Annotated in this window: 52 protein-coding genes, 2 tRNA genes and 2 pseudogenes; 24 read left to right on the top strand and 32 right to left on the bottom strand. The window is 64.7% G+C overall.

Features of this window, described 5'->3' with window-relative positions; translation table 11 throughout:
* Window positions 1-2 precede the first annotated feature (2 nt).
* A tRNA-Glu gene (locus F6X61_RS12475) sits at window positions 3-78 on the bottom strand.
* 372 nt (window positions 79-450) lie between these two features.
* Between F6X61_RS12475 and F6X61_RS12480 the strand changes: the two genes are divergently transcribed.
* Window positions 451-1218, top strand: a complete 768-nt coding sequence (locus tag F6X61_RS12480) for a hypothetical protein (RefSeq protein ID WP_153786871.1) — start codon at window positions 451-453, stop codon at window positions 1216-1218.
* 62 nt (window positions 1219-1280) lie between these two features.
* Here the strand turns inward: F6X61_RS12480 and F6X61_RS12485 are convergent, their stop codons facing one another.
* A complete protein-coding gene (locus F6X61_RS12485; RefSeq protein WP_153786872.1) occupies window positions 1281-1763 on the bottom strand; it encodes a GAF domain-containing protein in 483 nt (160 codons plus the stop codon).
* Window positions 1764-2651: an ATP-binding protein gene (locus F6X61_RS12490; protein WP_153786873.1), complete on the bottom strand. Its 888-nt coding sequence runs from the start codon at window positions 2649-2651 to the stop codon at window positions 1764-1766.
* A 171-nt stretch (window positions 2652-2822) separates the two neighbouring features.
* On the opposite strand from F6X61_RS12490, the gene F6X61_RS12495 reads away from it, so the two are divergent.
* Window positions 2823-5174, top strand: coding sequence for a response regulator (locus F6X61_RS12495; protein WP_153786874.1), 2352 nt, complete (start codon window positions 2823-2825; stop codon window positions 5172-5174).
* On the opposite strand, the gene F6X61_RS12500 is transcribed toward F6X61_RS12495, so the two are convergent.
* Window positions 5164-5652, bottom strand: coding sequence for a glutathione peroxidase (locus F6X61_RS12500; RefSeq protein WP_153786875.1), 489 nt, complete (start codon window positions 5650-5652; stop codon window positions 5164-5166). The genes F6X61_RS12495 and F6X61_RS12500 overlap by 11 nt on opposite strands.
* A gap of 12 nt (window positions 5653-5664) precedes the next feature.
* Window positions 5665-6060, bottom strand: a complete 396-nt coding sequence (gene msrB / locus F6X61_RS12505; RefSeq protein ID WP_110996440.1) for a peptide-methionine (R)-S-oxide reductase MsrB — start codon at window positions 6058-6060, stop codon at window positions 5665-5667.
* A gap of 165 nt (window positions 6061-6225) precedes the next feature.
* On the opposite strand from msrB, the gene F6X61_RS12510 reads away from it, so the two are divergent.
* Both F6X61_RS12510 and htpX read left to right on the top strand, forming a co-directional pair.
* Window positions 6226-7437: a pyridoxal phosphate-dependent aminotransferase gene (locus F6X61_RS12510; protein WP_153786876.1), complete on the top strand. Its 1212-nt coding sequence runs from the start codon at window positions 6226-6228 to the stop codon at window positions 7435-7437.
* Between the two features lie 223 nt (window positions 7438-7660).
* Window positions 7661-8548, top strand: a complete 888-nt coding sequence (gene htpX, locus F6X61_RS12515; RefSeq protein WP_125463197.1) for a protease HtpX — start codon at window positions 7661-7663, stop codon at window positions 8546-8548.
* A 139-nt stretch (window positions 8549-8687) separates the two neighbouring features.
* On the opposite strand, the gene F6X61_RS12520 is transcribed toward htpX, so the two are convergent.
* Entirely contained in the window at window positions 8688-9335 is a 648-nt protein-coding gene (locus F6X61_RS12520) for a thiopurine S-methyltransferase (RefSeq protein WP_153786877.1), read from the bottom strand.
* Between the two features lie 101 nt (window positions 9336-9436).
* Here F6X61_RS12520 and F6X61_RS12525 point away from each other — a divergent pair, with 101 nt between their 5' ends.
* Entirely contained in the window at window positions 9437-10189 is a 753-nt protein-coding gene (locus F6X61_RS12525; protein WP_153786878.1) for a class III extradiol ring-cleavage dioxygenase, read from the top strand.
* Between the two features lie 155 nt (window positions 10190-10344).
* Here the strand turns inward: F6X61_RS12525 and F6X61_RS12530 are convergent.
* Both F6X61_RS12530 and F6X61_RS12535 read right to left on the bottom strand, forming a co-directional pair.
* Window positions 10345-12064: pseudogene (locus tag F6X61_RS12530) on the bottom strand (DEAD/DEAH box helicase).
* Between the two features lie 388 nt (window positions 12065-12452).
* Window positions 12453-13208, bottom strand: a complete 756-nt coding sequence (locus F6X61_RS12535) for a spermidine synthase (RefSeq protein ID WP_153786880.1) — start codon at window positions 13206-13208, stop codon at window positions 12453-12455.
* Between the two features lie 117 nt (window positions 13209-13325).
* Between F6X61_RS12535 and F6X61_RS12540 the strand changes: the two genes are divergently transcribed.
* Complete coding sequence (locus F6X61_RS12540) at window positions 13326-14672, top strand: class II 3-deoxy-7-phosphoheptulonate synthase (RefSeq protein ID WP_153786881.1); 1347 nt, start codon at window positions 13326-13328, stop codon at window positions 14670-14672.
* Here the strand turns inward: F6X61_RS12540 and F6X61_RS12545 are convergent.
* Both F6X61_RS12545 and F6X61_RS12550 read right to left on the bottom strand, forming a co-directional pair.
* Window positions 14653-15873, bottom strand: coding sequence for a winged helix-turn-helix domain-containing protein (locus F6X61_RS12545; RefSeq protein ID WP_153786882.1), 1221 nt, complete (start codon window positions 15871-15873; stop codon window positions 14653-14655). The two genes, F6X61_RS12540 and F6X61_RS12545, sit on opposite strands and share 20 nt — an antisense overlap.
* Window positions 15874-15972: 99 nt before the next feature.
* Window positions 15973-16191 (bottom strand): DUF1127 domain-containing protein, encoded by a 219-nt coding sequence (locus F6X61_RS12550; protein ID WP_125463191.1) that lies wholly within the window; start codon window positions 16189-16191, stop codon window positions 15973-15975.
* Between the two features lie 96 nt (window positions 16192-16287).
* On the opposite strand from F6X61_RS12550, the gene F6X61_RS12555 reads away from it, so the two are divergent.
* Window positions 16288-17139, top strand: coding sequence for a LysR substrate-binding domain-containing protein (locus F6X61_RS12555; RefSeq protein ID WP_153786883.1), 852 nt, complete (start codon window positions 16288-16290; stop codon window positions 17137-17139).
* Between the two features lie 74 nt (window positions 17140-17213).
* On the opposite strand, the gene F6X61_RS12560 is transcribed toward F6X61_RS12555, so the two are convergent.
* Window positions 17214-17963 (bottom strand): sulfite exporter TauE/SafE family protein, encoded by a 750-nt coding sequence (locus F6X61_RS12560; RefSeq protein WP_153786884.1) that lies wholly within the window; start codon window positions 17961-17963, stop codon window positions 17214-17216.
* A gap of 115 nt (window positions 17964-18078) precedes the next feature.
* Between F6X61_RS12560 and F6X61_RS12565 the strand changes: the two genes are divergently transcribed.
* The 3 genes from F6X61_RS12565 (at window position 18079) to F6X61_RS12575 (ending at window position 20116) form a co-directional block, all read left to right on the top strand.
* A complete protein-coding gene (locus F6X61_RS12565) occupies window positions 18079-19035 on the top strand; it encodes a LysR family transcriptional regulator (protein WP_153786885.1) in 957 nt (318 codons plus the stop codon).
* Window positions 19036-19090: 55 nt separating this feature from the next.
* Window positions 19091-19546, top strand: a complete 456-nt coding sequence (locus tag F6X61_RS12570; protein WP_153786886.1) for a MarR family winged helix-turn-helix transcriptional regulator — start codon at window positions 19091-19093, stop codon at window positions 19544-19546.
* A gap of 141 nt (window positions 19547-19687) precedes the next feature.
* The gene (locus F6X61_RS12575; RefSeq protein ID WP_023632623.1) at window positions 19688-20116 is read left to right on the top strand and encodes an organic hydroperoxide resistance protein; all 429 of its coding nucleotides are present in this window, start codon (window positions 19688-19690) and stop codon (window positions 20114-20116) included.
* Window positions 20117-20259: 143 nt separating this feature from the next.
* On the opposite strand, the gene efp is transcribed toward F6X61_RS12575, so the two are convergent.
* Window positions 20260-20829, bottom strand: coding sequence for an elongation factor P (gene efp, locus F6X61_RS12580; RefSeq protein WP_060483780.1), 570 nt, complete (start codon window positions 20827-20829; stop codon window positions 20260-20262).
* Window positions 20830-20877: 48 nt separating this feature from the next.
* Complete coding sequence (gene earP / locus F6X61_RS12585) at window positions 20878-21996, bottom strand: elongation factor P maturation arginine rhamnosyltransferase EarP (protein ID WP_153786887.1); 1119 nt, start codon at window positions 21994-21996, stop codon at window positions 20878-20880.
* A gap of 134 nt (window positions 21997-22130) precedes the next feature.
* On the opposite strand from earP, the gene F6X61_RS12590 reads away from it, so the two are divergent.
* Window positions 22131-22529: a hypothetical protein gene (locus F6X61_RS12590; RefSeq protein ID WP_153786888.1), complete on the top strand. Its 399-nt coding sequence runs from the start codon at window positions 22131-22133 to the stop codon at window positions 22527-22529.
* 1 nt (window position 22530) lies between these two features.
* Complete coding sequence (locus tag F6X61_RS12595; protein ID WP_153786889.1) at window positions 22531-23013, top strand: GreA/GreB family elongation factor; 483 nt, start codon at window positions 22531-22533, stop codon at window positions 23011-23013.
* A 137-nt stretch (window positions 23014-23150) separates the two neighbouring features.
* Here F6X61_RS12595 and F6X61_RS12600 read toward each other — a convergent pair whose 3' ends face one another.
* Window positions 23151-24077: a LysR family transcriptional regulator gene (locus F6X61_RS12600; RefSeq protein WP_153786890.1), complete on the bottom strand. Its 927-nt coding sequence runs from the start codon at window positions 24075-24077 to the stop codon at window positions 23151-23153.
* A 124-nt stretch (window positions 24078-24201) separates the two neighbouring features.
* On the opposite strand from F6X61_RS12600, the gene F6X61_RS12605 reads away from it, so the two are divergent.
* Complete coding sequence (locus tag F6X61_RS12605) at window positions 24202-24951, top strand: 3-oxoacyl-ACP reductase family protein (RefSeq protein WP_153786891.1); 750 nt, start codon at window positions 24202-24204, stop codon at window positions 24949-24951.
* A 114-nt stretch (window positions 24952-25065) separates the two neighbouring features.
* On the opposite strand, the gene F6X61_RS12610 is transcribed toward F6X61_RS12605, so the two are convergent.
* A complete protein-coding gene (locus tag F6X61_RS12610; protein ID WP_153786892.1) occupies window positions 25066-25947 on the bottom strand; it encodes a LysR substrate-binding domain-containing protein in 882 nt (293 codons plus the stop codon).
* Window positions 25948-26054: 107 nt separating this feature from the next.
* Here F6X61_RS12610 and F6X61_RS12615 point away from each other — a divergent pair, with 107 nt between their 5' ends.
* Window positions 26055-27242, top strand: a complete 1188-nt coding sequence (locus F6X61_RS12615; protein ID WP_153786893.1) for an MFS transporter — start codon at window positions 26055-26057, stop codon at window positions 27240-27242.
* A 203-nt stretch (window positions 27243-27445) separates the two neighbouring features.
* On the opposite strand, the gene F6X61_RS12620 is transcribed toward F6X61_RS12615, so the two are convergent.
* The 5 genes from F6X61_RS12620 to F6X61_RS12640 are packed head-to-tail and all read right to left on the bottom strand — an operon-like array spanning window position 27446 to window position 33751.
* On the bottom strand, window positions 27446-28798 hold the full coding sequence (locus F6X61_RS12620) for a TolC family outer membrane protein (protein ID WP_371923697.1): 1353 nt from the start codon (window positions 28796-28798) through the stop codon (window positions 27446-27448).
* Window positions 28799-28807: 9 nt separating this feature from the next.
* The gene (locus F6X61_RS12625) at window positions 28808-30100 is read right to left on the bottom strand and encodes an HlyD family type I secretion periplasmic adaptor subunit (protein ID WP_153786894.1); all 1293 of its coding nucleotides are present in this window, start codon (window positions 30098-30100) and stop codon (window positions 28808-28810) included.
* Entirely contained in the window at window positions 30097-31818 is a 1722-nt protein-coding gene (locus tag F6X61_RS12630) for a type I secretion system permease/ATPase (protein WP_153786895.1), read from the bottom strand. The genes F6X61_RS12625 and F6X61_RS12630 overlap by 4 nt, the downstream gene beginning before the upstream one ends.
* Window positions 31819-31862: 44 nt before the next feature.
* Window positions 31863-32240 carry an AprI/Inh family metalloprotease inhibitor gene (locus F6X61_RS12635; protein WP_153786896.1) on the bottom strand — a complete coding sequence of 126 codons (378 nt, stop codon included), beginning with the start codon at window positions 32238-32240 and terminating at the stop codon, window positions 31863-31865.
* Between the two features lie 53 nt (window positions 32241-32293).
* The gene (locus F6X61_RS12640) at window positions 32294-33751 is read right to left on the bottom strand and encodes a serralysin family metalloprotease (protein WP_153786897.1); all 1458 of its coding nucleotides are present in this window, start codon (window positions 33749-33751) and stop codon (window positions 32294-32296) included.
* A gap of 442 nt (window positions 33752-34193) precedes the next feature.
* Here F6X61_RS12640 and F6X61_RS12645 point away from each other — a divergent pair, with 442 nt between their 5' ends.
* Complete coding sequence (locus F6X61_RS12645; RefSeq protein WP_125463173.1) at window positions 34194-34571, top strand: hypothetical protein; 378 nt, start codon at window positions 34194-34196, stop codon at window positions 34569-34571.
* Between the two features lie 194 nt (window positions 34572-34765).
* Window positions 34766-36898, top strand: a complete 2133-nt coding sequence (locus F6X61_RS12650) for a TonB-dependent siderophore receptor (RefSeq protein ID WP_153786898.1) — start codon at window positions 34766-34768, stop codon at window positions 36896-36898.
* Between the two features lie 8 nt (window positions 36899-36906).
* Here F6X61_RS12650 and F6X61_RS12655 read toward each other — a convergent pair whose 3' ends face one another.
* Entirely contained in the window at window positions 36907-37803 is an 897-nt protein-coding gene (locus F6X61_RS12655) for a hypothetical protein (protein ID WP_153786899.1), read from the bottom strand.
* A gap of 167 nt (window positions 37804-37970) precedes the next feature.
* Window positions 37971-38060, bottom strand: a tRNA-Ser gene (locus tag F6X61_RS12660).
* A 289-nt stretch (window positions 38061-38349) separates the two neighbouring features.
* Between F6X61_RS12660 and F6X61_RS12665 the strand changes: the two genes are divergently transcribed.
* The 3 genes from F6X61_RS12665 to F6X61_RS12675 all read left to right on the top strand — a co-directional run bounded on the left by F6X61_RS12665 (window position 38350) and on the right by F6X61_RS12675 (window position 41059).
* The gene (locus F6X61_RS12665; RefSeq protein ID WP_125463171.1) at window positions 38350-39039 is read left to right on the top strand and encodes a crotonase/enoyl-CoA hydratase family protein; all 690 of its coding nucleotides are present in this window, start codon (window positions 38350-38352) and stop codon (window positions 39037-39039) included.
* Window positions 39040-39175: 136 nt separating this feature from the next.
* The gene (locus F6X61_RS12670; protein ID WP_153786900.1) at window positions 39176-39901 is read left to right on the top strand and encodes a 1-acyl-sn-glycerol-3-phosphate acyltransferase; all 726 of its coding nucleotides are present in this window, start codon (window positions 39176-39178) and stop codon (window positions 39899-39901) included.
* 186 nt (window positions 39902-40087) lie between these two features.
* Window positions 40088-41059: a magnesium and cobalt transport protein CorA gene (locus F6X61_RS12675; protein ID WP_153786901.1), complete on the top strand. Its 972-nt coding sequence runs from the start codon at window positions 40088-40090 to the stop codon at window positions 41057-41059.
* Between the two features lie 117 nt (window positions 41060-41176).
* Here the strand turns inward: F6X61_RS12675 and F6X61_RS12680 are convergent, their stop codons facing one another.
* Entirely contained in the window at window positions 41177-41911 is a 735-nt protein-coding gene (locus F6X61_RS12680; protein WP_153786902.1) for an amidotransferase, read from the bottom strand.
* Window positions 41912-42439: 528 nt separating this feature from the next.
* On the opposite strand from F6X61_RS12680, the gene F6X61_RS12685 reads away from it, so the two are divergent.
* Window positions 42440-43237, top strand: coding sequence for a cytochrome c (locus tag F6X61_RS12685; RefSeq protein WP_153786903.1), 798 nt, complete (start codon window positions 42440-42442; stop codon window positions 43235-43237).
* Window positions 43238-43416: 179 nt separating this feature from the next.
* Here F6X61_RS12685 and F6X61_RS12690 read toward each other — a convergent pair whose 3' ends face one another.
* The 4 genes and pseudogenes from F6X61_RS12690 to F6X61_RS12705 form a co-directional block, all read right to left on the bottom strand.
* Window positions 43417-43749: a ribonuclease E inhibitor RraB gene (locus F6X61_RS12690; protein ID WP_110992570.1), complete on the bottom strand. Its 333-nt coding sequence runs from the start codon at window positions 43747-43749 to the stop codon at window positions 43417-43419.
* A gap of 185 nt (window positions 43750-43934) precedes the next feature.
* Complete coding sequence (locus F6X61_RS12695; RefSeq protein WP_153786904.1) at window positions 43935-44171, bottom strand: hypothetical protein; 237 nt, start codon at window positions 44169-44171, stop codon at window positions 43935-43937.
* Between the two features lie 144 nt (window positions 44172-44315).
* Window positions 44316-46392: pseudogene (locus F6X61_RS12700) on the bottom strand (LTA synthase family protein).
* 228 nt (window positions 46393-46620) lie between these two features.
* Entirely contained in the window at window positions 46621-46812 is a 192-nt protein-coding gene (locus F6X61_RS12705) for a PLDc N-terminal domain-containing protein (protein WP_125463163.1), read from the bottom strand.
* Window positions 46813-46938: 126 nt separating this feature from the next.
* Between F6X61_RS12705 and F6X61_RS12710 the strand changes: the two genes are divergently transcribed.
* Entirely contained in the window at window positions 46939-47877 is a 939-nt protein-coding gene (locus tag F6X61_RS12710; RefSeq protein WP_153786905.1) for a ZIP family metal transporter, read from the top strand.
* 122 nt (window positions 47878-47999) lie between these two features.
* Here the strand turns inward: F6X61_RS12710 and F6X61_RS12715 are convergent, their stop codons facing one another.
* Window positions 48000-48530, bottom strand: coding sequence for a hypothetical protein (locus F6X61_RS12715; RefSeq protein ID WP_153786906.1), 531 nt, complete (start codon window positions 48528-48530; stop codon window positions 48000-48002).
* A gap of 62 nt (window positions 48531-48592) precedes the next feature.
* Window positions 48593-49114: an ankyrin repeat domain-containing protein gene (locus F6X61_RS12720; protein ID WP_153786907.1), complete on the bottom strand. Its 522-nt coding sequence runs from the start codon at window positions 49112-49114 to the stop codon at window positions 48593-48595.
* 267 nt (window positions 49115-49381) lie between these two features.
* On the opposite strand from F6X61_RS12720, the gene F6X61_RS12725 reads away from it, so the two are divergent.
* Window positions 49382-49654, top strand: a complete 273-nt coding sequence (locus tag F6X61_RS12725) for a DUF3509 domain-containing protein (protein ID WP_110992563.1) — start codon at window positions 49382-49384, stop codon at window positions 49652-49654.
* A 9-nt stretch (window positions 49655-49663) separates the two neighbouring features.
* Here the strand turns inward: F6X61_RS12725 and F6X61_RS12730 are convergent, their stop codons facing one another.
* The 3 genes from F6X61_RS12730 to aroC all read right to left on the bottom strand — a co-directional run bounded on the left by F6X61_RS12730 (window position 49664) and on the right by aroC (window position 52558).
* A complete protein-coding gene (locus F6X61_RS12730; protein ID WP_153786908.1) occupies window positions 49664-50200 on the bottom strand; it encodes an oxidase in 537 nt (178 codons plus the stop codon).
* Window positions 50200-51354 carry an MFS transporter gene (locus F6X61_RS12735; protein ID WP_153786909.1) on the bottom strand — a complete coding sequence of 385 codons (1155 nt, stop codon included), beginning with the start codon at window positions 51352-51354 and terminating at the stop codon, window positions 50200-50202. Before F6X61_RS12735 ends, F6X61_RS12730 begins: the two co-directional genes overlap by 1 nt.
* 112 nt (window positions 51355-51466) lie before the next feature.
* Window positions 51467-52558, bottom strand: a complete 1092-nt coding sequence (gene aroC, locus F6X61_RS12740; protein ID WP_153786910.1) for a chorismate synthase — start codon at window positions 52556-52558, stop codon at window positions 51467-51469.
* 236 nt (window positions 52559-52794) lie between these two features.
* Between aroC and F6X61_RS12745 the strand changes: the two genes are divergently transcribed.
* Both F6X61_RS12745 and F6X61_RS12750 read left to right on the top strand, forming a co-directional pair.
* The gene (locus F6X61_RS12745) at window positions 52795-53754 is read left to right on the top strand and encodes an alpha/beta hydrolase (RefSeq protein WP_153786911.1); all 960 of its coding nucleotides are present in this window, start codon (window positions 52795-52797) and stop codon (window positions 53752-53754) included.
* A gap of 123 nt (window positions 53755-53877) precedes the next feature.
* Entirely contained in the window at window positions 53878-54663 is a 786-nt protein-coding gene (locus F6X61_RS12750; RefSeq protein WP_153786912.1) for a hypothetical protein, read from the top strand.
* The last annotated feature ends 28 nt before the right edge of the window (window positions 54664-54691 follow it).

Below are 54691 nucleotides of genomic sequence, written 5' to 3' on the forward strand. Positions count from 1 at the left end.
ATTGGCGTCCCCTAGGGGACTCGAACCCCTGTTACCGCCGTGAAAGGGCGGTGTCCTAGGCCACTAGACGAAGGGGACACAGCTACATCTTCACTCCCTGCCGCGTTCCGCTGTGTGCTTTACGCTGCAAGTGGCGCGCATTCTATGGATGCCATGGAAAGCCGTCAACCCCTTTGTAGAAATTTATTTAAATCAATGACTTCCCGCTTTCCTATAAGGTGCTGACAGGTGCGCCCAGGGATTGGCGTTGATTTTCTGACGGTAGCCCGGCAAGCTCATGGCAATGCGCCAGCATCTGGAGAAATCCAGACTGCGGCCGACATATAAGCAGTACCTGTGGCCGACCGCGAACAGCACGCACCAACGCTGTCCGCCAGGCTGCACTGTTCGCTTTTCAGCGAACTCACTACACTCTCGACAGATGCAAAACTTCTTCATGAGGCGTTTACGGTGACACCACTTCTGATCACCCTGCTTATCGTTGCGGGTATCGCATTGCTGATCGTGATCGGCTACCTCAACAACGTGGTCGAGAACAACAAGCTCGAACGTGCTCGGCTCAAGGTGGAACTGGCCGACCGCCTGCGCCGCTGCGGTGAAATCACCGAAACTTTCCCCGGCCAGTTCATGACCCCGGCGCTCAAGCTGCTTCTGACCCGCCTGGAACTCAACCTCAACCAGCGCCAGCTGGCCCTGGACAAGCACAGCGCCGAGCTCAAGGCGCGCATCGCCGAACTTGAAGGCCTGATCGCCCAGGGCGACAAGATCCCGGTCGGCAACCCGCCCTCGCCTATCCACACCGAAGTCAAGGCCAAGGACGTGCGCTTCCTGCTGGAGCTGCTGCACAACCAGATCGTGCGCGCCACCCAGGAAGGCTTCCTGGCCACCAACGAGGGCAAGTACTGGGTCAAGGAGATCCGCCACATCCTGGTGCTGCTGCATATCGAGTTCTTCAACAACCTGGGCCAGCAGGCGCTGCAGCAGAACCAGCCGGGCCAGGCGCGGCTGGCCTTCGAGCGTGGCGTGCAGTACCTGCGCAAGCAGCCCGAACCTAAACAGTATGAAGAGCAGCTCACCTATATGGAGAAGCTGCTGAACCGGGCGAACGCCCAGGTACTGGACCAGATGGAGCCGGCAGCGGACGACCAGAACGCACTGACCGAAGGCCTGAAGACCGACGAGGACGAGACCTGGAAGAAGCGGGTCATCTACGACTGATCCAACCCTGCAAGGGGGACAGCACAAAGACAAAGGGGCCTTCGCAGGCCCCTTTGTTCATTTCAGCAATCGGTCAATTCCAGGAAGATCGCCGCCAGGTGCTCCAGCCCGGCCTGGTCGGCCTCGCTGAAACGCCCAAGCTTAGGGCTGTCCAGGTCAAGCACCCCGATCAATCGCCCGTCCTTGAGCAACGGGATCACCAGCTCGCTGTTCGACGCACTGTCGCAGGCGATATGCCCGGGGAAGGCATGCACATCCTCGACCCGCTGGGTCTGGCGGGTGGCCGCCGCCGCGCCGCACACGCCCTTGCCGAACGGGATGCGCACGCACGCTACCTGGCCCTGGAACGGCCCGAGCACCAACTGCTCGTTGCGGTTGAGGTAAAAGCCGGCCCAGTTCAGGTCGTCCACCTGGTTGTACAGGAAGGCCGAGAACTGCGCGGCGTTGGCGATGAAATCACGCTCGTCGGCGAACAGCGCCTGCACTTGCGCGGCCAGCAGGGCGTAGCCGTCGAGGCCCTGGCCACTGGCGTTGAGGTCGATCATTTATTTCTGCTCCAGCAATTGCAGCCCGACCCAGTAGCGGGCGAACTGATAGGCACAACGGCCATTACGGTTGCCGCGGCCGGTGGCCCAGCGCACGGCGAGAATATCCAGTGCTTCGGTACGTTCCCAGCACAACCCGGCCGGGCGCGCCAACTGGCCGATCCAGTGTTCGACCACATTGAGGAAGTGCTCCTGGCTGAACGGGTAGAACGACAGCCAGAGGCCGAAACGGTCGGACAAGGCAATCTTGTCTTCCACCGCTTCGTTGGGGTGCAACTCGCCGTCGACCATCTTCCAGTTTTCGTTGTCGCTCTGTTTTTCCGGCACCAGGTGGCGGCGGTTGGAGGTGGCGTACAGCAGCACGTTGTCCGGGGCCTGCTCCAGCGAGCCGTCGAGCACGCTCTTGAGCACCCGGTAGTCGCCCTCCCCGGCTTCGAACGAGAGGTCGTCGCAGAACAGGATGAAGCGCTGTTCGAGCTTTTGCAGTTGCTCCACCACCCGCGGCAGGTCGGCCAGGTGGTCGCGCTCGATTTCGATCAGGCGCAGGCCATGGCCTGCGTGTTCGGCCAAAAGCGCACGCACCAGCGACGACTTGCCGGTGCCGCGCGAGCCCCACAGCAAGGCGTGGTTGGCCGGCATGCCGTTGATGAACTGGTGGGTGTTGCGGCCCAACTGGTCGCGCTGCTGATCGACGCCGATCAGGTCGGACAGGCGGATGTCGAGGCTGACCTCAAGCGGCATCAGGTAGCCGCTGCGGCCATCGCGCTGCCAGCGGGCGGCGAGGGTTTGCGACCAGTCGATGTCCGGGCGTGGGGCGGGCAGCAAGGGTTCGAGGCGCGCGAGGACGGATTCGGCGCGGTCGAGAAAAGCGGTAAGGCGGGCGTCCATGATGGCTCCTGAAAGCAGGCAATGAGAGCGTCGGACCGCCATCGCGGGGCAACCCCGCTCCCACGCCGTGATTGAGCAGGCGCTCTCGAGCACGTGGGAGCGGGCTTGCCCCGCGATGGCGGTCAAGGCTGAATGTTTGACAGACCCGCCAGCAGCCAGGGCTGATCGGCTATGCTTGCGCAGCGCACGGAGCACATCACCGGCTTGGGACCCATGGATATCAAGTTCACCAATCGCCTGTCATACAAGCAAGCCCGGTTGACAGTCCTGGTCGGCTTCATCCTGGGAACATTGCTCAGTCTCATCCAGATCGGCATCGATTATGCCAGCGAAGACGCGTCCATCAACCGTGAAATTCAGGCGCTGCTGAAGATCAGCCACGACACCGCCTCACGGATTGCCTACAACATCGACACCGAACTGGCCCAGGAACTCACTGGCGGCCTGCTCAAATCCCCGGCGCTGCTACGCGCCCGCCTGATCGACAACAACGACACGGTACTGGCCGATACCGAGCGCCCCAGGCTGGAAAGCCGCTACCGACCGCTGTCGGACTTCCTGTTCGGCGAGCAGCGCCAGTTCCAGGACCGCCTGTACCTGGCCCACATGCCCGGCGAGTACCTGGGTACCCTGTACCTGGACGTCGACACCTTTGCCTTCGGCGGGCGCTTCCTCGACCGCGCCGGGGTTACCCTGCTCAACGGTTTCGCCCGCAGTCTGGTGCTCACCGGCATCCTCCTGGCGCTGTTCTACCTGATGCTGACCAAACCGCTGGTCACGGTGATCAGCGCCCTGAGCGGCGGCGATGCGCGCACGCCGCGGCAAACCCGGGTGGACTGCCCCAAGGGCCATGAAAACGACGAGATCGGCGTGCTGGTCAAGGTCGCCAACCAGCAGTTCGTCAGCATGGCCACGGAGATCCAGCAGCGGCGCAACGCCGAGAACCGCCTGACGCAATACCTCAACGAACTGGAAGACATCGTCTCGGCCCGCACCAACGAGCTCAAGGCCAGCAACAACCGCCTGAGCCAGTCCAACCAGGAGCTCGACGAAGCACGTCAGCGTGCCCTGGGCATGGCCCAGGCGCGCGCGGCCTTCCTGGCCAACATGAGCCACGAGATCCGCACACCGCTCAACGGCATGCTCGGCATGATCGCCCTGGCCCTGGACAGCCCGCTGGCCGGCGAGCAACGCCAGCAGCTGTCGATCGCCCACGACTCGGGCAAGGTGCTGGTGGAACTGCTCAACGACATACTCGATCTGTCCAAGTTCGACGCCGGCCAGCTTGAGCTCGAACGCATCCCCTTCGACCTTGGGGCAATGCTCGAAGACACCGCCAACCTGCTGTCGCAGAACGCCGCGGCCAGCGTCGAGCTGACCTGCCTGATCAGCGCAAACTTCCCCAGCAGCGTGCTCGGCGACCCCACCCGGGTCAGGCAGATCGTCAGCAACCTGCTGTCCAACGCGCTCAAGTTCACCCGCTTCGGGCGCGTCGACCTGCGCCTGTCGAGCATCGTCGGCGGCGTGCGCCTGGAGGTCAGCGACACCGGCATCGGCATCCCCGAGGAGGCCCAGGCGCGCATCTTCCAGCCCTTCACCCAGGCTGGCGCGGGCATCACCCGCCAGTACGGCGGCACCGGCCTGGGCCTGACCCTGACCCACAATCTGTGCAAGGCCATGCAGGGCCGCCTGCACATCCAGTCCGAAACCGGCTTTGGCAGCCGCTTCAGCGCCGACCTGCCGCTGCCCGCCCACACCGAGGCGATCCCGCCGATGCCGCTGACCGGGCGCGTGGTGGCCCTGACCCATGCCGGCAGCGGCCTGGCCGAGCTGCTCCAGGGGCTGCTGCCTAGCTGGGGGCTGGACTATGCGCGGATCGAGGCGGCCAGCGAAATCACCGGGGTGGTCGACCTGCTGATCACCGATGACCTGGACCCTGTAATGGCACTGCGCCCAAGCATCCAGGCCCCCATCCTGCTGGTGACCGCCTACGGCAGCTTCCTGCCCAGCGAGCAGGCCACGCAACTGGCCCCCCTGCAGCAACTGGCCCGCCCCCTGGCACGCAACGCCCTCTACCACACCCTGCGCCGCACCCTGCAGGGCGAGGCCAACGCACCCCTGTCCCATGAGGTGTCGATGGCACAGGAGCGTCGGGCGCGCATCCTGCTGGTCGAGGACAACCCGGTGAACCAGCTGGTGGCCAAAGGCATGCTGGCCAAGCTCGGCTGCCAGGTGCAGGTCGCCGCCCAGGGCGCCGAAGCCCTGGAGTTCCTCGAGCAGGAAACCTTCGACCTGGTGCTGATGGACTGCAACATGCCGGTGATGGACGGCTACGAAGCCAGCCGGCGCATCCGTCAGAGCGGACGCTGGCCGGAACTGCCCATCGTCGCCCTGACCGCCAACGCCATGCCCGAGGAGCGCGAGCGCTGCCGCGCCGCCGGCATGAACGACTACCTGGCCAAGCCGTTCCGCCGCGAAGAGTTACTGGCGCTGATCGATCACTGGGTGCCGATCAACGCTTGAGCAAACGCTCGATGTCGGCCTCCAGGGCCTGGGGCTTGGTGGTCGGCGCGTAGCGAGTGACCTTGCCGGTGGCCGGGTCGAGCAGAAACTTGGTGAAGTTCCACTTGATCTTCTGCGAGCCCAAAATGCCCGGGGCACGCTGCTTGAGCGCGGCGAACAGCGGGTGGGCGCCGGGGCCGTTGACCTCGACCTTGCGAAACAGCGGGAAGCTCACGCCGAAATTGACTTCGCAGAACTGCGCGATCTCGCGGGCATCACCCGGCTCCTGCTTGCCGAACTGGTTGCAGGGGAAGCCCAGCACCACCAGCCCCTGCTCGCGGTAATCCTGCCACAGGCGCTCCAGGCCCTTGTACTGTGGGGTGAAACCGCACTGGCTGGCAGTGTTGACCACCAGCAGCGCCTTGCCGGCGAAATCGCCCAGCACTTTCTGCTCGCCACCGAGGGTGACACAGGGGATGTCCAGCAATGCATCGGCCATGCGTTTGCTCCTTCAGTCGCGGGGTTTGAGGTCCAGGCACACCGAGTTGATGCAGTAACGCAGGCCAGTCGGTGGCGGGCCGTCGGGGAACACGTGGCCCAAGTGGGCGTCGCATTGCGCACAGGTGACTTCGGTGCGGATCATGCCGTGGGAGGTGTCGCGGATCTCGATCATCGCGGCCTCTTCGATTGGCTGGTAAAAGCTCGGCCAGCCGCAGCCGGAGTCGAACTTGGCCTTGGCGTCGAACAGCGCCAGGTCGCAGCAGATGCAGTGGTAGATGCCGTCGCGCCGCTCGCTGTTGTACTTGCCGCTGAACGGCCGCTCGGTGCCTTTGAGGCGGCACACCTGGTACTGGGCGGGGTCGAGCATGGCGCGCCACTCGTCCAGTGTCTTGTCGATCTTTTGCATGAAGGGACCTCGGCAGGCTGAATTTCACCTCGCACCGTCTTTATTTATGGCGCGGGTGGAACGTATATTAGTTGGCTTTCCAAGCCAGCCAGTCTGGCATGCGCCTCGCCCTTTTCAAACCTTTCACCGGCGGCGCGCCGCGCCTTGTCCAATCAGGATCCCATCATGCAGTTCAGCAAATCGAACAAGCTCGCCAATGTCTGCTACGACATTCGCGGCCCGGTGCTCAAGCACGCCAAACGCCTGGAAGAGGAAGGCCACCGCATCCTCAAGCTGAACATCGGCAACCCGGCGCCGTTTGGCTTCGAGGCGCCGGACGAAATCCTCCAGGACGTGATCCGCAATTTGCCCACCGCCCAGGGCTACAGCGACTCCAAAGGCCTGTTCAGCGCGCGCAAGGCGGTGATGCAGTACTGCCAGCAGAAGCAGATCGAAGGCGTCGGCATCGAGGACATCTACCTCGGCAACGGCGTATCCGAGCTGATCGTGATGTCGATGCAGGCACTGCTCAACAACGGCGACGAAGTGCTGATCCCGGCCCCCGACTACCCGCTGTGGACTGCCGCGGTGAGCCTGGCCGGCGGCAAGCCGGTGCATTACCTGTGTGACGAGCAGGCCGACTGGTTCCCCGACCTTGAAGACATCAAGGCCAAGATCACCCCGAACACCAAGGCCCTGGTGATCATCAACCCGAACAACCCCACCGGCGCCGTGTACTCCAAGGAGCTGCTGCTGGGCATGCTGGAGCTGGCGCGCCAGCACAACCTGGTGGTGTTCTCCGACGAGATCTACGACAAGATCCTCTACGACGAGGCCGTGCACATCAGCACCGCGTCGCTGGCCCCGGACCTTCTGTGCTTGACCTTCAACGGCCTGTCCAAGTCGTACCGCGTGGCAGGCTTCCGTTCCGGCTGGCTGATCATCTCGGGCCCCAAGCAACATGCCCAGAGCTATATCGAAGGCATCGACATGCTGGCCAACATGCGCCTGTGCGCCAACGTGCCGGCCCAGCACGCCATCCAGACCGCCCTGGGCGGCTACCAGAGCATCAACGACCTGGTACTGCCGCCTGGCCGCCTGCTGGAGCAGCGCAACCGCACCTATGAACTGCTCAACGAGATCCCCGGCGTGAGCTGCGTCAAGCCCATGGGCGCGCTGTATGCGTTCCCGCGCATCGACCCCAAGGTGTGCCCGATCTTCAACGACGAGAAGTTCGCCCTCGACCTGCTGCTCTCGGAGAAGCTGCTGATCGTCCAGGGCACGGCGTTCAACTGGCCGTGGCCGGACCACTTCCGCGTCGTCACCCTGCCACGGGTGGATGACCTGGAGCAGGCCATTGGTCGCATCGGCAACTTCCTGCGCACCTATTCGCAGTAATGCCATCGCGGGGCAAGCCCGCTCCCACGTATCGTGGGAGCGGGCTTGCCCCGCGATCATTCTTACATCCTGCAACGCTCTCTCCCGCAGCCTCTGCGGCATCCTCTGCCATACTCCCCGCGTACACAGTTTGAAATAGTCGACCGGTTGAATCCGCCAGGCCTCCCCCTTATATACCCCCGCAGTACGCAACAATCTTATCCGTCAGGAGAACGTGACAACCATGATGCGCATTCTGTTGTTTGTAGCCACCAACCTCGCGGTGGTGCTGGTTGCAAGCATTACCCTGAGCCTGTTCGGCTTCAACGGGTTCATGGCCGCCAACGGGGTTGACCTCAACCTGGGCCAGTTGCTGGTCTTCTGCGCCGTGTTCGGTTTCGCAGGTTCGCTGGTCTCGCTGTTCATCTCCAAGTGGATGGCGAAGATGAGCACCGGCACCCAGATCATCAGCCAGCCGCGCACCCGCCACGAACAGTGGCTGCTGCAGACCGTCGAGGAGCTGTCCCGCGAAGCCGGCATCAAGATGCCCGAAGTGGGTATCTTCCCGGCCTACGAGGCCAACGCCTTCGCCACCGGCTGGAACCGCAACGACGCGCTCGTCGCCGTTTCCCAAGGCCTGCTCGAGCGCTTCTCGCCCGATGAGGTGCGCGCGGTACTGGCCCACGAAATCGGCCACGTAGCCAATGGCGACATGGTTACCATGGCGCTGGTGCAAGGCGTGGTGAACACCTTCGTGATGTTCTTCGCCCGCATCATCGGCAACTTCGTCGACCGGGTGATCTTCAAGAACGAAGAAGGCCACGGTATCGCCTACTTCGTGGCGACCATCGTCGCCGAGCTGGTGCTGGGCATCCTCGCCAGCATCATCGTCATGTGGTATTCGCGCCGCCGCGAGTTCCGCGCCGACGAAGCCGGCGCCCACCTGGCCGGTACCGGCGCGATGATCGGTGCCTTGCAGCGCCTGCGCAGCGAACAGGGCCTGCCAGTGCACATGCCCGATACCATGAAGGCCTTCGGCATCAACGGTGGCCTCAAGCACGGCCTGGCCGGCCTGCTGATGAGCCACCCGCCACTGGAAGACCGCATCGACGCACTGCGTCGCCGCGGCTGATTCAGGGCTTGAGCGAAAAGGGCGACTTCGGTCGCCCTTTTTCATTGCCGATACCGGCCTCATCGCGGGGCAAGCCCGCTCCCACGCTGAGCGATGTGGCGCTAGGGAATCGTGGGAGCGGGCTTGCCCCGCGATGGCTTCAGCGCCGAACGCTGTATGCTCGCTCCAGCAAGCTTCCGACACCTGCCTTCATAAACTTAGGGCTCTCGTCCAGAATCTCCCGTCCCTCGACCTCGTTGACCTGCCAAGCCGCAAACCCCTGACGCACCTCGCCATCCCCCACAGAAAACGGCGGCCCGTCGAGCAACGACTGGTCGTAGTCCAGCGTCACCAGCAAGCCCTTGGCCGTGGGTAGCAAATCATCCAGCAACGCCATGTAGCGCTCGCGCATCCGGGGCGGCAGGGCAATCAGCGCCGCCCGGTCGTACAGCCCGGTGCAGCCGGCCACGTCCTCGGCATTCAACGCGAAGATATCCCCGCACCACAGCTCGATCTCGCCACAGCGCCACACCTCGAAAGCGCCCCGCTGCGAAACCTCGGCCTCCAGCCCATGCTCGGCAAAGAAGTCTTCCACCGCCCGCCGCGACAGCTCGACGCCAAGCACTCGATACCCCTGCGCAGCCAGCCACAGCAGGTCCAGGCTCTTGCCACACAAGGGCACCAGCACCTGGGCCCCGACGGCAAGGCCCAGCGCCGGCCAGTGCGCTTGCAGGTAAGGGTTCACCTGGGGCTGGTGAAAGCCGATCTGGTTGTCCGCCCACCGCTTGTGCCAGAACGCTGGCTCCATGATTCCTCCCGGTTTTTCGATATTTAGCCGTAAAAACTTATATTGGATCTCGATCGTTTCCTGACCGAAGATGACAGCATCTTACCTGCCAGGAACTCGCCATGCTGCCCAGCCTGTTCATCTCCCACGGATCGCCCATGCTCGCCCTGCAACCTGGCGCCAGCGGCCCGGCCCTGGCCACACTGGCCCGCGCCCTGCCCCGCCCGAAGGCAATTGTGGTGGTATCGGCGCACTGGGAGAGCCGCGAGCTGCTGGTGACGGGCAACCCCCAGCCACAGACCTGGCATGACTTTCACGGCTTCCCGCCGGCCCTGTATGCCGTGCAGTATCCGGCACCGGGCGAGCCAGCCCTGGCCAGCCGGGTTGCCGACCTGCTGGGCGCCAAACAGGACGACAAACGCCCCTTCGACCATGGCACCTGGGTGCCGCTGTCGCTGATGTACCCGGCGGCAGACATCCCGGTGATCCAGGTGTCGCTGCCGAGCCAGGCCGGCCCCGCCCTGCAACTGAAGGTCGGCCAGGCACTGTCGGCACTGCGCGGGGAAGGCATCCTGCTGGTCGGCTCGGGCAGCATCACCCACAACCTCGGCGAGCTCGACTGGCATGCCGGACCGGATGCGGTCGAGCCCTGGGCCCTGGCGTTTCGTGATTGGGTGGTGGAACGGCTGGAGGCAGGGGACCAGGATGCGCTGGTGGACTATCGTCGGCAGGCGCCATTTGCAGTGCGCAATCACCCCAGTGACGAGCACCTGTTGCCGCTGTACTTCGCCATGGGGTCGGGTGAACGGTTCGGCATCGTGCACCAGGGCTTCACCCTGGGGGCGCTGGGGATGGATATCTATCGGTTCGACTGAAGGGCCTCTTCGCGGGTAAACCCGCTCCCACAGGTATTGCGCCAAGTTCAAATCCGGCGCAATACCTGTGGGAGCGGGTTTACCCGCGAAGAGGTCGGTGCAGGCAAAAAAAATCCCCGACCAAGGCCGGGGATTTTTTCAGTGCAGCGCCAGGATCAATCCTCGCGGTAGCGGCGCAGCTTCAGCTGCTTACCGGCTACGCGGGTGTCCTTGAGCTTGGTCAGCAGACGCTCCAGGCCATCTTCCGGCAGCTCGACCAGGCTGAAGCTGTCGCGTACCTGGATGCGGCCGATGGCGTCACGCGCCAGGCCACCTTCGTTGAGGATCGCGCCCAGCAGGTTCTTGGCGGCGATACCGTCACGGGCACCCAGGGCAGTACGGCAACGCACGCGGCCTTCGGCCAGCGGCATCGGCGCACGACGCTCGCGGTCACCACTGCGCTCGCTGCGCTCACCACGTTCGCCACGCTCACCGGTGCTGCGCTCGCGCGGGGTGTGGGTCGGCACCAGCGGCTGCTCGCGCTCCACCGAAGCCAGGTCCAGGGCTTGGCCATTGGTGGCCTTGCGCAGCAGGGCCGAAGCCAGTGCACGCGCGCTGCAACCCAGGTCGGCGGTCAGGCGGTCGAACAACTCGCCGTGGCTGGCCTCGGACTCGGCCACCAGCGGCGCCAGGCTCTTGGTCAGCTTCTTGATGCGCGCATCCAGCACGGCTTGCGGGTTAGGCAGGCGGGCTTCGGCGACTTTCTGGCCGGTAACACGCTCGATAACCTGCAGCATGCGGCGCTCACGCGGGGTAACCAGCAGCAGCGCACGGCCTTCGCGACCGGCACGGCCAGTACGGCCGATACGGTGCACGTAGGACTCCGGGTCGTACGGCATGTCAACGTTGAACACGTGAGTGATGCGCGGTACGTCCAGGCCACGGGCAGCGACGTCGGTGGCGACGACGATGTCCAGGCGGCCATCCTTGAGCGAGTCGATCACGCGCTCACGCTGGTTCTGGGCGATGTCACCGTTCAGCGCGGCAGCCTTGTAGCCCTTGGCTTCCAGCGCGGCGGCCAGGTCCAGGGTGGCTTGCTTGGTACGCACGAAGGCGATCAGCGCGTCGAACTCTTCCACTTCCAGCAGGCGCAGAACAGCCGGGATCTTCTGGTCGGCATGGACCATCAGGTGGGCCTGGTCGATCGCGGTGACAGTCTGGGTCTTGCTCTGGATCTTGACGTGCTTCGGCTCGCGCAGATGGCGCTCGGCGATCGAACGGATCGAAGACGGCAGGGTGGCGGAGAACAGCACGGTCTGGCGCGAGGCCGGGATGGCGTCGAAGATCACTTCGAGGTCGTCCATGAAGCCGAGCTTGAGCATCTCGTCCGCTTCGTCCAGTACCAGGTACTGCACGGTGGACAGGACTTTCTCGTCGCGACGCAGGTGGTCGCACAGACGGCCAGGGGTAGCGACGACGATTTGCGCGCCGTTACGGATGGCACGCAGTTGTGGGCCCATCGGGGCACCACCGTAGACGGCCACCACGTTAACGCCCGGCATCTGCTTGGCGTAGGTTTCGAAAGCGGTAGCAACTTGCAGCGCCAACTCACGGGTTGGCGCCAGGATCAGGGCTTGCGGTTCGCGCTTGCTCACGTCGATCTTGTTGAGGATCGGCAGGGCGAAGGCAGCGGTCTTGCCGGTGCCAGTCTGCGCCTGGCCGATCATGTCGTGACCGGCGAGGATGATCGGGATCGACTGTTGCTGAATGGCCGACGGCTCTTCGTAGCCGGTGGCCACGACGGCAGCAACAATATTGGGATTGAGATCGAGAGCGGCGAATCCGCCGGTTTCCTGGGTCATGGGTCTGCCTCTAGGTGCATCCGCAAAGACCCATGCTCCAAAGCTGCACATGCCTTGAAAGACCAAACGGTCACCCAGGCAGCTTTGGCGGCGGGGATTTGCGAAAACGATTGAAAATGGGAACGTCTTGGGAAAGTCCGACTAGCGGACGCGCAGCCGAAGCTGGGTTCGGAGGATTTGCACCACCTGATTTGCGGCCCGCTAAAAGACCGGCGCGTACTATATACGAAATTGCCTGGAACCGTGAGAAATATTTCAGCGGAAAAGGCCAGTATCTGGCCATTGCCTCGCCCGGGCTGAAACGTTTCCTTCACACGGGCCATCGCGGGGCAAGCCCGCTCCCACGAACCCTTCCCTTAAATATCCCAAGGGGCAGTCCAAACCCGATGAACGCGTGGGAGCGGGCTTGCCCCGCGATGCTTTCAGGTTGCCGGCCTTACCGCCTTGATCAGGTAATCCAGCGAGTAGCCCAACCGAGGCGCCAGCGCCTCGGCCCGGGCGCGCAGGCCATCGATGTCCAGCTGCTGATCCAGATCGGCGGGCACCAGCAGGATCACGTTGCCCTCCTTCACCGGCAGTTCCCAGTAATGCCGGTGGTACAGCCCGCGCAGCAAGGCGGCACCCAGCGGCCGGCCGTCATCGCTGGCCCACTGGTTGATCACCAGCCAGCCACCTGGGTTGAGCTGCTTCTGGCAGTTTTCCAGGAACGTCCAGGCCAGGTGGCCGACACCGGGGCCATGGTCGGTGTAGAGGTCGACGAAGACCAGGTCGGCCTTTTCCGCCGTCGGCAGCAGTTCGATGGCATCCCCCACCCGTACGTACAACCGCGGGTCATCGTCCAGGCCCATGAACTCCATGGCCAGGCGCGGCACGTCGGGGCGCAGTTCGATGGCCTCGACATCGTCCAGCGGCAGGTATTTGAGACAGGCTTGGGTCAGGGTGCCGGCGCCCAGACCGAGGAACAGCGCACTCTCGGGCTGTGCATGGCACAGCGCGCCGACCAGCATGGCGCGGGTGTAGTCGTACTCCAGCCAGCTGGGGTCGGCGGTGAAGGTGCAGCTCTGCTCGATGGCATCGCCGAATTCGAGGAAGCGGTAGTCTTCCACCTCATACACGCTGATGACGCCAAAGGCGTCCTCCACCCGTGCCAGCAGCCGCTCTTCCCGCTCCGTCGCCATCCCACCACCGCCTGCGCAAAACGCGCATTGTCCGCCAATGCCGGTGGTGCAACAAGCACGTCGGCGGCTGTACCATGGCAGCTACGCCTGAACCGACACTTATAGATAGAGCCCGTGATGACCCAACCCTGGAGCCCTGACAGCTGGCGCGCCCTGCCGATCCAGCAGCAACCCGTCTACCCGGACGCCGCCCACCTGCTGAAGGTGGAGCAAACGCTGGCCAGCTACCCGCCGCTGGTGTTCGCCGGCGAGGCCCGTGAGCTGCGCCGGCAGTTCGCCGAGGTCACTCAGGGCCGGGCGTTCCTGTTGCAGGGCGGCGACTGTGCCGAAAGCTTCGCCGAGTTCTCGGCGGCGAAGATCCGCGACACCTTCAAGGTGCTGCTGCAGATGGCCATCGTCATGACCTTCGCCGCCGGCTGCCCGGTGGTCAAGGTCGGGCGCATGGCCGGCCAGTTCGCCAAGCCGCGCTCGGCCAACGACGAAACCATCGGCAACGTCACCCTGCCCGCCTACCGCGGCGACATCGTCAACGGCATCGGCTTCGACGCCGCCAGCCGCGTGCCCGACCCCGAGCGCCTGTTGCAGGCCTACCACCAGGCCACGGCCAGCCTCAACCTGCTGCGCGCCTTCGCCCAGGGCGGCTTCGCCGACCTGCACCAGGTGCACAAGTGGAACCTGGACTTCATCGCCAACTCGGCGCTGGCCGACAAGTACCACCAGCTGGCCAACCGCATCGATGAAACCCTGGCGTTCATGCGTGCCTGCGGCCTGGATACTGCGCCACAGCTGCGCGAAACCAGCTTCTTCACGGCCCACGAAGCGCTGCTGCTCAACTATGAAGAAGCCTTCGTGCGCCGTGACAGCCTGACCGGCGACTATTACGACTGCTCGGCGCACATGCTGTGGATCGGCGACCGCACCCGCCAGCTGGACGGCGCCCATGTCGAGTTCCTGCGCGGTGTGCACAACCCGATCGGGGTGAAGGTGGGGCCGAGCATGGACCCCGAAGAGCTGATCCGCCTGATCGACGTGCTCAACCCGGACAACGACCCGGGCCGCCTCAACCTGATCGTGCGCATGGGCGCCAGCAAGGTCGGCGCGCACCTGCCGGGGCTGATCCGTACCGTCGAGCGCGAAGGGCGCAAGGTGCTGTGGAGCTCGGACCCGATGCATGGCAACACCATCAAGGCCAGCAGCGGCTACAAGACCCGCGACTTTGCGCAGATCCTCGACGAGGTCAAGCAGTTCTTCCAGGTGCACCAGGCCGAGGGCAGCCATGCCGGCGGCATCCATATCGAGATGACCGGGCAGAACGTCACCGAATGCATCGGCGGCGCCCGGCCGATCACCGAAGACGCCCTGTCCGATCGCTACCACACCCATTGCGACCCGCGCATGAACGCCGACCAGTCGCTGGAGCTGGCCTTCCTGATCGCCGAAACCCTCAAGCAGGTGCGCCGCTGAGCAATGCCTGACGCAGCCGGCTGCCCTCGACGCGAGGGCAGTTGAGCTGTACCTGCTCAAGCCCCAGCCAGCCGGCCAGGCGCCGCAACTCTACTGCCAGCGCCCGATAGCCCTCCTCGTCCAGCCCTTGATCTTCTTCATGCACCGCGTGCACCGCCAGCCGCCCCTGGCCACGCTCGGCACGCAGGTCCAGGCGCGCGGCAATGCGCTCGCGGTGCAGGAAAGGCAGCACGTAATAGCCGTACACCCGCTTGTGCGCCGGGGTGTAGATCTCCAGCCGATAGCGGAAGTCGAACAACCGCTCGGTGCGGCTGCGCTCCCAGACCAGCGAATCGAACGGCGACAGCAAGGCGCTGGTGTGGATACGCCGGGGGATGCGCGGCGTGCCCGCCAGATAGGCGGGTTGCTTCCAGCCCTGAACCGAACAGGCCTGCAAGCGCCCGTCCGCCAGCAATTCGGCCAGGGCCGCCTTGCTGTGCTGGGGTGACAGACGAAAATAATCGCGCAGGTCCTGCTCGGTGGCCACGCCGAGCGCGTTGGCGGCATGCAACATCAGCCCTTGATGGGCTTCGGCCGCGCTGGGTACCGGCTGGTCGAGAAGGGTCGAAGGCAGCACCCGTTCGGGCAGGTCGTACAGGCGCTCGAAACCGCGACGCCCGGCCACCGTCACCTCGCCTGCGGCGAACAGCCATTCCAATGCGTGTTTCTCTTCGCTCCAGTCCCACCAGGGGCCGGCGCGCTCCTCGCGGGTCGACAGGCTGCCAGCGCCCAATGCGCCGCGCTCGGCCACCGCCGCCAGAACGCGCTCGATCACCTCGGGACGCTCACGGCCAAAGGCCGCGAGCTGCCGGTAGATGCCCTGGCCTTCACGGGCCTGGGCCATGCGCCAGCGCATCAGCGGGTACAGCGCAAGCGGCAGCAGCGAGGCTTCATGGCCCCAATACTCGAACAGCCGGCGCTGGCGGCGCGTGCCCCAGGCGAGTTGGTCGAGCGACGCCTGCGGGTAATCGCCCAGGCGCGAGAACAATGGCAGGTAGTGGGAGCGGACCAGGGCATTGACCGAATCGATCTGCACCACACCCAGGCGCTGGAAGGTGCGATTGAGGCTGGCCGGGGTGGCCGGGGTATCGGGGGGCTTGCCGAAGCCTTGGGCGGACAGCGCCAGGCGGCGGGCCTGGGCGAGGGACAGGCTGAGGGACATGAAGTGGGCTCCGTCTGAGGTTCAGACAGTAAAGACGCTATCGCGGGGCAAGCCCGCTCCCACGTGGGAGCGGGCTTGCCCCGCGATGGGGGCCGCCCTCTACTTACGCAACGGGTCTTCCCAGAAGTGCCGGTCGGCTTCCTGCTGGATATCCGCCCGCGACAGCCCCAGGTCGTGCAGCGTCGCATCGCTCAGGCGCGCCAGTTCATCGCGCTGGCGGTGCAACTCGTACCAGCGCAGGAACAGCCCGCCGGCATCGTGCAGCAAATGGTTCAGGGCCGATACCGGCTGGTGAGCAACATTGAAATGACCTTTCATCTTGACGCCCTCCTTGTGGATGGCTTCAGTCTCTGCCCAGGCCTAAGATCAATCCAACGAATGTTTCTGATGCCATGCATCTCGGAGATTGATGCAATGTCCCAGTATCAGAGTCTCGATGCCGACGTGCTGCGCACCTTCGTCGCCATTGCCGAGCAAGGCGGCTTCACCCGCGCCGGTGAAGTGGTCAACCGCACCCAGTCGGCGGTGAGCATGCAGATGAAGCGCCTGGAGGAAGACATCCTGCAGCGCCAGCTGTTCGAGCGCGATGGCCGCCAGGTACGCCTGACCGCCGAGGGCGAGGTCCTGCTGGGTTATGCCCGGCGCATCCTCAAGCTGCATGGCGAAGTGTTCAATACCCTGCGCATGCCGCACATGGTCGGGGTGGTGCGCATCGGCACCCCGGACGACTATGCCATGCGCTACCTGCCCGGCATCCTCACCCGCTTCGCCCAGGCGTACCCGCTGATCCATGTCGAGGTGCACTGCGACTCGTCGAAGCAGCTGATGCTGCGCCAGGACCTGGACCTGACCATCGTCACCCGTGAACCCGGCAACGAAGTCGGCCAGTTGCTGCGCCAGGAACGGCTGGTGTGGGCGGCAGCCCGAGGATACTGCCCACAGGAACAGCGGCCGATGCCGCTGGCGCTGTTCAACACCGACTGCTTCTGCCGCGCCTGGACCTGCAATGCCCTGGAGCAACAGGGCATCGAATACCGTATCGCCTACACCAGCCCCAGCCTGGCGGCGATCTTCGCCATCGTCAGCGCCGGGCTGGCGGTGACCGCGCAACTGCACAGCCTGGTTGGCGGCGAGCTGCGCATCCTCGGCGAGGACGATGGTCTGCCACAGTTGCACATGGCCAATGTGATGCTGCTGCGTAACGCGCAACAGCAGTCGCCGATCACCGATTGCATGGCCGAGTTCATTGTCGATGGGTTCAAGTAGCACGTCGAAACCATCGCGGGGCAAGCCCGCGCCCACGCATTCATACGTGGGAGCGGGCTTGCCCCGCGATCATTCTAGAGCTCGAACCCAAGCATCACAGCACACACCACCAGGAACACGCAGAACAGCGTGCGCAACACCTTCTCCGGCAACGCATGGGCCAGCTTCACCCCCCAGCTGATGCTGAGCAGCCCGCCCACCGCCAACGGAATGCCGACGCTCCAGTCAACACTCTGGTGAATCCCATAGGTCAGCAAGGTCACCGTGGTACTCGGCGCCGCCAGCGCCAGCGACAAGCCCTGGGCCACCACCTGGGTAGTGCCGAACACGGAGGTCAATATCGGCGTGGCCACCACGGCCCCACCCACCCCGAACAGCCCGCCCATGGTGCCGGCGAAGCTGCCCAGCACACCCAGCCACGGCCAGGGGTAGCGCAATTCACTGCTCGGCGGCCTCACCCGCAGGAACATCCGCGCCACGTTCCACAGCGCCAGCGCCACCAGGAAGCCGACGAAGCCCAGGCGCATCGACTGGGCATCGATGCCCACCGCCCAGATCGAGCCCAGCCAGGCGAACAGGAAGCTGCACAGCGACAACGGCACGGCATGGCGCAGCTCGATGCGGTTGCGCTGGTGGTAGCGCCACAGCGCCAGCAGCACGTTCGGCACCACCATCACCAGCGCGGTGCCCTGGGCCAGTTGCTGGTCAAGGCCGAACAGCACGCCCAACGCAGGGATGGCGATCAGCCCGCCACCAATGCCGAACAACCCACCCATGGTGCCTAGCGCGGCGCCCAACACGATATACATCAACCACTCGATCATCAGCGCCTCATCCGCCTGCTCCTGAACAATGGCTGCATGCTACCCAGTCGCGGCTGGCGGGGAAACGCACAGCAGCGCACAATGGCTGTGCGCCCTACGCACAAGCAGACCCGCCATGAGCCCCGATATTCTCACCGAACAACTGAGCCTGTTCCTCGACGTGCTGGAAACCGGCAGTTTCTCTGCCGCCGCCCGCCGCCACCCACTGACCCCGTCGGCCGTGGCACGGCGCATCGACAACCTGGAAAGCGCCGTCGGCAGCCGCCTGTTCGCCCGCAGTACCCATGCCGTGCGCCCCACGCCCGCCGGCAACGCCTTCGCCGAACGGGCCCGGCGCATCATCGAAGAGTTGCGCCTGGCACGGGCCGAGGCGGTGTCGTTGAGCAATGCCCCCGAGGGCTTGATCCGCATCGATGCCCCGGCGGCCTTCGGTCGCCGCCACCTGGCACCGGCCATTGCCGATTTCCTGGTGGCCTACCCCGGGCTGGACGTGCAGCTGCGCCTGATCGACAGCTTCGTCGACCTGCACGGCAGCCACCTGGGCGAAGTCGACCTGGTACTGCGCGCCGGCCCCCTGGCCGACACCCGCCTGGTGGCCACACCGCTGGCCTACATGGTGCGCATCGCCTGCGCCAGCCCCGGGTACCTGGCCAACCGTGGCGTGCCCGCCTGCCCCAGCGAGCTGCCCGAACATGACGGCCTTGACTGGGACGGCCTGGCGCCGCCGTTCGCCTGGCGCTTCACGGTCGATGGCCAGGCGCGCCTGTACCGGCCCACGCGCATGCGCATGACCGCCAACAATGCCGAAACCCTGCTGTTCGGCGCACTGGCCGGCCTGGGCATCGCCCACCTGCCCACCTGGCTGATCAGCGACTACCTGCTGCGTGGCGAACTGCTGCCGCTGTTCTGCGACAACGGCCTGCCCGCGCCGGAGAGCAGTGGTATCTATGCGCTACGTCTGGAACATGAAACGAACTCTCGCAGCCGCTTGCTGCTCGAATTCCTCAAGAGCCGCTTCAGCCCGGTGCCCCCCTGGGACCTGGCGCTGCGCAGCGAGCTGCGCTGGCAATGAGCGCGCCAACCTTCAGCGTGCTAGATTTTCCCCTACACCGATTTCAAGGACCTGCATGAACGCCAACACCCAAGCCCCCTGCGACGAGCTGCTGCTGGACAACCAGGTCTGCTTCGCCCTGCATTCGACGTCGCTGCTGATGACCAAGGTCTACAAGCCCCTGCTGCAGGCGCTGGGCCTGACCTACCCGCAATACCTGGCCATGCTGGTGCTGTGGGAGCAGGACGGCCTGACCGTGGGCGAGATCAGCCAGCACCTGCTCACCGACCCCGGCTCGCTCACCCCGCTGCTCAAGCGCCTGGAAAGCGAAGGGCTGCTCAAGCGCACCCGTAGCCGCGAAGACGAACGGGTGGTGCTGGTACAACTGACCGACAAGGGCCGCGCCCTGCAGCAGCAAGCCCGGGAGGTGCCGCGCTGCATCCTCAAGGCCAGCGGCCGTACGGTCGAGCAACTGGCCAAGCTGCAGGCAGAACTGATCGAACTGCGCGCGAACCTGCAAAAAAACCTTTGACGACTATGCTGGGTGGTGGCCGTTCGGACAAATGGCCGAACATTTAACTTGCGCGCAAACTAATTGCGCGCTAAGTTTAATCCCGTACCCACCCAGCGCCCCTTCCATCAACGGGCGCACAGCATATGAACGAGGCTCAAGATGCAAAAGGTCACTCCGCTGTACATCGCAGAAGCCACCTCCACTGGCGGCCGCGACGGTAAATCCCGCTCCAGCGACGGCAAGCTGGAAGTCAAGCTGAGCACCCCTAAAGAGCTGGGCGGCGCTGGCGGTGACGGCACCAACCCCGAGCAGATGTTTGCCGCCGGCTACTCGGCCTGCTTCATCGGCGCCCTGAAGTTCGTCGCCGGCCAGGAGAAAAAGGCCCTGCCGGCCGATGCCTCGATCACCGCCAAGGTGGGTATCGGGCAGATTCCCGGTGGCTTCGGCCTGGACATCGACCTGCACATCAACCTGCCGGGCCTGGCCCAGGCCGATGCCGAAGGGCTGGTGGAGAAGGCGCACAAGGTCTGCCCTTACTCCAACGCTACCCGCGGCAATGTGGATGTGCGCTTGCATGTGACTGTCTGAGGACGCCATCGCGGGGCAAGTCGCAACGGCGCACCGCCGCCCCCACGTGGGAGCGGGCTTGCCCCGCGATGAAGGCGACACGGTTTCACAGGCACAAAAAAACCCGGCCGAGGCCGGGTTTTTCGTGCTCATCGCAAGAAGAATTACTTCTTGGAACGGCCCTTGAAGCTGTTGTCGCGAGTGTCGATGTCGATCCACTCGTCGATCTGGATGAAGTCGGCAACCGAGATCTCGGTACCGTTCTTCAGCTTGGCAGGCTTCATGACCTTGCCCGAGGTGTCGCCGCGAGCAGCGTTCTCGGTGTAGACAACCTGACGGCTGATGGTGGTCGGCAGTTCTACCGATACCAGGCGGCCTTCGAAGAACACGGCTTCGCAGATGTCTTCCATGCCTTCTTCGATGTACGGCAGAACGGCGTCGATGTCTTCGGCGTTCAGTTCGTACATGGTGTAGTCGGTGGTGTCCATGAAGGTGTACGAGTCACCGCTGATGAACGACAGGGTCGCTTCTTTGCGATCCAGGATCACGTCGTCCAGCTTGTCGTCCGCACCGTATACGGTTTCGGTCTTGTAGCCGGTCAGCAGGTTCTTCAGCTTGGTCTTCATGATCGCGCTGTTACGGCCCGACTTGGTGAACTCAGCTTTCTGAACCAGCCACGGGTCGTTATCGATCCGCAGTACGGTACCGGGTTTCAGCTCTTTACCAGTTTTCATTACGAAGTATCCGAATCTGGATGGATTTATAAAAATCGAGGCCGCGTATCATAGCGAATTTCGGTAAAACTGTACCAGTCTCGTGGCGAGGTCCGGCCGAGCGGCCTGTTCGGCGCACCACTGGCGGGCATGCGCGCACACTTCAGTCCAGTGCGGCTGCAGCCTTTGCCAGGCCTGCCCCATCGGCTGATCCATGTTCCAGGCACGCCACATCGCGGTCAGCGCCTGGCCAGCGGCGTCCGACAGGTCGCGGCGGTAAATGGCCAGGAAGGCTTCGAGTTTTTCCCAGTGGGCGTTCTCTTCCTGGACGTAGATGTGCCACAGCATCGGCACGCCGGCCCACTGCGCGCGCACGAACGAATCCTCGCCGCGCACGGCGTTGAAGTCGCAGCTCCACAGCAGCCTGTCGTAATCGTCCTGGCTGACGAACGGCAGCACCTGCACGGTCAAGGCGCCGCGCCGATGCAACGCCCCCACGGGCAGCGCAGGCTCGCCCAGCCAGCGGCCCAGGTCACCCAGGATGCGCCCCTGCGGCACCAGCAGGTGAACCGGCTGCGCATCGGCCGCCAGCACATCGAGCCAGTTGCACAACTGCGGGTTCTCGTAGGCGAACAGTGAAATCAGTCGCGCGCCGTCCTCGGGCACAACGCCTAACCCGGCGAGGAAGCTCGCGCGCTCGAACGCCTCGCGACGTGGCAGCAATGAGCGTTCGCGCAGCAGGCCACCGGTTTTTTCGGTGAAGCCCGGGAAGAAGAAGATCTTGCGCAGCCCGTTGGCCTGCGGCGAAGGCAGCCCATGGCAACCCTCGACCCAGTCTTCGGCACTGAGGTAGTCCAGGTTCAGCCACAAAGGTGGCTTGGGCTGGCGGGCCATGGCCTCGACGAACTGCGGCGGCAACTGGCAGGCAAAGGCCCCGATCACCACCTGGGCAGGCTCTGCGCCCTGCCATTCGGCAGCCCAGCGGCGCACCTCGACGCCCTCCTGCCATTGCTGCTCGGCCTTGCAGTCCAGCGCCGGGCACAGGCGGGCGAAGGACTGCAGGTCATCCACCCACAGCCGCACGCCCTGCCCATGCTCGGCCACCAGCTGGCGGGCCAGGCGCCAGGTCACGCCGATGTCGCCATAGTTGTCGACGACCGTGCAGAAGATGTCCCAGGTGGTTTTCATCGCCACGTCCCGTTACCTGCAAAAAAGACCGCGGATTCTGCGCACAAATGCGCGCCGACAAAAGCGCCGCGCTAAAAAAACCTGCCACGCCATGCGACAATGCCGCCATCGATCCGCCCTGCCAGGAGGCCGCCATGCCCCGCTCCCGCGAACTGAAGATCACCCTCAAACCCGTGCAACTGATCCTGTGCGTCGCCTTCGGCCTGTGGCTGGGGGCCGTGGCCATTGTCCTGAGCCTATGGCTGGCGCTGCGCCTGTGGCCGGAACAGGTGCAGCCGGTGGCCCAGGCGGTCGCCCCGGCCATCGTCCAGCCGGCGCCCGCCAGCGCGCCCGCGCAACCGGTGGATGCCCAGGCGCAGATGTTCGAACGCTACAAGGACATCCTGCACCAGCAGCAATTGCAACAGGCGGCCGAAACCGCCCAGGGCAGCCCGCGCAACCTGAACAACCCCAAGTGCCAGTTCTGGCTGCAGCAGAACCGCACCGCGCCGACCGACAAGAGCCAGGCCAACGTGCTGGAGTTCTGCTACTGAGATGAACAAGACCAGCCTGCTGCAGCGCATCATCGCCACCCTCGAGCACGACATGGAAGTGCTGCGCCAGGCGGCCCAGACTGCCTACGAGACGGCCACCGCCGAAGAGAACATCGCCGAGAACAAGTACGATACCCTGGGGCTGGAGGCGTCCTATCTCGCCACTGGCCAGGCCCGGCGCACCGCCGAGATCCGCCAGGCGCTGCTGACTTATCAGCAACTGGTGCTGCGCGACTATGACCCGGCGCGGGGCATCCAGATCGGCTGCCTGGTAACGCTGGAAGATGAAGACGGCCACCAGCGCCTGTTGTTCCTCGGGCCGGAGGGGGCCGGGCTGAAGATTGGCGAAGGTGATGCCCTGGTGACGGTGATCACCCCGCGTGCGCCGCTGGGGCAACAACTGCTGGGCAAGAAGCTGGATGACGAGGTGAGCCTGGTGGTGAATGGCGTCGTGCAGGTGCAATTCATTGTCGGCGTTGCCTGATCCATCGCCATCGCGGGGCAAGCCCGCTCCCACGATACTGAATTGCCCCAGAAAAGCTGGACAGATCAGCTAGCGGATTGGTGTCCAACTTCTTGGGGGCAGTCCAGTATCGTGGGAGCGGGCTTGCCCCGCGATGGTCATTGCAACGCGTTGAACCGCCCCGCCAAGCCCTGTTCGGCAAACTGCTCCACCACAAAATTGATGAACGCCCGGGTCTTGCCCGGCAACAGCTTGTGTTCGGCGTAATACAGGCTGATGTTGCCATCGTCCACGTACCAGTCCGGCAGCACCCGCTGCAGCCTGCCCTCGGTCAGGTACGGCAAGGCAAACGGCAAACTCACCAGGGCAATTCCCAGCCCCTGCCCGGCCACGGCGCAGGCGGCATCGGAGTCGCTCATGGTCATGCTCTGCGGCAATTGCAGCGGGCACTGCTCCTGCCAACGGCTGGTCAGCGGCCAGGCCCGCACGCGGCCGGTCTGCGGCGAGCGGATCAGGATGCCTTCATGCTGCGCCAGCGCACTGGGATGCTCGATCGGCGGGCGCCGCTGCAGGTACGCCGGCGCGGCCACCAGCACCCGGTGCGCCGGGGTCAGCTTGCGCGCCACCACCCCCAGCGGCAGCTCGAAACCACCGCCGATGGCGGCATCGAAGCCCTGCCCGATCAGGTCGACCTGGCGGTTGTCGAAATGCCAGTCCGGGGTGATCGCCGGGTAACGCCGCAAGAACTCCCCCAGTAGCGGCAGCACATACAGCCGCCCGAACACCGTGCCCATGCTCACCCGCAGCACACCCGCCGGCTGGCCCTCGGCGCTGGCCAGGTTGGCCATGGCGTACTGGATGGTGCGTAAGCTGTCACTGACTTCCCCCAGAAATCGTTGCCCCGCCTCGGTCAGGGTCAGCTTGCGGGTACTACGCTGGAACAACCGCACGCCCAGGCGCGCTTCCAACTGGGCGACGTTCTTGCCGACCGCCGCCGGGGTCAGCGACAGGCGCCGGGCAGCTTCGGCAAAGCTGCCTACTTCAGCGCTGCGAACAAAGCATTCAAGGTGACTGAACGATTCCATGGCTTGGATTCTCAACCAACGGTTTACTCTGATGATCGTAATTACCATCTTATCAGTGGGTAATCATCGGTCGATACTGCGCCCATCCAAGGCAACCTGCCTTGCTTGAATACTGGAGATCAGCATGTCCCAAGCACTTCCCCTGAGCGGCAAAGTGGCCCTGGTCCAGGGCGGTTCCCGTGGCATCGGCGCGGCCATCGTGCGCCGCCTGGCCCGCGACGGCGCCAAGGTGGCCTTCACCTATGTCAGCTCCGCCGCCACCGCCGAAGCCCTGGCCGGCGAGATCAACAACACGGGCGGCCAGGCCCTGGCCCTGCGCGCCGACAGCGCCGAGGCCGCTGCCGTGCAGCAGGCCGTGGCCGACACGGTCAAGGCCTTCGGTGGGCTCGACATCCTGGTCAACAATGCCGGCGTGCTGGCGGTGGCGCCGGTGGCCGAGTTCGACCTGGCCGATTTCGACCGCATCCTGGCGGTCAATGTGCGCAGCGTGTTCGTCGCCACCCAGGCGGCGGCGAAACACATGGGCCAGGGTGGGCGGGTCATCAACATCGGCAGCACCAACGCCGAGCGCATGCCGTTTGCCGGCGGCGCGCCCTATGCCATGAGCAAGTCGGCGCTGGTCGGCCTGACCAAAGGCCTGGCCCGTGACCTGGGGCCGCAGGGCATCACCGTGAACAACGTGCAGCCAGGGCCGGTGGACACCGACATGAACCCGGCCAGCGGAGAGTTCGCCGACAGTCTGATCCCGCTGATGGCCATCGGGCGCTATGGACATGTGGAGGAGATCGCCAGCTTCGTGGCCTATCTGGCAGGGCCGGAGGCGGGGTACATCACCGGCGCCAGCTTGACGGCCGATGGTGGCTTCGCGGCCTGAGACACGCTTCGCCTGGCAGGCCTCATCGCTGGCAAGCCAGCTCCCACAGGGATCAGGCAATACACTGTGGGAGCCGGCTTGCCGGCGATGGGGCCAGCACAGGCAGCCACAGACTCAGCCATCTGTACCCAGGCTCTGCTCCATTACCTGCAGAAACGCCCGCGCCGCCGGCGTCGGGCTGGGCGACCACACCGCATACAAATGCCGTACCGGCGCATCCAGCAACGGCACCACCGCCACCCCGGCAAAACCCCGGGCGATCCGCTCCGGCACCAGCCCCACGGCCATGCCGCGCTGGACGAACTTTTCCACCAGGCGAATATGGCCGATCTCGAACTGCACCCGATGCACCAACCCCGCCGCCTGGAATGCTTCGTCGGTCTGCCGGCGCGCGCCAGTGCCTTCGGGGAAGTCCACCAGCACCTCGGCGGCCAGGTCCGCCAGGGCCAGCTGCGCCCTGCCCGCCAAGGCATGCGTGGGCGGCAGCACCGCCACCAGTTCCTCACGCGCCAGCAGGCGATGCTGCACGCCCTGCAGCACCTCGCCCTGCCACAAACCAACAAACCCCACGTCCAGGCGCCGCTCGCACACGTCAGCCATCAACAGTTCGCTCTTGGCGGTCAGCCAGCGCACGTCCACATCCGGGTGGCGGCGATGGAACTCCGCCAGCAGGTCGACCAGGTCGAGTGCGGTAAGCGAACTGATTTCGCCGATCGACAGGCGCCCGCGCACCTGGCCACAGGCGGCGGCCACGTCATCGGCAACGCGCCTGGCGGCCTCCAGCGCCGGCCGGGCACTGAGCACGAAGGCTTCACCGGCGTGGGTCAGGCGTACCCGCCGCGAGCTGCGCTCGAACAGGCTTACCCCCAGTTGGGCCTCCAGCCGCGCCACCTGGTGGCTGAGCGCCGACTGCACCACATGGCAGCGCTCGGCAGCGCGGGTGAAACTGCCGGTGTCGGCCACCGCCAGGGCGTATTCGAGCTGCTTGAGATTCATCGATCTATCTGCTTTTTAGATGGACATGCTGAAAACTATACATTGGCGTCATGCCAGACACTTCCTGATACTTGTTGCCATCCCACCTTGCCTGCCACGAGACAACCATGAACGCCCCCACTCTCAGCCGCGCCCTGATCCTGCTGATGGCCACCGCCACCGGGCTGGCCGTGGCCAGCAACTACTACGCCCAACCGCTGTTGCACAGCATCGCCGAACAGTTCGGCCTCAGCACCGCCGGCGCCGGCACCATCGTCATCGCCGCCCAGCTCAGCTATGGCGCCGGCCTGTTGTTGCTGGCACCGCTGGGTGACCTGTTCGAACAGCGCCGGCTGATCGTGACCATGGTGCTGATCGCCACCGCCGGCCTGGTCATCAGCGCCTGCGCGCCGAGCCTGCCCTGGCTGATCCTCGGCACCGCGCTGACCGGGCTGTTCTCGGTGGTGGCGCAGATCCTGGTGCCGATGGCCGCCGCCCTCAGCGCCCCGGACCAGCGCGGTCGCGCCGTGGGCACGCTGATGAGCGGCCTGCTGCTGGGCATTTTGCTGGCACGCACCGCCGCCGGCTTCATGGCCGAGCTGGGCGGCTGGCGCAGCATCTACGTACTGGCTGCTGTGCTGATGGCAATCACCGCCCTCGCCCTCTACCGCAGCCTGCCACAGCACCACAGCCACGCCGGGCTCAAGTACCCGGCGCTGATCGGCTCGGTGTTCCGCCTGTTCATCGAAGAGCCGGTACTGCGTTTGCGTTCACTGCTGGGCTTGCTGGCGTTCAGCCTGTTCGCGCTGTTCTGGACACCGTTGGCGTTCCTGCTGAGCAACCCGCCGTACCACTATTCCGACGCAGTGATCGGCCTGTTCGGCCTGGCCGGTGCGGCCGGGGCGCTGGCAGCCAACTGGGCCGGGCGCCTGGCCGACCGCGGCAAGGGTTCGCTGGGCACCACGGTGGGCCTGGTGGCGCTGCTGCTGTCGTGGCTGCCGCTGGGCTTTGCGCAAAGCTCGCTGGCGGCGCTGCTGCTGGGCGTGCTGCTGCTGGACCTGGCGGTGCAGCTGGTGCACGTGAGCAACCAGAATGCGGTGATCGTGCTGCGCCCTGAAGCGCGTACACGGCTCAATGCCGGCTACATCACCTGCTATTTCATCGGCGGCGCGCTGGGCTCGTTGCTGGGGACGCAGTTGTTCCAGTCGTACGGCTGGAACGGGATCGTCGCCGCCGGGGTGGTGATCGGCGCCGTGGCGCTGGTTGTGTGGGGGTTGGCGGAGCGCAGGCGCGGGAAGCTGGTCGTAACAGCCTGAAAATACAACGCAGGCTTAAGGGGCAGCGTAATTCGTGTGGGAGCGGGTTTACCGGAGTGCCGGACCACCGCGAAACAGGCAGCACGGTGGATGGCACCGGCTGCGCCGGTGTTCGCGGGCAAGCCCGCTCCCACAGGGATCGCGCTAGCTTTAGCAGTTGAGCAAGACAGTTGCTCCTACAAGGGTTTGTGCATGGCCTGGAGTCAGCCTGACTTGCCTACGCCAAACGCCTCATCCACCCGCGCCAGCTGCGTCTCGCTCAACACCCCCGCCTGGTAGTGCAGCTTGATCCAGGCCAGCAGGTAGTCATACCGCGCCTGGGCCAGGTCGCGGCGGGTGGTGGCCAGCTGTTGCTCGGCATTGAGCACATCCAGGTTGACCCGCTCGCCGCCCTGCACGCTCTTGCGCGTCGACACCACCAACGCCTCGGCCGCCACCTGCGCACGCTCGTAGGCACGCAGCCGGCTGGCCCCGGACTGACAGGCGTTGTACTGCCTGCGCAGCTCGATCAGGGCGCTGCGGGTAGTGCCGTCCATGGCATATTCGGCCTGCTCCAGCTGCCGACTGGCCTGGCGGGTCGAGGCCGAGACGGCGCCACCGGCGAAGATCGGCACGCTGACCTCGATGCCGACGGTGTTGGTGTCGTAGCGCTGGTTGTAGGTGTTGCCGCTGTCCGACTCCTGGCGCCGCGAGGTGGCGAACGCGGTGACCCTGGGCAGGTGCCCGGCACGGTTGCGTTCCACCTCCTGACGCGCCACTTCCACCGCCTGACGCGACGATGCCAGCTGTGGATTGTTGGCCACGGCCCGCTCCTGCCAGGCCTCATAGCCGCTCGGCTCGACCGGCGGCAGGACGAAACCGGCTTGCAGCGGCGCCAGGTCCTCGACCCGCACCGCAGGCTCGCCGATCAACGCGCCCAGCTCGCGCAGCGCGGCATCCTGCTCGTTGCGCGCCTGGATCTCCTCGGCATCGGCCAACTCGAAACGGGCCTGGGCTTCGAGGATATCGGTGCGAGTGCCTTCACCGGCATCGAACAGCCGTTGGTTCTGCTGGAACTGCTGGCGGTAGGCCTGTTTGCTGGCCACGCTGATGGCGATCTGGTCCTGGGCGAACAGCGCCTTGGTGTAGCTGGTCATCACCCGCACCAACAGTTGCTGGCTCTGATCGCGGAAGTTCTCGTCGGCATACAGCGCCTGGGCCACGCCCTTGCGGTAGCTCGAATAGGCCTGGTAATCGAACAAGGGCTGCTGCAGGGTGAAGCTCGAACCCATGCTGTTGTAGTTGCGGTCCTCGGTCTGGCGCCGCGAATCCCCCAGGTAGGACACCTCGGAATCGTTGCGGCCGCGGTTGTAGTTGTACGACAGGTTCGGCAGCAGCCCGGCGCGGCCGATGTCACGGTAGGCCTGACCGGCTTCGTGTTCCTTGAAAGCGGCCAGGTAGGTCGGGTCGCGGCGCAGCGCCTGCTCGTAGACCTGGAACGGCCCCATGGCCGCCTGCGCGGCCGACGGCAGCCAGGCGCAGGCCGCCAGCAGCCCGATCAATTGCAGCTTGTTCACTCGCAGTCCTTATTGTTCGGTCAAGGCGCTGCCTGCACGGTCGAGCAGGGGCTTGAACAGGTAGTTGAGCAACGAGCGTTCGCCAGTACGTACGAACAGCTCGGCGGGCATGCCCGGGCGGATCGACAGCCCTTGCAGGCGTGCCAGCGCCGCGTCGCTGACGCTGCTACGCAGTACGTAATACGGCTGGCCGGTGCGCTCGTCGATCAGTTGGTCGGCCGACACCAGCGCCACTTCGCCGGTCACCCTGGGCGTGCGGTTCTGGTTGAACGCGGTGAACAGGATGTCCACCGGCAGCTGTGGCGCCACCTTGTCCACCAGGTTGACCGGCAGGCGCCCTTCCACCTCCAGCGCGGTGCCCTGGGGGACGATTTCCAGCAAGGTGTCACCGGCACGCACCACCGCGCCCTCGGTGTGCACACCCAGGTTCACCGCGATGCCGTCGGCCGGGGCGAGGATCTCGCTGTGCTGCAGGTCGAAACGCGCGGAATTGAGCTGCTGTTCGAGGGTCGCCGCTTTCACCTGGGCCTCGGCCAGCTGGCTGCGCACTTCTTTCTGGTACTCCTCGCGGCGCTGCTGCAGGTTGAGCCGCGCCTCGACGATCACCTGTTCAAGCCGTGCGCTTTCGCCTGCGTTCTGCGCCAGGTCACGCTGCACCTGCGACAGCTGGCGCTGGTACTCCAGCACCCGGTTGCGCGGGATGTAACCCTCGCCGGCCAGCGGCCGCAGGCTGTCCAACTGCTCGCGCAACGAATCGGCCTGGGCCTGCAGGTCGCCGCGGGCGCGGCGCATGCCGGCCAACTGGCCCTGGGAGCCATCGATGCTGGCGGCCAGGGCGCCCTGCTCGCGGGCCAGGGCCTGGCGCCGGCTGTCGAACAACTGGCGCTGGCCTTCGAGGATCAGCCCCAGCCTGGGGTCGGCATCGGCGCTGAGCTCGGCGGGAAACTGCAACTGGCCAAGGTTGTCGCGCTCGCTCTGCCAGCGCGCCAGGCTGGCGCGGCTCATGCGGTACTGGGCCTGCAGCGCGTCGACATCGGCCTGCACCTGGGTGCGGTCGAGGCGAAACAGCGGCTCGCCCTGGCGCACCTGCTGGCCTTCGCTGACCAGGATCCGGCTGACCACGCCGGCCGCCATGGACTGCACCGCCTTGCGCTTGCCCGACACCACCACCGTGCCTTGCACCGGCACGCCCTGGTCGAGCGGCGCCATGCTGGCCCAGGCCATGAATCCGCCAAAGCCGACCAGGGTCAGCAGCCAACCCAGGCGCACATGGAAACGCGTATCGCGCTCATGCCGGCTCATGCGCCACCTCCAGCCTGCAAGGGGCGTTGCGCCGGGCCTTGGCCGAGGGCGTGGAGAATGTCGCGGGCCGGGCCGAAGCCCTGCATGCGTCCTTCGTTGAGCACCAGCAGTTTGTCGGCCTGGGCCAGTGCCGCGCTGCGGTGCGTGACCAGCACCACGGTGCGGCCCTGGGCCTTGAGCTGCATCAGGGCGCTGGCCAGGGCGGCTTCGCCTGGGCTGTCGAGGTTGGAGTTGGGCTCGTCGAGTACGATCAGGCAGGGGTTGCCATACAGCGCGCGGGCCAGGGCAATGCGTTGCTTCTGCCCGCCGGACAGGTCGGCGCCCGCCTCGCCCAGGCGGGTGTCGTAGCCTTGGGGCAAGCGCAGGATCAGCTCATGCACCCCAGCCAGGCGAGCGGCTTCGACCACTTTCTGGCCGTCCAGCTCGCCGAAGCGGGCGATGTTCTCGGCAATGCTGCCGCGCAGCAGCTCGATGTTCTGTGGCAGGTAGCCAATGTGCGGGCCAAGGGCCTCACGGTCCCATTGCTTGAGCTCGGCGCCATCCAGGCGTACATGCCCGGCCAGGCTCGGCCACACCCCAACCAGCACCTTGGCCAGGGTCGACTTGCCCGAGCCCGAGGCCCCGAGCACGCCCAGCAGTTCACCCGGTGCCAGGCTGAAGCTCACCTGCGCCAGCGTGGCCAGGTTGCGCCCGGGCGGACCGGCGCTGAGCTGCTCCACCGCCAGGGCACCGGTGGGTGCCGGCAACGGCATGGGCGCCGGTGGCTCGGGGTGATCGTGCAACAAGCTGCCCAGGCGCTGGTAGGCCAGCTGGGCGCCGCTCCACTGCTTCCACACCGCGATCAGCTGGTCTATCGGGCTCAGCACCCGGCCCATGAGGATGGAACCGGCGATCATCATGCCGGGTGTCATCTGCCCCTCTATCACCAACAATGCGCCCAGGCCCAGTACCAGCGATTGCAGGCACAGGCGCAGGCCCTTGCTGCTGGCGGTTATCACCGCCGAGGTGTCGCTGGCGCGGTTCTGCAGGTCGAGGAAGCGCCCATGCAGGGCGAACCAGCGCTGGCGCAGGGCGCCGAGCATGCCCATGGCCTGGATGCTTTCGGCACTCTGCAGTTGGCTCGCGGCCAGCATGGTCGATTGCTGCTGGACGTTGCTGGCCTCGGCCAGGGTGGCATGGGTCAGGCGCTCGTTGAGCACGGCCAGGCCGACCAACAGCAATGCGCCGACCGTGGCCATCACCCCGAGCCACACATTGAACAGGTAGATCACCGCCAGGTAGAGGGGAAACCAGGGGGCATCGAAGAAGGCGAACAACGCAGGCCCGGTGACGAACTGGCGCAGTTGGGTGAGGTCGTTCAACGCTTGCCCGGCAGCGCCGTCACGCTGGCGCAAGTTACGCTCGAAGGCGGCGCGATACACACTCAGGTTGAAACTTTTCTCCAACTGGTTACCCACGCGGATAACAATGAAACTGCGCACCGCCTCGAGCGCACCGATATATACGAAAAAGCCGACGACCATCAAGGTCAGCATCCACAAGGTTGTGGTGTTCTGCGAACTCAGTACACGGTCGTACACTTGCAACATATAAATGGAAGGTACCAGCATCAATACATTGATCAGTGCGGTAAAACAGCCAACGCTGATCAAGGTCGACTTGTAATTGCCGAGCGCCGCCCACAAGGGTGCCCCGGGCTTTTGGCTCGGTTGTTTCATGTTTCGCCCTTATTGGCCCGGCACTTCAAAGTGCCGGGCGGGGGTTATGGGTGCTGGCGTTCGAGTATCAGCGGCGTACCGTCCGGAGCGGTCCAGCCATAGCGCAGGGCGCCCTCGCGGCTGAAGTGCACCACGCTGCTGCCGTCCCCACCCACCAGGGCCAGGGTGTCCGGGGTTACCAGCCAACTGCCGGGGCGCAGGCCGATCAGCTGCGCGACACAATCCAGATCGCCGCCCAGCGCGCCTTCGTTGGCGTCGAGGCGCAGTTCACAGGCCTGCGCTTGCTGGCGTTCAGGGTAAAGCTGCCAACGCCCGGCCAATTGCGAGGGGTTGGGGAGTAACAGGCTGCTGGCCATACTGACCTCGGTCATCACCATCAGGGGGATCGCCCACAAGGCGATCATTGGTTTGCATACAGGCATGCGTCAACCTCAGCTCAAAAAGGGGCGGCGCGCACACGCCGCCCCCTCTTGCATCAGACCACGATGTCGGTGACAGCGGCCTGGCCAACGGTGGTCACCAGGAAATCGCCGAGGCTGTTTCCGGTGAAGTCGATGGTCAGGCTGCCCAGGTTGGTGGCCTGGTCGTAGCTCAGGATCGCCTCGCCGGCATGGCCGGTGAAGGCGTTGACGAACTGCAGCGGCAGCTTGTCCACGGCGAAGGCGGCCATGCCCGACAGGTCGATCTTGTCCTGGCCACTGGTGAAGTCCATGATCCGGTCCGGTGCCGCCTTGGCCGAATCACTGACCGCGCCGAACACGAAGGTGTCCGCGCCGGCGCCACCCCACAGGGTATCGGCACCGCCACCGCCGTAGATGATGTCGTTGCCGGCGCCGCCCTTGAGCAGGTTGGCCACGGCATTGCCGATCAGCAGGTCGTTGCCCGAACCGCCGAAGGCATTTTCCACGGTGACGCCCTTGGCGATGGACACGTTGCCGACCATGCCACCCACGTCGGAGAACGACGCCTCGTTGAGGTTGATCTTCTGGTTCTGGGTGAAACCGGAGAAGTCCAGGGTGTCGTTGCCGCCACCGTCCCACACCGCGAACACCACCTTCGACGACGCCGAAGTGGCCGAGTAGAAGTCGCGATCGGCCGTGGAGTTGAAGCCATACACCGTGTCGCCCGAGCGGGTCGCGTAGTTGGCGCCGTAGAGCTTCTGGATCGCCGCGATATCGTCCAGCAGCGGCGCCGAGGCGTAATACTGCCCGCCGCCCTTGACGAAGTTCTGCGCGGTGTTGCTCTCGCTCCAGTAGCTCATGACGCTGTAGCCGCGGGTGTCCTGGGCGTAGGTGGCGTCGCGGTAGGTCGGGTTGCCATTGCCGGCGTTGTAGTCGCCGGGGTGGGACAGCCCGAGCACGTGGCCGATTTCGTGGGTGAGGGTCTGGCGCCCGTAGTTGCCGGTGCCCGGGGTGGTGTTGACCTGGTAGCCGCTGTTGATCAGGTACCAGGATTCACCCTTGTGCGAGCCCGGCTGGTCGAACGGCAGGTAGGCGAAGGCCGCGCCGCCGTCGTTGGCGCTGTAGTTGCCGAAGGTCATGTGACCGTCGCCGCCCGACGCCGCCTCGGTGAAGGTCACCTTGGCCACGTCCGCCCAGGACTGCATGGCGAGCTTGGCCTGATCCTTCTGCAGGCTGCTGAACTGGCTGAAGCTGCCCAGTTCGCGGCTGTAGAAGTCCGACGGCGCGCGGTTGAGGAAGGTGTAGGTGAGGCTGATGGTGCCGTCCTTGTTCAGGTCTTTCCAGGCCGCACCATCGCGCAGGATGAAATCGGCCGCCTGGTCGACGGTGTAGGACGGTTTGCCGTTGATGTTGGCGCCGCCGCGATCGTACTGATGGGCGAAACGGTCTATCACACCGGCGGAGGCACTCGGCCCTTGCGGTTGTAACGCAGAAGCGGCCGAAACACTGGCATTAACTTGGACTTTCGACATGCAGGTTACTTCCTTGTTTACAAACAAGCAGTTGATGTCAGACAGGACTCTCCCACTTGGCGAGTTCATCCTGTCACTCGCCCTTATGAGGCGCAAAAAAACTGACACATAACGAAACTTTCTGTCCAGCGTTTTCTGACAGGATTTTTTCGTTTGTGAACAACAGCACTGCTATGCCGTTATTTGCGCAAACTGTTATTACCCCGGTAAACCCGGATAAAACCATGAGTCCCATTAATGACTCGGTGGTTTTTATTCATCCGCCCGAAGTTTACTTATGAAAATGCGACCACTTGATGTTCATTCGAAGCATCATTTCGTTTAGGCGCTTTACTGCGCGACAACCGGCCACACGACCCTCCGTCGCCTGGCCGTTGACTTGCACGCGCCCTCGGCGCTCATTAGGCGTTGGTCAAAAGCCCTTTCCCGACAGGACGACACGATGACAAGACTCACGGTGCAATCCGGCGATTTCTTGCAAGGTGAAGGCGAGTATCGCAACGGAGCGCTCACACTCAAGACCCCGCGCAGCCCCTCGCCTGGCGAGCGCATTTCCCTCACACGCATCCAGGAGCTGAAACTGGCCAACCTGGAATCGACCCGCAGCCTGGGCGGCGCCCTGGGTTGGGGCATGGCCGGGGCACTGGTGGCCGGGCCGGTCGGCCTGCTCGCCGGCCTGCTGCTGGGTGGCAAGGAGGACGAAGTGACCTTCATCGCCACCTTCAAGGATGGCCGCAAGCTGCTGGCCATCACCGATGGCAAGACCTGGTCGAAGATCGACGACAACTGGCGTCGGCATCAACGGCCGGTCGCCGCCTGAATTCCCCCCGGCTCATACGTTTTCTCCCTGAGTGCCTGCGTTTGCAGGCACTTGCTCGTGCGCGCCTGTTAACATGGCGCCCTTTTGCATCCGCCTGACCGGCGCAACACCGGCGGGCTTCCCCTGCCCGACACCTGCCCTGCCGACCGCCGCCGACCGATAACGGCGACGTCGGTATTTTCAAGGAGCCCCGCATGACCCCGCTTCGCCCCCGCCTGCCCCTTGGCCTGCTCGGCCTCGGCCTTGCCCTGCACAGCGCCCATGCCCTGGCAGCAGACAGCGTGACCCTGGCGCCGGTAAAGGTCACCGAGGTGTACGGCAGCGATGGCTACCAGGCCCGCGAGGCGCAGGTCGGCGGGCTGCACAATGCTCCGCTGCTCGATACCCCGGCGGCGGTCAGCGTGTTCAGCCGCCAGCTGCTCGACGACCGCCAGGTGCGCAAACTGAGCGAAGTGATGCAGAGCGACGCCTCGGTGGGTGAAAGCTATGCGCCGGTCGGTTACTACGAGAACTTCAACGTGCGCGGTTTCGAGCTCAATGCCGCCAGCAGTTACCGGATCAACGGCCAGACCATCGCCGGTGAGCAGAACGTGGCACTGGAAAACAAACAGCAGGTCGAGCTGCTCAAGGGGCTGTCGGGGCTGCAAAGCGGCGTGTCGGAGCCTGGCGGGCTGGTCAACTACGTGACCAAGCGCACGGAAGACGTTCGCACGCTCAGCGTTTCCACCAATGAACAGGGTGAACGCTACCTGGCCACCGACCTGGGCGGCTGGTTCGGCGCCGAGCGCCAGTTTGGCCTGCGCGTCAACCTGGCCCATGAAGACATCCGCAGCTATGTCGACCATGCCGACGGCAAGCGCGACTTCGCTTCGCTGGCCGCCGACTGGCAGATCAACCCCGACGCCGTGCTGGAGCTGGACGCCGAATACCAGCACCGCGAGCAGTACTCGGTGCCGGGCTACCAACTGCTGGGCGGCAGCCAACTGCCGCACAACGTCGACCCCAAGGACCACCTGGCCTGGCAGCAGTGGGCCAAGCCGGTGCAGAACGACTCGCTGAACCTGGGCGGGCGCTTCAAGTACCGCTTCAACGATGACTGGAACGGCACCTTGAGCGCGTCGCGCAGCAAGGTGGTGATCGATGACTACAGCGCGTTTGCCTGGGGCTCCAGTGAGGGCGCGTTCTTTGCCAGCAACGGCGACTACGACATCTACGATTTCCGCAGCCCCGACGACACCCGGCGCACCGACGAGGCCCAGGCCATGCTCGATGGCCGCTTCGAAGCGTTCGGCGTAGGCCATGAGCTGACGGTGGGTGCCAGCGCACAGCGCCGCACCCTCGACCAGCGCTCGTACTACAACGAGTGGCTGGGCACGGGCAACATCTACACCGGCGCACCGGCGCTGGCACCATCCGACAGGCCCATCGGCGACAGCGAACGCCGCCTGGACAGCCGCCAGTACGGCCTGTTTGTCAGCGATCGCATCACCTTCAACGAACACTGGCAGACCGTCATTGGCGCTCGCGAAGTGCGCCTGGACGAGAAGACCTGGGATGAAAACGGTATCGCCGGCCGGCATACCCGGCAGTACCAGTTGCTGCCCAATGCGGCGCTGATCTACAAGCCGCAGCCTGACACCACGCTGTACGCCAGCTACTCCAAAGGCCTTTCCAGTGGCGGCACGGCGCCGTGGTTCGCCAGCAACGCCGCCGAGATCCTCGCCCCCACCCTGTCGCGCCAGCTGGAAGTGGGCATCAAGCGCGATTGGCAGGGCATGAGCTTCAGTGCCGCGCTGTTCCAGATCCGCCAGGCCTACCAGTACGCACAGCCGCAGGACGACGGCACTTTCACCTACGTGCAGCAGGGCCAGCAGAAGAACACTGGCCTGGAACTGGGCGCCAGCGGCTGGGTGACCTCGAAGCTGCAGCTTCAGGCCAGTGCCGCGGCAATCCGCGCCCGGGTGCAGGACAGCGGCACCGACGCCTACGAGGGCCATCAGGCGATCAACGTGCCACGCGTGCGCGCCGCGCTGCACGCCGACTACGCCCTGCCCGTGCCGGGCCTGGCACTGCTCGGCGGCGCGCGCTACAGCGCCAGCAAGTACGCCAGCCAAGCCGGCAACGTCGAAGTCGGCGGTTACACCGTGTTCGACATCGGCAGCCGCTACAGCACCCGCATCGGCGGCTACGACACGGTGCTGCGCCTGACCGTGGACAACGTATTCGACAAGCGCTACTGGCGCGACGTGGGCGATTACCTGGGGGACAACTACCTGTTCCAGGGCGCGTCGCGCACGGCACGGTTGTCGGCGTCGGTGAGCTTCTGAACCTGGGCTCACGCCCGCACTATCTTCAGGTAGATCGCATTGCGATAAGGATCGAAGTACAGTGCACTGCCGGCCACTCCGGTGGCTGGCACCAGCCGCCGCATGTCATCACGGGTTCTTAGCACGAGGCGCCAGTTCATGAACGCCTCCATGTAGCCGCGCCCCCAATTGTCCTGGGTGAAGTTGGCCACCAGCACCGTCCCTCCGGGCGCTGTACGCTCGACGAGCACCTTGGTCAGGGCGGCGGCCTGGGGCTCGTCAAGATAGTCATACAGGCCTGCGGAATAGACAAAGTCGAAGCCACACAGCTCCTGCTGCTCGCCTAGCGCTTGTGCGGCCAGCTTCTTGGGCTTGATATGCCCGGGCAGTGTCCGGCCAATGACCTCGAGGCTTTCGTCATCCTGGTCCAGCACGTCGTATCGGGAGATGGCCAGCATCGCTTCGTTGCTGAGTAGCAGCCCCTCACGACAATGACCACACGCCACTCCGAGCACGGACAATGTCTTGCGCTGGCGGACCTCTGCATTGATCAGGCTCGCGATATGCTCGCGTCGCCAGCGCACGCTCGCGGCATTGGGGCTGTCGGTCAGGAACGCGAACACCTGCTGGCCTATATCGCTGCAAGGACTGGGCGGTTCGCGAAAATACATATAGTCCATCATGACCGCGTCCCCGGCGTAGCCTCGCGGCCGTTCACGCGCACGCCGGGTAAAAGGATCCTCCAGCAGCAGGCTATCCAGACGATGCTGCCGGCATGCTGGCAGGACGCCCTTCGCCCAAGCGTTATCGGGCAGCGTCAGGCGAAACTCGGTCAGCCCTTCAACCAGGCTGGCCATCCCTCGCTCGTACCAACCTCGCTGAAGCTCGGCAAAACGCGCGTCAAGAAACGCCGTGATCGCGGACATGGGGCACCTCCTGGAGCTTGCAGCGTCCAGAAACACATGCCCCACGCTAGCGCCAGGGCCTAACCTTTCCAACTGGCAAAAATATCAGTGCCCTTTGCCCAGGCATGGCCGGCGGCGCAAAACAAAAAGCCCCCGAACCTTTCGATTCGGGGGCTTCTCGTAGAATGTGGCGGTGAAGAAGGGATTTGAACCCTTGATACGATTTCTCGTATACACACTTTCCAGGCGTGCTCCTTCGACCACTCGGACACTTCACCGTTTCTCTTCAAGCTATTCAGCCTGTCGAGGCGCGCTAATTTAGTAGAAGAGCTTTTCTTTGGCAAGCATTTTTTTCAGAATTTTCATGCGCTTAAGCCAATCAGCCGAATTCGCTCGGTTATCAAGGCAAAGCTGCCATTGTGGCCTGCGCTTTTACCTGCCGCAGATACGCCGGCCCGATGGTGCGAGGGGTAGCGGCCTGGCGCTGACCGACCGGTCAGCCTTGGTGCTTTACCTGGCTGGCGACGCTGGGTAACGTCGTCGCCACGCCACCCTAAGGACTCTGCCATGAGCGAGCTGATTACCTACCACGCCGAAGACGGCATCGCCACCCTGACCCTGAACAACGGCAAGGTCAACGCGATCTCGCCGGAGGTCATCAAGGCGTTCAACGCCGCGCTCGACCGCGCCGTGGAAGAACGTGCAATCGTGATCATCACCGGCCAGCCGGGTATTCTCTCCGGCGGTTACGACCTCAAGGTGATGACCGCCGGCCCCAAGGAAGCCGTCGGGCTGGTCACCGCTGGCTCCACCCTGGCCCGCCGCCTGCTCTCGCACCCCTTCCCGGTGATCGTCGCCTGCCCTGGCAACGCCGTGGCCAAGGGCGCCTTCCTGCTGCTGTCGGGCGACTACCGCATCGGTGTCGAAGGCCCCTACAAGATCTGTCTGAACGAAGTGCAGATCGGCATGACCATGCACCATGCCGGTATCGAACTGGCCCGTGACCGCCTGAGCCGTGCAGCCTTCCAGCGTTCGGTGAACAATGCCGAGGTGTTCGACCCGCAAGGCGCGGTGGACGCTGGCTTCCTCGACAAGGTGGTGCCAGCCGAGCAACTGCTGGAAACCGCCACGGCGGTCGCCCGCGAAATGAAGAAGCTGAACATGCTGGCGCACAAGAACACCAAGCTGAAGGTGCGCAAAGGCCTGCTGGAAGTACTGGACGAGGCCATCCTGGCGGACCAGAACCACCTGGGCTGATTGGCGGCCCTGAACACCTGCAGGATCGGCCTCATCGGGCCGGTCCTACAGACAAGACATCAAACCTCCCACAGCATTTGCCGCCATCAGTGCACGTCCGTACACTGCGCCGCGATCGTCCTGTGTGAGTCGTACCATGCTTTATCTGCTTCGCATGCTCCTGCTGGGGCTGCATTTCCTGCTCGTAGGAGTGCTCGGCCTGGTCATCGGCCTGCTGCGCCCGTTCAACCCCGACAACAGCCGCCTGTTCGCCCGCCTCTACAGCGTGCCCGCCGCCTGGTTCATGGGCATCAAGGTCAAGGCCGAGGTCGGCCCGTTGTGGGACCAGCCCCCGGGCTGCGTGATCATTGCCAACCATCAGTCCAACTACGACCTGTTCATCATTGGCCAGGTAGTGCCGCGGCGCACCGTGGCCATCGGCAAGAAAAGCCTGGGCTGGGTGCCGCTGTTCGGCCAGTTGTTCTGGCTGGGCGGCAACGTGCTGATAGACCGCAAGAACAGCTTCCAGGCACGCCAGGCGCTGCAGGCGACTACCCGCACCTTGCAGCACGACACCTCGATCTGGGTCTTCCCCGAGGGCACGCGCAACCCGGGCGAACAGCTGTTGCCGTTCAAGAAAGGCGCGTTCCACATGGCCCTCGAAGCCGGCGTGCCGATTGTGCCGGTGTGCGTCAGCCGTTACACCCGGCGCATGGGCCTGAACAGCTGGCGCCGGCGCACGGTGATCATTCGCTCGCTGGCACCGATCGCCACCGCAGGCCTGACCCAGCGCGACCTGCCCGCCTTGATCGAGCAGTGCCAGGCGCAGATGCAGCATTGCATCGACCATATGGAAAACGAACTGCCAGGCAACGGGGCCTGACTCTCGGGCCCTATCGCCGGCAAGCCGGCTCCCACCCTCACCGCGCCATTCTCGAAACTTGCGCTGTACCTGTGGGAGCTGGCTTGCCAGCGATAGGGCCTGCGCAAATCTTCATGTCTGCGGGTTGCCCCAAGCGCCCGTACAGCCCAAGCTGTCCGTTGTGTTCAACCGAATAAGCGGACAACCATGGGTCGAGTCGTCGCCTCTGCGGTGTACAGTGCCGGCAGGAAAGTCACCAACATCAGCCTCGATGAAGGCGCCGAATGGGCCCGCGAGCCTGGGCATTTCGTCTGGATCGGCCTTGAAGAGCCCAATGCCGAGGAGCTGGCCAACCTGCAGCGGCAGTTCGGCCTGCACGAACTGGCGATCGAAGACGCCCTGGAAAAACACAGCCGGCCGAAACTCGAAACCTTCGGCGACGCACTGTTCATCGTCACCTACTCCCCAGTGCGCCACGAGGGCCGGCTGGAATTCATCGAGACCCACATCTTTGCCGGCAACGGCTACATCATCACCTGCCGCAACGGCCATTCGAAATCCTATGCCCTGGTGCGCCAGCGTTGCGAGGCGCGCCCGCTACTGCTCGAGCACGGCGAAGATTTCGTGCTGTACGCCCTGCTCGACTTCGTCACCGAGAACTACCAGCCCGTCAGCGAAGCCATCCACGGCGAGATCGAAGAGCTGGAGCAGAGCGTGCTCAGCAACTCGCTCAAGGAGGAGGATATCCAGCGCCTGCACAGCCTGCGCCGCGACATTCTGCGCCTGCGCCGCTACGTGGCACCGATGGTCGAGGTGAGCGAGGAGCTGCAGCGCCTGAGTTTCCCGTTCATCGACAAGAACATGCGCCCGTACTTTCGCGACGTGCAGATCCACGTCACGCGGCAGATGGAGGACCTGGCCGGCATCCGCGACATCGCCAGCCAGACCATCGAGATCGGCATGCTGCTGGAGTCATCGCGCCAGAGCATCACCCAGCGCAAGTTCGCGGCCTGGGCGGCAATCCTGGCGTTCCCCACGGCGATTGCCGGGATCTACGGGATGAACTTCCAGAACATGCCGGAGCTGGGCTGGCACTACGGCTATTTTGCCGTGCTGAGTGTGATCGGACTGGGGTGTGCGGGGTTGTTCTACAGCTTCAAGCGTTCGGGCTGGCTGTAGAACGCATCGCGGGGCAAGCCCGCTCCCACGACCTGGACTGCCCCCTAGAAGTTGGACACCAATCCAACCCTTGGGGGCAGTCCAGCCAGCGTGGGAGCGGGCTTGCCCCGCGATCGATCAGGCCGCGTCAGGCTTGGACTTGGCCGGCTGCTGGATGAAGCGCAGCATCCACTCGCCCACCAGGTCACCCTGGTGCTCGGTGGCCAGGCTGGCCACGGCTTTCTGGTAGACCTCATCCCCCAGGTAATCCTGGCGCGCATCGAGCAATGCGCGGGAATAGTCGTGGACGAACTCCGGGTGGCCCTGGAAGCACAGTACCTGGTCGCGAATGTGATAGGCGGCGTTCGGGCAGAAATCGCTGGAGGCGATCACCGTTGCATCCTTGGGTAATTGGGTGACCTGGTCCTGGTGGCTGATCAGCAGGGTCAGCTCGGACACTTGCGGGTCCATCCACGGGGCATGGGCCGCCAGGCTGTAGCGATGAATACCCACACCCCAGCCCTTGTCGGCGCGCTCGGCCTTGCCACCGAGGGTCAGCGCCAGCAGTTGATGGCCGAAGCACACGCCCAGCAGCTTCTCGCCACGCTCATACAGCTTGAGCAGGTAGGCCTTGAGGGTCTGGATCCACGGGTCGTCGCCGAACGAGTCGGCTTTGCTGCCGGTGACCAGGTAAGCATCGAAGGCTACGCCGTCCGGGGGGTATTCGCCGTTCATGACGTTGTACACGTCAAACTCGGCAGCGATCGGCTGACGCGAAAACAGCTGCTCGAACATCCTTCCGTAGCCCTGGTACTGCGCGAGCAGCTCCGGTCGCAAGACATCGGTTTCAAGGATGCAGATGCGTAACGACATAGCGGTAGTCCTGAACGACATGTGGGTGGGATTTGCTGTAAAGACTGACGCGAAATATCAGCACAAGCAAGTAGGATGTCCGGACGAACGGTAGGCCCTGTAACCCTCGGTAACCCCCTGCGCGCACTCGTCTAGCCAGAGCGTGCCAGCGAGGTGGCCAGTGGCCTTAAAACGCTCGGATATCAATGCAAAATCCAATAGAACAAAGGGTTCTGAAACATGCCTGACGCGCGCCCTACTGTTGGTTGTATATCGACAAAACACGAGGCAAGCAGCAACGGCGTCATGCCACGCCACTGCGATCGACCCGACGCGTGACAGGGAAGCCAAGGGCTATTCAGGAATAACAACAAGAAGGCGGTCCGCCATGTTCAGACAATCGAAAGTGCGCCAAGCCGGGCTCATACTCTTCGCCACCACACTGCTACTCATCCTGCCGAATCTCACCCGGCTGTTTGGCTGACGGCGGCTGTGGCCTTTGCGGGTAGTGCACGGGTAATCTGCCGACCTTGATGGTTGGAGACCCCCATGCGCCTGTACCTCGCCCTGCTCTGCCTGTTGCTCACACCGCCGCTTACGGCGGCGCAGTTGAACCTGGAGCTGGGCGAAAAGCACCAGCAATGGCAGAGCGAGCAACTGCTCGACCACCCACAAGCCCGCGACATCACCATCGAACAGGATGTGGCCTACAAACGCGCGATGCATTACCGCGCGGTGCCGCTGGCTGCGCTGCTCGAAGGCGTAAGCGCAGTAGATCACCTGCAAGCCGTGGCCCTGGATGGTTTCGCCGCCGAAATGCCGGCCGGGCCGCTGCTGCAAAGCGGCCCGGCCCAGGCCTGGCTGGCCATCGAAGACCCCACCCATGGCTGGCCGCCGCTTGCCGCTGGCAAGCCGAGCGCCGGGCCGTTCTACCTGGTCTGGACCAACCCGCAGGCCAGCGGTATCCGCCCCGAACAATGGCCGTTCCAGATCGCCACGATCCGCCGCCTGGCGCCGGTGGAGGCGCGTTTCCCTGCCCTGCTGCCCGCCCCCGCGCTGCCGGAGAATGACCCGGTGCGCCATGGCTTCGCGCTGTTCCAGCAGAACTGCCTGGCCTGCCACCGCCTCAATGGCGCAGGCGACGCGCAATTCGGCCCGGACCTGAACCTACCGCACAACCCCACCGAGTATTTCCAGCCGACGTTCCTGCGCCAGTACATCCGCGACCCGCAGAGCCTGAGGCAATGGCCGCAGGCAAGGATGCCGGGGTTTTCCAAGGAGGTGCTGAACGAGCAGGAGCTCGATGCATTGCTGGCGTATCTGAAGCATATGGCCAGGCGTAAATAGTGACGCCAGTCTTGCGCTGACCGTAGGAGCGGCCTTGTGCCGCGAAAGGGCTGCGCAGCAGCCCCGGCAATCTCAAGTAACAGCTGACGATTGGGGCCGCTACGCGGCCCTGTCGCGGCACAAGGCCGCTCCTACAGGGACAGCGTCAACATGCTGGTGAAAGCTATTCTGAAAGGGCCTCAGGCGATCGGCCGTTCCTGCTTGACGCCCCAGCCTTCCACCTCGCCGCCATAGGGCGAAACCACGCGTTCGAACGATGCCTCGAAAGCGCCAATCCCGCCGTAAGTGGCATACATGACCTTGCTCAGTTCCAGGTGCCAGGCGCCATCGTCACGCTCGCTCACCTGGGCACTGAGTGATTCCCCGCGGAACTGCCCTGCCGCCCGGCGCGCACAGGCCTCGTCGGGGAACACGGCATAGAACTCGATGGGGTGGATGCGGGTGAAATCGAAACCGCCAGCTTTCATCTGGCTGAGGACACTGCTGCTGATATCGTCGTTCAGGCTGCTCATGAAACGTCCTCCTGCAATGCAATGGATAGACTTTCCGTGCACAACGCACTTGCCTGGCATTTGAAACCTGCCTGGCGTTTAGAGCTGATGCAAAACGATAATGAAGACGACGCCGGCCCGCAGATTAGGCCCACGCGTTCAAACAGCGTAGTGCCTGAGCCGGCACCTTGCCAGAAAGCCGTTGTTCAAGGGGCTTCGTGGATAGCGGTGATGGTGACGCCGCTCTGCTCCTTGAGCCAACGTGCAGTCGGGGAAAAGCTGCGATCCTGAAAATCGTTGAGGTCCAGCTCATCCATGAGCGGAAACAAACGGGAGCGAATCGCCCGTGCGGCATCTTCCTCACTGGGGCGCTGCTCGGCGTTGAGCAACAGCGATTGCGGTTCGCCCTTCTGATCAGCAAAACGGACTTCCCACTCTTTCATCGATCAGCCCTCGCTACCACTACGGTGAGTGAAACTGCGTACTAGCTTGACCCTGGCAAGGGGGCAATTGTTCAGCCCGAAGCATGAAACCTGATAAAAAAAGCCCGCCGGGTCAGGGCGGGCTTTTTCGCTGCAACGACTTACTTACTTCGGCGTGCCATGGACCACACCCGCGGTGTTGTCCAGCAGGCTCTTGGTTGCGGTCTGGATGTAGGCCTCCAGCTTTTTCTGCAACTGCGACTCGTCCGGGCTTTCGATCAGCTCGGCCTTGAACTCACGGCCCAGCTGGTAACGGTACATGCGCGGGCTCATGTCCTTGGACTCGATGAGAATGCGGTCACCCTGCACCAGGCCGACGATCTGTTCGCTGCCCGACGGCTTGATGATACCCACGCCCTGATCGCCTTCCGGCAGGTTGAGCAGGTCACGACCCCAGCACTGGTGGCGGGCCTGGCCACCGAGGCGACCCATGATGGTCGGCACGATGTCGACCTGGGTACCCACGGTGGTTGACCGCGCCGAACTTGTCCTGGATACCCGGGGCAATCAGCAACAGCGGCACGTTGAAGCGGCCCAGGTCCAGCTCGGTGACCTGCTGGTGGTTGCCGAAGCCGTGGTCGCCAACGATGACGAACAGGGTCTCCTTGAAGTACGGCTCCTTGCGCGCCTTCTCGAAGAACTGGCCCAGCGCCCAGTCGGAGTAGCGCATGGCGGTCAGGTGTTCGTCCAGGCGGCCTTGGCCGGTGACCTTCTCGACCGGCAGGTCCTTGGGCAGCGCGTACGGGGTGTGGTTGGACAGCGTCTGCAGCAGGGCATAGATCGGCTTCTTGCCGTCATGCTTGGCCAGCTCTTCGTTGCCGCGGTCGAACATGTCCTGGTCGGAAACACCCCAGGTCGGGTCGGAGAACACCGGATTGACGAAGTCGTTGCGGCCGATGAAGGTGGTCATGCCCTGATTGCCGAAGAACCCGGACTGGTTGTCCCAGGCGAAGTCGCCGTTGTAAACGTAGACGTCGTCATAGTCGCGGGCGCTGAGCAGCGCTGGCAGGCCGGACAGCTTGTGGCCGCCTTCCGGGGTCTGCATCAGGTATTCGAAGCCCGGCAGGTTGGGGAAGCAGGCCATGGTGGCGAACATCCCCTGGTGGGTATGGGTGCCGTTGGAGAAGAAGCGGTCGAACAGCAGCCCCTCCTTGGCCAGCTTGTCGAAGTACGGGGTGATGTTGGCCTCGCTGCCCAAGGCGCCCACCGAGTGCCCGGCGAAGCTTTCCATCAGGATGACCACCACATTCTTGATCGGCAGGGTGCGCTCCTGGGGCGGCACGAAGTCGCGACGGATCGCCGCTTCGTCGGCATCGACCAGGGTGTCATGCGGGGTCAGCAGCTGGTCGCGTACGCTCTGGGTGGCCAGGTTCTGGTCCAGGGTGGCTTTCCAGATGTTGGCGCGGTCTTCACCGAAGCGGCTCTTGGCGGCATCGATCAGCGTCAGGGTGCCATTCAGGCCAAGCTGGTTGACGAAGTTCGAGTCAGTGGTGAAAGCATCGCCCCAACGCATGGGCGGGCCCTGACGCAGGGTGCCACGGGCGGCAACCACGGCAATCAGCAGGATGACTACGAACACCACCAGGCGGCCATACCAAGGCGCCACGGTACGCGTGCCAGCGCCCTGCAGGCTGGCGCCAGCGCCACGGGTCAGGCGGTCGATGCCCTTGAACAGCAGGCTCAGCAGCCAGGTGCCGACCAGCCAGGCCAGGATGTAGCGCACCACCGGGAAGCCGTACCAGAGCATGCTCATGACGGTCTTGGGGTCTTCCTTGATGTACTGGAACACCAGGCCGTTCAGGCGCTGGTGGAACTCGCGGTAGAAATCCATCTCCATCAGGCCGAGGAACATCACCACGCTCGAGGCGATGGTCAGCCACAGCCGGAACAGGCCACGCCGGGCCATCAGCCAGGGGCTGAGCAGGGCCAACAGCAGCGGAATGCTGATGTACACCACCACCCGCAGGTCGAAGCGCAGGCCGTTGAGGAAGCCTTCGGCCACGGTCGAGTACGGGGTGTCGCCGATCATGTCGCTGTTGTAGACCAGCAGCGCCAGGCGCACGAGGCTGAGCATCAGCATGATCACCAGGCCGCTGAGCAGCGTATAGGCCAGGTGGGATTTCAGGGTCGGCGAGAACGAGCCTCGCGCGCCCCCTTGCTTCAGGGCATCCGTGTTAGCCATGAATGGAGAGGTCCTAAGGATTGCGGGTTTGCGAAAAGGGCGAAATCGCCGACAGCCAGGCCTTGCCATCGATCATGGCACCGGACCAGAGCGGCATTGTGCGGCGCGGATTCTCGAAAATCGAGTGTGAAAATTTTGTCGATAGCGCCTTTCACAGGCTATGGCAGGATAGGCCTTGTCGTGGGCAAATTGTAACGGCTGATGCCAGCTTTTCTCGGGAGCAGGCGATCAGATCCGCAGGTTGCCCCGCGGGCCGGCAATGGCCCAGATGATCAGCCCCAGCACCGGCAGCAGCACGATCAGCAGGATCCACAACACCTTGATGCCGACTTCGGCGCTGCTTTTGAGTACGTTGAGCACCGCCCAGATGTCCAGGGCGAGGATGACCAGGCCGACCAGCCCGTTGAAAGTAGAGCCCATGCCGCCGCTCCCGTGAGGTGAATGTGAGCCAGAGCATAGCTGGCTATGGCCTCGATAGAGGGGAATCCTTGGTCCCACGGGCCAGTCAGTGGATAGACTGGCAACATTCATCGCTTCGAGGTCCGCATGCCCCCAGCCCACACCCAGGACGCCGCCCCCTTCTCGCCACTCAGCGCCTGGCGGCAACAGGCCCGCACCACACCCTGGCTCAGCGCCGGCCTGGGCTTGAGCCTGCTGGCCATCGTCGCGCTGCTGCTGGCTAGCATCTGGAACGCGCTCAACGGTGACCATGCCGACCACCTGCCCCTGGCCACCCTCGGCGGCCTGTCCGGCTTTGCGGCCACCGCGCTGGGCGCGGTGCTTGCGGTGGTCCTGCGCGACGTCAGCGCGCGCAGCCAGGACGTGATGCTTGGCTTTGCCGCCGGCATGATGCTCGCCGCCAGTTCCTTCTCACTGATCCTGCCCGGCCTCGACGCTGCCCGCGAGATCACCGGCAACGGCCCGGCCGCGGCCTTCACCGTGGTGCTGGGCATGGGCCTGGGTGTGCTGCTGATGCTCGGCCTCGACCGTTTCACCCCGCACGAGCACGAAAGCACCGGCCCTTGTGGCCCGCAGGCCGAGCGGGTGAGCCGGGTGTGGCTGTTCGTGCTGGCCATCACCCTGCACAACCTGCCCGAAGGCATGGCCATCGGCGTGAGTTTCGCCAACGGCGACATGAGCATCGGCCTGCCACTGACCAGCGCCATCGCCATCCAGGACATTCCCGAGGGTCTGGCGGTCGCCTTGGCCCTGCGCGCCACGGGGTTGTCCAACTTCAAGGCGGCGCTGGTGGCGATCGGCTCCGGCCTGATGGAGCCGTTGGGAGCGGTGATCGGCCTGGGCATCTCCACCGGATTCGCCCTGGCCTACCCGATCAGCATGGGCCTGGCGGCGGGGGCGATGATCTTCGTGGTATCCCACGAGGTGATTCCGGAGACCCACCGCAACGGCCACCAGACCGCGGCGACACTGGGGTTGATGGGCGGGTTTGCGGTGATGATGTTTCTTGATACCGCGTTGGGTTGAAACTGACAGCAACCTTCAGGCCCATTTCGCGGGTAAACCCGCTCCCACAGGTACTGTGCAATCGTGGGGAATGCACGGAACCTGTGGGAGCGGGTTTACCCGCGAAAATAGCGACGCAACTTTCAGACGTGCACAGCCACCTTCAACGCTTCCAGCGCCGGCTCGACCTTGATCCCCACCGCTGCGCCCAGCTCCAGTACCCGCGCCAGGTCGTTCTGCCCCACCATCACCACCTGCAACTCATCGTCGAGCAACTGGCTGAAGTTCAGCAGCACATAACCGCCGGCTTCCTTGTTCAGCGCGCCCATCTGCACCTGGATGCGGTTGAGTGCGGTCAAGGGCTCGGTACGCGCCAGCTGCTTGGGCTTGAGGGTGAACGGCACGCTCTTGTCGAACGAATCGCAGATCTGCTGGAGCAACTCCTGGTAGCTGTCGGCCTGGAACAGCACGGTGTCGGGCAGGCTGCCGACCACCACCCATTCGCCCAGCGGGAACGGGAAGGTGTCGTCGAAGTTGATGTCCGGGTTGGCGGCAAGGAAGGCGGCGGGGTCGGCGTAAGCCTGGGCGGCTTCGTCGGCGATGCGCTCGATATCCTCATCGCGCATGCAGCCGGCAGCGATGAGGCGGATGAGTTCGAGCAACTGGTCTTTCATGGGGGGGCCCTGCGGGTTGGCGTGAAAAGGCGCCAAGGATAGCCGCAAACGCCCCCGGGCCGTTAGCCGGCGAGTGCTTCAAGGCGCGCTGCAGCGTCCGTCGCGCCCATGGTGCGCGCCGCCATCAGTGCGGTGACCCCGCCGGCATCGCGGTGGGTCGGGTCGGCGCCCTGGGCCAGCAGGTAGTCGATGATCTCCAGACGATTGAACATCGCCGCCAGCATCAGTGCGGTGCGGCCGTCCGCTGCGGCGGCGTCTACCGGCACGCCCTGCTCCAGCAGTAGGCGAATCATCGCCAGGTCGCCCTTGAACGCCGCGCCAGCGATGGGCAACTGGCCGTTGGCGTTGGCGATCAGTGGGTCGGCACCGTGACCGAGCAGCACCTGCACCGCTTCATGGTGGCCGTGGTAGCTGGCCAGCATCAGCAGGGTATCGCCCTTGTGGTTGCGCAAATCGACCGGCAAGCCGCTGTCGAGCAGACGCTCAAGCATCGGCGCATCGCCGCAGCGGGCGCGTTCGAAGACCTCTTCGGCGAACGCGGCGGTTTCTTCGGCGGTCATGGGCACGGGCTGTTGGTCGGACATCTGGAACCTCCTGGCAATTGAATGGGCCCAAGTGTTGGTCAGGCACCGCCAGCGGGTCAAAGGTTCAGATTCTATGGGGGGCAGAGACAGAAGCTATGACCGTGCAAAATGCACTGTGCAAATTGCACGACCTTGCAGAATGCAATGCAAGGCACCTAATAATCCTCATTAAACTATTGTTTTTAAAGGACTTTTTATAACAAACAGAATGGCACGATCACTGCAAAAACCAACTCATGTCTGCCCACACATCAGTCAGGAGTTGATATGGACCTCATCCAGCAAAAGTTCGTCTCGGTGTTTTCCGCTTACCAGGTGGACACTCAGGCCCGCCCTGACGGCGGTGTGCTGCTGACCCTGCGCGCCGCCGATGGCGTGGTCACCCGCCGAGTGCTGAGCTACGCGCAACTGCACAGTGCCGAACAGCTGTCGTGGGCGATCAGTGCGCTGCGCCGTGACCTCGCCGAACAAGCCAGTGAACTGCCGGTGATCTCCAGGCTGCAGAGCCAGCAGCGCTTCGCGCTGCCGACCTACCGCTAAGCAGTTGCTTCAGAGCTCACCAAACCCCGGGAACTGCCGGGCACCGGCATCACCGGTGAAACGCGGCTGCACGCCCTGCTCGCTGGCGTGCAGCTGCAGCGCCAGGCAGAACGGCGTGTCCCCCAGGTCAAGCCAGCGCCGGGTGCCAGCCGGCACCACCAGCACATCATCTTTCTCGCACAGTACCGCATAGACGAAATCGCCCAGGCGCAGGCTCAACTGTGCGCGTCCGCTGATCAGCGCGAACACTTGCTCGTCGTCATGCACATGCTCGTCGCGCAAGTCGACCTCGGCGGATTCGACGCCATCGCGGCTGAGCAGGCTGAAGGTGGCACTGCCATGCTCGCTCATCAGCCGGTCGAGCGGTGCGCGGCACGCGTCCAGCACCTCGCCCAGGCTGCTGCCCGGACGCAGACGCGCGCCGGACTCCCAGCGCGCCAGGCGCACACCCTGCTCGGCCAGGGTGGCGACGATGTCGTCGTGGTGGGTCAGTACCTTGTTCGCAATTTCCGGGCTGCTGCGGTGGAAAACGCTGAGGATGCTCATCAGGGGTCGTTCCTGCTGTCTTTCAAACGGAGGGCAATGATAACGGCTGCCGCCAGTGCCGCGACGCTGGCCATACCAAAGGTGAAGTGCGGGCCCAGCAGTTTCCAGCTGTAACCCGAATACAGCGCGCCCAGCGCACCACCGGTGCCGGAAAGGGCAGCGTACAACGCCTGACCCTGGCCCTGCTGGCGGGCACCGAAGCTGGACTGCACGAAGGCGATGCTGGCGGCGTGGAAGCAACCGAAGGTGGCGGCATGCAACACCTGGGCAAGCACCAGCACCGCCGGGATATCCGCCAGGTTGCCCAGCAGCAGCCAGCGCACGGCGGCCAGCAGGAAGCTCGCCAGCAGCACCCGGCGCACCGAGAAACGCGCAAAAATGCGGCTCATGCCCATGAACACCAGCACCTCGGCCACCACCCCCAGCGCCCACAGCAGGCCGATCGCGCCGCGGCTGTAGCCCAGCGACTCGAGGTGCAGGGTAAGGAAGGTGTAGTACGGGCCGTGGCTGAGCTGCATCAGCCCCACGCACAGGTAGAACGCCAGCACGCCAGGGGCCAGCAACTGCTTGAGGAAGCCCCCTGCCCCGCGCCGTTCGGCATGCTCCACTGGCTGCGCGTTGGGCACCCACAGGCTGGCGGCGACGATGCCGGCCATGATGGTCACCAGGGCCACCGGGTAGATGTCCAGGCTCAACTGTTCGAACAGGCGCCCCAGGCCGACCACGGTGAGGATGAAGCCAATCGAGCCCCACAGCCGCACCTGGCTGTAGCGCGCGGTCTGGCCGTGCAGGTGGGCCAGGGTGATCACCTCGAACTGCGGCAGTACCGCATGCCAGAAGAACGCGTGCAGGGCCATCACCAGCGCCAGCCAGGCGTAGCTCTTGCCGAAGAAGATCAGCGAGAAGGTCGCCAGGGTCGACACGGCGCCCAGACGCACGATGAGCAGGCGCTGGCCACTGCGGTCACCCAGCCAGCCCCACAGGTTGGGGGCGATGCAACGCATCAGCATGGGGATGGCCACCAGCTCGCCGATGCGTGCCGGGGAAAAGCCAAGGTGATCGAAGTACAGGGCCAGGAACGGCGCGGTGGAACCGAGCAGGGCGAAGTAGAAGAGGTAGAAGCTGGACAGGCGCCAGTAGGGGATGGGAGGCATGGGAAGTCCGTTCAGAGGCTACCGGCCCTATCGCGGGGCAAGTCGCAGCGGCGCACCGCCGCTCCCACGAATCCCGTGGGAGCGGGCTTGCCCCGCGATGGGGCCGGGACTGTCAGAGCTGGCCCAGCACCGGGGTATTCACCTTCACATCGGCATTCTGTGCGCGGTGGCGCAGCAGGTGGTCCATCAGCACGATGGCCATCATCGCCTCGGCGATCGGCGTGGCGCGGATACCGACGCATGGGTCGTGGCGACCCTTGGTGATCACCTCCACCGGGTTGCCGTCGATGTCGATCGAGCGGCCCGGCGTGGTGATGCTGGAGGTCGGCTTGAGCGCCAGGTGGGCGACGATCGGCTGGCCGGAGGAAATGCCACCGAGAATTCCGCCAGCGTTGTTGCTGAGGAATCCTTCCGGCGTCATTTCGTCGCGGTGTTCGGTGCCGCGCTGGGCGACGCTGGCGAAACCTGCGCCGATCTCTACGCCCTTGACGGCGTTGATGCTCATCAGCGCATGGGCCAGCTCGGCATCGAGGCGGTCGAAGATCGGCTCGCCCAGGCCCGGCATCACGCCCTCGGCCACCACGGTGATCTTCGCCCCGACCGAGTCCTGGTCACGGCGCAGCTGGTCCATGTAGGCCTCGAGCTCCGGCACCTTGGCCGGGTCGGGGCTGAAGAAGGCGTTGTCTTCCACCGAGTCCCAGGTCTTGAACGGGATTTCGATCGGGCCAAGCTGGCTCATGTAGCCGCGCACGCGGATGCCCTGGGTGGCCAGGTACTTCTTGGCGATGGCGCCGGCTGCCACGCGCATGGCGGTCTCGCGCGCCGAGCTGCGCCCGCCACCGCGGTAGTCGCGCTCGCCGTACTTGTGGTGGTAGGTGTAGTCGGCGTGGGCCGGGCGGAACAGGTCCTTGATCGCCGAGTAGTCCTTGGACTTCTGGTCGGTGTTGCGGATCAGCAGGCCGATCGAGCAGCCGGTGGTGCGGCCTTCGAACACGCCGGAGAGGATCTCCACTTCATCGGCTTCCTGGCGCTGGGTGGTATGCCGGCTGGTGCCGGGCTTGCGCCGGTCGAGGTCGTGCTGCAGGTCGGCCAGGGAGATTTCCAGCCCGGGCGGGCACCCATCGACAATGGCGACCAACGCCGGGCCATGGCTTTCGCCAGCGGTGGTGACAGTGAACAGCTTGCCGTAGGTATTGCCGGACATGGACGCTCCGCGAAATCAGCCTGAATGGGTGAGAGGCGGCCAGTATACGGAAAGCCGGTGCAATGGGTGAAAACTTCGGGGCGCTCATTTGCCTGGAATGGCCTTATCGCGGGGCAAGCCCGCTCCCACGTGATTATCGTGGGAGCGGGCTTGCCCCGCGATGGGACGACATGGCCATGAGAACCTTCCCCCACCCACCCTGTCCTACTGTCATCTCATCAGGTAGTACCCCCTCCATGACGTCGCGCCTCGCCGCCCTGCTCCTGCTGTTCTGCGCCAGCCTCGCCCAGGCCGCGCCCACGGTCCTGCAACGCCCGATCGACCTGGACACCGGCCAGGGCGTGCTGCACGGCAGCCTGCTGTTGCCGCAGCAGGACACCCCGCCGCCGGTGGTGCTGATCATCGCCGGCTCCGGCCCTACCGACCGCGACGGCAACAACCCGGCCTCCGGGCGTATCGACAACCTCAAGCGCCTGGCCTTGCTGCTGGCCGGCGAACACATCGCCAGCGTGCGCTATGACAAGCGCGGCGTGGCCGCCAGCCAGCCGGCCACCCCGGACGAGCGCAATCTGAGCGTTGAGCGCTACGTCGCCGACGCCGTGGCCTGGGGCCAGAAATTGCGCCACGACCCGCGTTTCGGCCCGCTGATCCTGATCGGCCACAGCGAGGGCGCACTGATTGCCAGCCTGGCCGCCGAGCAGGCCGGCGCCAGCGCGGTCATCACCCTGGCCGGCAGCGGTCGCCCGGTGGCCGATGTGCTGCGCGAGCAGTTGGCCCAGCGCCTGCCCGCGGCGCAACTGGCCGGCGGCGTGGCCCTGATCGACCGCCTGCAGGCCGGGCAGACCAGCCTGGATGTCCCGGCCCCGCTGCGCCAGGTGTTCCGCCCCAGCGTGCAGCCGTACCTGATTTCGCTGCTGCGCCAGGACCCGGCGTCGGCGTTCGCCAGGCTCCAGGTGCCGGCGCTGATCATTCAGGGGCGCAATGACGTGCAGGTAGAGGTTGCCGACGCCGAACGGCTCAAGGCCGCCAAGCCAGACGCGCAACTGGCGCTGATCGACGGCATGAACCACATGCTGCGCATCAGCCCCCGGGACATGCGCCAGCAACGCGACAGCTACAGCAATCCCGAACTGCCGCTGGCCAGCGAACTGGGCGAACGGATCGTCGCCTTCATCCATGGCCTGCCGCCGGCCTGAGCTTTCCTGCCGCCGCAGGCTCAGGTCTTGGCGATGGCTGCCGATAACGCGGCATGAGAAGGCGGTGACGGCGCGTGCGATGTCCACCAGTACCCGGCCGCCGCGCACCTGAGGATTGCCCTGATGACCGATGCTCCCGCCGCCGCCGAGGCGCCCGAAGAACAAGCCCCGGAAAGCGCCCCGCAGCCGTGGGCGGACCTGGCTGCCGAACACTTCCAGCTGCTGCGCCTGGCCGCTCTGCCGACCGATCGCAACAGCGGCGCCCGCCCGCTGCGCTTCGTCCAGTTCGGTTACGCCGAGCGGCATGACAAGGCCCATAGCCTGCTGCGCATGGAAATCCGCCTGCCCGGGCAGAAAGTGCGCAAGGAACAGAACCAGCTGGATATTCGCGTCGATCACGAACAGCGCCTGGTGCGTATCGGCAGCGACGCCGGCCTGCAGCTGGAGCCGCTCAATCGTGGGCTTGGCCGCTACCTGCTGGCCCAGGCGGTGCAATGGTTGCAACAGCGCTGCTCGGGCTACCGCATCGAAGGCATGAGCCTGCCGAACAAGGACGCGCTGAACGAAGACACGCGCCTGCGCCGCGACCATGTGCTGACCAGCGTCGGCCTGGCCGTGGAGTACAGCGAAGGCCAGATACTCAAGGGCGCCGTGGTGGAAACCACAGTGGGCCAGCTCAAGGGCGGCTGGAATACCGAGAAGGTGCAGCGGGTCGACATCCTCGACGCCGCCGGCATGCTGCAGCAGGCCGAGCAGAACCTGATGGAAAAGGAAGCGCAACTGCGCGAGCGTGACGAGCGTGTGGCCAAGTACCGCCGCGAGGACAACGGGCTGCGCTTCACCATCACCTGCCTGGTGGCCTTTGCAGTGTTCCAGGCCGGGCTGTTGATCTGGATTGCCACGCGCTGACACAGCCGGCAAGCCAGCGGTCGGGGTG

Source organism: Pseudomonas sp. EMN2, from assembly GCF_009650555.1.
Taxonomy (GTDB): domain Bacteria; phylum Pseudomonadota; class Gammaproteobacteria; order Pseudomonadales; family Pseudomonadaceae; genus Aquipseudomonas; species Aquipseudomonas sichuanensis.

Bases quoted from the DNA above. Each gene is read 5' to 3' on its own strand.
- F6X61_RS12485 (WP_153786872.1), bottom strand. From the start codon at position 1,763: ATGATCGACCTCAACGCCAGTGGCCAGGGCCTCGACGGCTACGCCCTG.
- F6X61_RS12490 (WP_153786873.1), bottom strand. From the start codon at position 2,651: ATGGACGCCCGCCTTACCGCTTTTCTCGACCGCGCCGAATCCGTCCTC.
- F6X61_RS12495 (WP_153786874.1), top strand. From the start codon at position 2,823: ATGCTTGCGCAGCGCACGGAGCACATCACCGGCTTGGGACCCATGGAT.
- F6X61_RS12500 (WP_153786875.1), bottom strand. From the start codon at position 5,652: ATGGCCGATGCATTGCTGGACATCCCCTGTGTCACCCTCGGTGGCGAG.
- msrB (WP_110996440.1), bottom strand. From the start codon at position 6,060: ATGCAAAAGATCGACAAGACACTGGACGAGTGGCGCGCCATGCTCGAC.
- F6X61_RS12510 (WP_153786876.1), top strand. From the start codon at position 6,226: ATGCAGTTCAGCAAATCGAACAAGCTCGCCAATGTCTGCTACGACATT.
- htpX (WP_125463197.1), top strand. From the start codon at position 7,661: ATGATGCGCATTCTGTTGTTTGTAGCCACCAACCTCGCGGTGGTGCTG.
- F6X61_RS12520 (WP_153786877.1), bottom strand. From the start codon at position 9,335: ATGGAGCCAGCGTTCTGGCACAAGCGGTGGGCGGACAACCAGATCGGC.
- F6X61_RS12525 (WP_153786878.1), top strand. From the start codon at position 9,437: ATGCTGCCCAGCCTGTTCATCTCCCACGGATCGCCCATGCTCGCCCTG.
- F6X61_RS12535 (WP_153786880.1), bottom strand. From the start codon at position 13,208: ATGGCGACGGAGCGGGAAGAGCGGCTGCTGGCACGGGTGGAGGACGCC.
- F6X61_RS12540 (WP_153786881.1), top strand. From the start codon at position 13,326: ATGACCCAACCCTGGAGCCCTGACAGCTGGCGCGCCCTGCCGATCCAG.
- F6X61_RS12545 (WP_153786882.1), bottom strand. From the start codon at position 15,873: ATGTCCCTCAGCCTGTCCCTCGCCCAGGCCCGCCGCCTGGCGCTGTCC.
- F6X61_RS12550 (WP_125463191.1), bottom strand. From the start codon at position 16,191: ATGAAAGGTCATTTCAATGTTGCTCACCAGCCGGTATCGGCCCTGAAC.
- F6X61_RS12555 (WP_153786883.1), top strand. From the start codon at position 16,288: ATGTCCCAGTATCAGAGTCTCGATGCCGACGTGCTGCGCACCTTCGTC.
- F6X61_RS12560 (WP_153786884.1), bottom strand. From the start codon at position 17,963: ATGATCGAGTGGTTGATGTATATCGTGTTGGGCGCCGCGCTAGGCACC.
- F6X61_RS12565 (WP_153786885.1), top strand. From the start codon at position 18,079: ATGAGCCCCGATATTCTCACCGAACAACTGAGCCTGTTCCTCGACGTG.
- F6X61_RS12570 (WP_153786886.1), top strand. From the start codon at position 19,091: ATGAACGCCAACACCCAAGCCCCCTGCGACGAGCTGCTGCTGGACAAC.
- F6X61_RS12575 (WP_023632623.1), top strand. From the start codon at position 19,688: ATGCAAAAGGTCACTCCGCTGTACATCGCAGAAGCCACCTCCACTGGC.
- efp (WP_060483780.1), bottom strand. From the start codon at position 20,829: ATGAAAACTGGTAAAGAGCTGAAACCCGGTACCGTACTGCGGATCGAT.
- earP (WP_153786887.1), bottom strand. From the start codon at position 21,996: ATGAAAACCACCTGGGACATCTTCTGCACGGTCGTCGACAACTATGGC.
- F6X61_RS12590 (WP_153786888.1), top strand. From the start codon at position 22,131: ATGCCCCGCTCCCGCGAACTGAAGATCACCCTCAAACCCGTGCAACTG.
- F6X61_RS12595 (WP_153786889.1), top strand. From the start codon at position 22,531: ATGAACAAGACCAGCCTGCTGCAGCGCATCATCGCCACCCTCGAGCAC.
- F6X61_RS12600 (WP_153786890.1), bottom strand. From the start codon at position 24,077: ATGGAATCGTTCAGTCACCTTGAATGCTTTGTTCGCAGCGCTGAAGTA.
- F6X61_RS12605 (WP_153786891.1), top strand. From the start codon at position 24,202: ATGTCCCAAGCACTTCCCCTGAGCGGCAAAGTGGCCCTGGTCCAGGGC.
- F6X61_RS12610 (WP_153786892.1), bottom strand. From the start codon at position 25,947: ATGAATCTCAAGCAGCTCGAATACGCCCTGGCGGTGGCCGACACCGGC.
- F6X61_RS12615 (WP_153786893.1), top strand. From the start codon at position 26,055: ATGAACGCCCCCACTCTCAGCCGCGCCCTGATCCTGCTGATGGCCACC.
- F6X61_RS12625 (WP_153786894.1), bottom strand. From the start codon at position 30,100: ATGAGCCGGCATGAGCGCGATACGCGTTTCCATGTGCGCCTGGGTTGG.
- F6X61_RS12630 (WP_153786895.1), bottom strand. From the start codon at position 31,818: ATGAAACAACCGAGCCAAAAGCCCGGGGCACCCTTGTGGGCGGCGCTC.
- F6X61_RS12635 (WP_153786896.1), bottom strand. From the start codon at position 32,240: ATGCCTGTATGCAAACCAATGATCGCCTTGTGGGCGATCCCCCTGATG.
- F6X61_RS12640 (WP_153786897.1), bottom strand. From the start codon at position 33,751: ATGTCGAAAGTCCAAGTTAATGCCAGTGTTTCGGCCGCTTCTGCGTTA.
- F6X61_RS12645 (WP_125463173.1), top strand. From the start codon at position 34,194: ATGACAAGACTCACGGTGCAATCCGGCGATTTCTTGCAAGGTGAAGGC.
- F6X61_RS12650 (WP_153786898.1), top strand. From the start codon at position 34,766: ATGACCCCGCTTCGCCCCCGCCTGCCCCTTGGCCTGCTCGGCCTCGGC.
- F6X61_RS12655 (WP_153786899.1), bottom strand. From the start codon at position 37,803: ATGTCCGCGATCACGGCGTTTCTTGACGCGCGTTTTGCCGAGCTTCAG.
- F6X61_RS12665 (WP_125463171.1), top strand. From the start codon at position 38,350: ATGAGCGAGCTGATTACCTACCACGCCGAAGACGGCATCGCCACCCTG.
- F6X61_RS12670 (WP_153786900.1), top strand. From the start codon at position 39,176: ATGCTTTATCTGCTTCGCATGCTCCTGCTGGGGCTGCATTTCCTGCTC.
- F6X61_RS12675 (WP_153786901.1), top strand. From the start codon at position 40,088: ATGGGTCGAGTCGTCGCCTCTGCGGTGTACAGTGCCGGCAGGAAAGTC.
- F6X61_RS12680 (WP_153786902.1), bottom strand. From the start codon at position 41,911: ATGTCGTTACGCATCTGCATCCTTGAAACCGATGTCTTGCGACCGGAG.
- F6X61_RS12685 (WP_153786903.1), top strand. From the start codon at position 42,440: ATGCGCCTGTACCTCGCCCTGCTCTGCCTGTTGCTCACACCGCCGCTT.
- F6X61_RS12690 (WP_110992570.1), bottom strand. From the start codon at position 43,749: ATGAGCAGCCTGAACGACGATATCAGCAGCAGTGTCCTCAGCCAGATG.
- F6X61_RS12695 (WP_153786904.1), bottom strand. From the start codon at position 44,171: ATGAAAGAGTGGGAAGTCCGTTTTGCTGATCAGAAGGGCGAACCGCAA.
- F6X61_RS12705 (WP_125463163.1), bottom strand. From the start codon at position 46,812: ATGGGCTCTACTTTCAACGGGCTGGTCGGCCTGGTCATCCTCGCCCTG.
- F6X61_RS12710 (WP_153786905.1), top strand. From the start codon at position 46,939: ATGCCCCCAGCCCACACCCAGGACGCCGCCCCCTTCTCGCCACTCAGC.
- F6X61_RS12715 (WP_153786906.1), bottom strand. From the start codon at position 48,530: ATGAAAGACCAGTTGCTCGAACTCATCCGCCTCATCGCTGCCGGCTGC.
- F6X61_RS12720 (WP_153786907.1), bottom strand. From the start codon at position 49,114: ATGTCCGACCAACAGCCCGTGCCCATGACCGCCGAAGAAACCGCCGCG.
- F6X61_RS12725 (WP_110992563.1), top strand. From the start codon at position 49,382: ATGGACCTCATCCAGCAAAAGTTCGTCTCGGTGTTTTCCGCTTACCAG.
- F6X61_RS12730 (WP_153786908.1), bottom strand. From the start codon at position 50,200: ATGAGCATCCTCAGCGTTTTCCACCGCAGCAGCCCGGAAATTGCGAAC.
- F6X61_RS12735 (WP_153786909.1), bottom strand. From the start codon at position 51,354: ATGCCTCCCATCCCCTACTGGCGCCTGTCCAGCTTCTACCTCTTCTAC.
- aroC (WP_153786910.1), bottom strand. From the start codon at position 52,558: ATGTCCGGCAATACCTACGGCAAGCTGTTCACTGTCACCACCGCTGGC.
- F6X61_RS12745 (WP_153786911.1), top strand. From the start codon at position 52,795: ATGACGTCGCGCCTCGCCGCCCTGCTCCTGCTGTTCTGCGCCAGCCTC.
- F6X61_RS12750 (WP_153786912.1), top strand. From the start codon at position 53,878: ATGACCGATGCTCCCGCCGCCGCCGAGGCGCCCGAAGAACAAGCCCCG.